53 protein-coding genes and 5 pseudogenes (1 of these 58 cut by a window edge) are annotated in these 55603 nt (G+C 68.9%); 23 read left to right on the forward strand and 35 right to left on the reverse strand.

All coding sequences use genetic code 11. The features are described from left to right. Positions 1–296, reverse strand: partial view of an SDR family NAD(P)-dependent oxidoreductase gene (locus tag ACWDEN_RS32230; protein WP_450861314.1) — the start only. It extends 562 nt beyond the left edge of the window; only the first 296 of its 858 coding nucleotides appear in the window; its start codon is at positions 294–296; the stop codon falls past the left edge of the window. Positions 297–383: 87 nt separating this feature from the next. On the opposite strand from ACWDEN_RS32230, the gene ACWDEN_RS32235 reads away from it, so the two are divergent. The 3 genes and pseudogenes from ACWDEN_RS32235 (at position 384) to ACWDEN_RS32245 (ending at position 2580) form a co-directional block, all read left to right on the forward strand. Next, entirely contained in the window at positions 384–968 is a 585-nt protein-coding gene (locus tag ACWDEN_RS32235; protein WP_351606303.1) for a TetR/AcrR family transcriptional regulator, read from the forward strand. A gap of 209 nt (positions 969–1177) precedes the next feature. Beyond that, a pseudogene (locus tag ACWDEN_RS32240) lies at positions 1178–1365 on the forward strand (IS5/IS1182 family transposase); the annotation flags it as partial. Between the two features lie 459 nt (positions 1366–1824). Next, positions 1825–2580 (forward strand): methyltransferase domain-containing protein, encoded by a 756-nt coding sequence (locus ACWDEN_RS32245; RefSeq protein WP_450861316.1) that lies wholly within the window; start codon positions 1825–1827, stop codon positions 2578–2580. A gap of 35 nt (positions 2581–2615) precedes the next feature. Here the strand turns inward: ACWDEN_RS32245 and ACWDEN_RS32250 are convergent. From ACWDEN_RS32250 to ACWDEN_RS32270, 5 genes are all read right to left on the reverse strand, one after another. Next, positions 2616–3709 (reverse strand): IS630 family transposase gene (locus ACWDEN_RS32250; protein WP_450861318.1). Its coding sequence is split into 2 segments (ribosomal slippage): positions 2616–3245 and positions 3248–3709, totalling 1092 coding nucleotides; the frame shifts between segments, so codons are not numbered across the junction. After that, positions 3682–3909 carry a three-helix bundle dimerization domain-containing protein gene (locus ACWDEN_RS32255; protein WP_450861388.1) on the reverse strand — a complete coding sequence of 76 codons (228 nt, stop codon included), beginning with the start codon at positions 3907–3909 and terminating at the stop codon, positions 3682–3684. The genes ACWDEN_RS32250 and ACWDEN_RS32255 overlap by 28 nt, the downstream gene beginning before the upstream one ends. Positions 3910–4939: 1030 nt before the next feature. Further along, positions 4940–6142 (reverse strand): alpha/beta hydrolase family protein, encoded by a 1203-nt coding sequence (locus ACWDEN_RS32260; RefSeq protein ID WP_450861320.1) that lies wholly within the window; start codon positions 6140–6142, stop codon positions 4940–4942. Then, positions 6130–6978 carry an NmrA family NAD(P)-binding protein gene (locus ACWDEN_RS32265; protein ID WP_450861322.1) on the reverse strand — a complete coding sequence of 283 codons (849 nt, stop codon included), beginning with the start codon at positions 6976–6978 and terminating at the stop codon, positions 6130–6132. The genes ACWDEN_RS32260 and ACWDEN_RS32265 overlap by 13 nt, the downstream gene beginning before the upstream one ends. Further along, positions 6975–7400 carry a nuclear transport factor 2 family protein gene (locus ACWDEN_RS32270; RefSeq protein WP_450861324.1) on the reverse strand — a complete coding sequence of 142 codons (426 nt, stop codon included), beginning with the start codon at positions 7398–7400 and terminating at the stop codon, positions 6975–6977. Before ACWDEN_RS32270 ends, ACWDEN_RS32265 begins: the two co-directional genes overlap by 4 nt. Positions 7401–7486: 86 nt before the next feature. Here ACWDEN_RS32270 and ACWDEN_RS32275 point away from each other — a divergent pair, with 86 nt between their 5' ends. Next, positions 7487–8095, forward strand: coding sequence for a TetR/AcrR family transcriptional regulator (locus ACWDEN_RS32275; RefSeq protein WP_351606311.1), 609 nt, complete (start codon positions 7487–7489; stop codon positions 8093–8095). A gap of 235 nt (positions 8096–8330) precedes the next feature. Here ACWDEN_RS32275 and ACWDEN_RS32280 read toward each other — a convergent pair whose 3' ends face one another. Further along, positions 8331–9146 carry a class I SAM-dependent methyltransferase gene (locus ACWDEN_RS32280; RefSeq protein ID WP_450861390.1) on the reverse strand — a complete coding sequence of 272 codons (816 nt, stop codon included), beginning with the start codon at positions 9144–9146 and terminating at the stop codon, positions 8331–8333. Between the two features lie 114 nt (positions 9147–9260). Between ACWDEN_RS32280 and ACWDEN_RS32285 the strand changes: the two genes are divergently transcribed. Next, entirely contained in the window at positions 9261–9533 is a 273-nt protein-coding gene (locus ACWDEN_RS32285) for a transposase domain-containing protein (protein ID WP_450861326.1), read from the forward strand. 262 nt (positions 9534–9795) lie between these two features. On the opposite strand, the gene ACWDEN_RS32290 is transcribed toward ACWDEN_RS32285, so the two are convergent. From ACWDEN_RS32290 to ACWDEN_RS32305, 4 genes are all read right to left on the reverse strand, one after another. Further along, positions 9796–10167, reverse strand: coding sequence for a LysR substrate-binding domain-containing protein (locus ACWDEN_RS32290; RefSeq protein ID WP_450861328.1), 372 nt, complete (start codon positions 10165–10167; stop codon positions 9796–9798). Between the two features lie 301 nt (positions 10168–10468). Continuing rightward, positions 10469–10876 carry a hypothetical protein gene (locus ACWDEN_RS32295; RefSeq protein WP_450861330.1) on the reverse strand — a complete coding sequence of 136 codons (408 nt, stop codon included), beginning with the start codon at positions 10874–10876 and terminating at the stop codon, positions 10469–10471. Positions 10877–11250: 374 nt separating this feature from the next. Next, the gene (locus tag ACWDEN_RS32300) at positions 11251–11943 is read right to left on the reverse strand and encodes a DUF4328 domain-containing protein (RefSeq protein ID WP_450861332.1); all 693 of its coding nucleotides are present in this window, start codon (positions 11941–11943) and stop codon (positions 11251–11253) included. 584 nt (positions 11944–12527) lie between these two features. After that, positions 12528–13130: an isochorismatase family protein gene (locus ACWDEN_RS32305; RefSeq protein ID WP_450861334.1), complete on the reverse strand. Its 603-nt coding sequence runs from the start codon at positions 13128–13130 to the stop codon at positions 12528–12530. Positions 13131–14009: 879 nt separating this feature from the next. On the opposite strand from ACWDEN_RS32305, the gene ACWDEN_RS32310 reads away from it, so the two are divergent. Next, the gene (locus ACWDEN_RS32310; protein WP_450861336.1) at positions 14010–17528 is read left to right on the forward strand and encodes a family 78 glycoside hydrolase catalytic domain; all 3519 of its coding nucleotides are present in this window, start codon (positions 14010–14012) and stop codon (positions 17526–17528) included. A gap of 718 nt (positions 17529–18246) precedes the next feature. Here the strand turns inward: ACWDEN_RS32310 and ACWDEN_RS32315 are convergent. Next, a complete protein-coding gene (locus ACWDEN_RS32315) occupies positions 18247–18870 on the reverse strand; it encodes a TetR/AcrR family transcriptional regulator (RefSeq protein WP_450861338.1) in 624 nt (207 codons plus the stop codon). A 234-nt stretch (positions 18871–19104) separates the two neighbouring features. Between ACWDEN_RS32315 and ACWDEN_RS32320 the strand changes: the two genes are divergently transcribed. Both ACWDEN_RS32320 and ACWDEN_RS32325 read left to right on the forward strand, forming a co-directional pair. After that, on the forward strand, positions 19105–21309 hold the full coding sequence (locus ACWDEN_RS32320; protein ID WP_450861340.1) for an MMPL family transporter: 2205 nt from the start codon (positions 19105–19107) through the stop codon (positions 21307–21309). Between the two features lie 32 nt (positions 21310–21341). Further along, on the forward strand, positions 21342–22064 hold the full coding sequence (locus ACWDEN_RS32325; RefSeq protein WP_450861342.1) for a hypothetical protein: 723 nt from the start codon (positions 21342–21344) through the stop codon (positions 22062–22064). A 163-nt stretch (positions 22065–22227) separates the two neighbouring features. Here ACWDEN_RS32325 and ACWDEN_RS32330 read toward each other — a convergent pair whose 3' ends face one another. Then, the gene (locus ACWDEN_RS32330; RefSeq protein ID WP_450861392.1) at positions 22228–22446 is read right to left on the reverse strand and encodes an HIT family protein; all 219 of its coding nucleotides are present in this window, start codon (positions 22444–22446) and stop codon (positions 22228–22230) included. Positions 22447–22867: 421 nt separating this feature from the next. Beyond that, positions 22868–24472 carry an FAD-binding oxidoreductase gene (locus ACWDEN_RS32335; RefSeq protein ID WP_450861344.1) on the reverse strand — a complete coding sequence of 535 codons (1605 nt, stop codon included), beginning with the start codon at positions 24470–24472 and terminating at the stop codon, positions 22868–22870. 68 nt (positions 24473–24540) lie between these two features. Here ACWDEN_RS32335 and ACWDEN_RS32340 point away from each other — a divergent pair, with 68 nt between their 5' ends. Then, a complete protein-coding gene (locus ACWDEN_RS32340) occupies positions 24541–25179 on the forward strand; it encodes a TetR/AcrR family transcriptional regulator (protein ID WP_351606340.1) in 639 nt (212 codons plus the stop codon). A gap of 28 nt (positions 25180–25207) precedes the next feature. On the opposite strand, the gene ACWDEN_RS32345 is transcribed toward ACWDEN_RS32340, so the two are convergent. The 3 genes from ACWDEN_RS32345 to ACWDEN_RS32355 all read right to left on the reverse strand — a co-directional run bounded on the left by ACWDEN_RS32345 (position 25208) and on the right by ACWDEN_RS32355 (position 27402). Next, positions 25208–26278, reverse strand: a complete 1071-nt coding sequence (locus ACWDEN_RS32345) for a recombinase family protein (protein WP_450861346.1) — start codon at positions 26276–26278, stop codon at positions 25208–25210. 165 nt (positions 26279–26443) lie between these two features. Continuing rightward, on the reverse strand, positions 26444–26728 hold the full coding sequence (locus ACWDEN_RS32350) for a helix-turn-helix domain-containing protein (RefSeq protein WP_450861348.1): 285 nt from the start codon (positions 26726–26728) through the stop codon (positions 26444–26446). A 497-nt stretch (positions 26729–27225) separates the two neighbouring features. After that, positions 27226–27402 carry a hypothetical protein gene (locus ACWDEN_RS32355; RefSeq protein WP_450861350.1) on the reverse strand — a complete coding sequence of 59 codons (177 nt, stop codon included), beginning with the start codon at positions 27400–27402 and terminating at the stop codon, positions 27226–27228. 155 nt (positions 27403–27557) lie between these two features. Between ACWDEN_RS32355 and ACWDEN_RS32360 the strand changes: the two are divergent. Beyond that, positions 27558–27825 (forward strand): annotated as a pseudogene (locus ACWDEN_RS32360) (IS5/IS1182 family transposase); the annotation flags it as partial. 538 nt (positions 27826–28363) lie between these two features. Here ACWDEN_RS32360 and ACWDEN_RS32365 read toward each other — a convergent pair. The 3 genes and pseudogenes from ACWDEN_RS32365 to ACWDEN_RS32375 form a co-directional block, all read right to left on the reverse strand. Further along, positions 28364–28681, reverse strand: a pseudogene (locus ACWDEN_RS32365) (acyltransferase family protein); the annotation flags it as partial. Positions 28682–28856: 175 nt separating this feature from the next. Then, positions 28857–29921: an alpha/beta hydrolase gene (locus ACWDEN_RS32370; RefSeq protein WP_351606349.1), complete on the reverse strand. Its 1065-nt coding sequence runs from the start codon at positions 29919–29921 to the stop codon at positions 28857–28859. Between the two features lie 101 nt (positions 29922–30022). Further along, positions 30023–30988 (reverse strand): alpha/beta hydrolase, encoded by a 966-nt coding sequence (locus ACWDEN_RS32375; protein ID WP_450861352.1) that lies wholly within the window; start codon positions 30986–30988, stop codon positions 30023–30025. Between the two features lie 174 nt (positions 30989–31162). Between ACWDEN_RS32375 and ACWDEN_RS32380 the strand changes: the two genes are divergently transcribed. From ACWDEN_RS32380 to ACWDEN_RS32390, 3 genes are all read left to right on the forward strand, one after another. Beyond that, complete coding sequence (locus ACWDEN_RS32380; protein WP_450861354.1) at positions 31163–31621, forward strand: MarR family winged helix-turn-helix transcriptional regulator; 459 nt, start codon at positions 31163–31165, stop codon at positions 31619–31621. A 164-nt stretch (positions 31622–31785) separates the two neighbouring features. Continuing rightward, a complete protein-coding gene (locus tag ACWDEN_RS32385; protein ID WP_351606443.1) occupies positions 31786–31908 on the forward strand; it encodes a hypothetical protein in 123 nt (40 codons plus the stop codon). Next, positions 31905–32090 carry a hypothetical protein gene (locus ACWDEN_RS32390; protein WP_351606444.1) on the forward strand — a complete coding sequence of 62 codons (186 nt, stop codon included), beginning with the start codon at positions 31905–31907 and terminating at the stop codon, positions 32088–32090. The genes ACWDEN_RS32385 and ACWDEN_RS32390 overlap by 4 nt, the downstream gene beginning before the upstream one ends. Here ACWDEN_RS32390 and ACWDEN_RS32395 read toward each other — a convergent pair. The 7 genes and pseudogenes from ACWDEN_RS32395 to ACWDEN_RS32425 all read right to left on the reverse strand — a co-directional run. Continuing rightward, positions 32022–32444, reverse strand: a pseudogene (locus tag ACWDEN_RS32395) (hypothetical protein); the annotation flags it as partial. The gene ACWDEN_RS32390 and the pseudogene ACWDEN_RS32395 sit on opposite strands and share 69 nt — an antisense overlap. Positions 32445–33141: 697 nt before the next feature. Beyond that, on the reverse strand, positions 33142–34251 hold the full coding sequence (locus tag ACWDEN_RS32400) for an alpha-hydroxy-acid oxidizing protein (RefSeq protein WP_450861394.1): 1110 nt from the start codon (positions 34249–34251) through the stop codon (positions 33142–33144). A gap of 120 nt (positions 34252–34371) precedes the next feature. After that, positions 34372–35169, reverse strand: coding sequence for a class II aldolase/adducin family protein (locus ACWDEN_RS32405; RefSeq protein ID WP_351606437.1), 798 nt, complete (start codon positions 35167–35169; stop codon positions 34372–34374). 104 nt (positions 35170–35273) lie between these two features. Further along, positions 35274–36152: an alpha/beta fold hydrolase gene (locus tag ACWDEN_RS32410; protein ID WP_450861356.1), complete on the reverse strand. Its 879-nt coding sequence runs from the start codon at positions 36150–36152 to the stop codon at positions 35274–35276. Further along, positions 36149–36751 carry a TetR/AcrR family transcriptional regulator gene (locus ACWDEN_RS32415; RefSeq protein WP_351606357.1) on the reverse strand — a complete coding sequence of 201 codons (603 nt, stop codon included), beginning with the start codon at positions 36749–36751 and terminating at the stop codon, positions 36149–36151. Before ACWDEN_RS32415 ends, ACWDEN_RS32410 begins: the two co-directional genes overlap by 4 nt. A 559-nt stretch (positions 36752–37310) precedes the next feature. Then, complete coding sequence (locus ACWDEN_RS32420; protein ID WP_450861396.1) at positions 37311–37754, reverse strand: winged helix-turn-helix transcriptional regulator; 444 nt, start codon at positions 37752–37754, stop codon at positions 37311–37313. Positions 37755–37913: 159 nt separating this feature from the next. Continuing rightward, complete coding sequence (locus tag ACWDEN_RS32425) at positions 37914–38744, reverse strand: enoyl-CoA hydratase/isomerase family protein (protein WP_450861358.1); 831 nt, start codon at positions 38742–38744, stop codon at positions 37914–37916. Positions 38745–39178: 434 nt separating this feature from the next. On the opposite strand from ACWDEN_RS32425, the gene ACWDEN_RS32430 reads away from it, so the two are divergent. The 4 genes from ACWDEN_RS32430 to ACWDEN_RS32445 all read left to right on the forward strand — a co-directional run bounded on the left by ACWDEN_RS32430 (position 39179) and on the right by ACWDEN_RS32445 (position 42982). Continuing rightward, positions 39179–39886 carry a maleylpyruvate isomerase family mycothiol-dependent enzyme gene (locus ACWDEN_RS32430; RefSeq protein WP_351606365.1) on the forward strand — a complete coding sequence of 236 codons (708 nt, stop codon included), beginning with the start codon at positions 39179–39181 and terminating at the stop codon, positions 39884–39886. Positions 39887–40171: 285 nt separating this feature from the next. After that, positions 40172–41257 (forward strand): alpha/beta fold hydrolase, encoded by a 1086-nt coding sequence (locus ACWDEN_RS32435; protein ID WP_351606367.1) that lies wholly within the window; start codon positions 40172–40174, stop codon positions 41255–41257. A gap of 392 nt (positions 41258–41649) precedes the next feature. Then, complete coding sequence (locus ACWDEN_RS32440) at positions 41650–42378, forward strand: molybdopterin-dependent oxidoreductase (protein ID WP_450861360.1); 729 nt, start codon at positions 41650–41652, stop codon at positions 42376–42378. Further along, complete coding sequence (locus tag ACWDEN_RS32445) at positions 42320–42982, forward strand: cytochrome b/b6 domain-containing protein (protein ID WP_450861362.1); 663 nt, start codon at positions 42320–42322, stop codon at positions 42980–42982. Before ACWDEN_RS32440 ends, ACWDEN_RS32445 begins: the two co-directional genes overlap by 59 nt. Positions 42983–43062: 80 nt before the next feature. Here the strand turns inward: ACWDEN_RS32445 and ACWDEN_RS32450 are convergent, their stop codons facing one another. Beyond that, complete coding sequence (locus ACWDEN_RS32450; protein WP_450861363.1) at positions 43063–44004, reverse strand: AraC family transcriptional regulator; 942 nt, start codon at positions 44002–44004, stop codon at positions 43063–43065. A gap of 110 nt (positions 44005–44114) precedes the next feature. Between ACWDEN_RS32450 and ACWDEN_RS32455 the strand changes: the two genes are divergently transcribed. The 3 genes and pseudogenes from ACWDEN_RS32455 to ACWDEN_RS32465 all read left to right on the forward strand — a co-directional run. Then, positions 44115–44957 carry an NmrA family NAD(P)-binding protein gene (locus ACWDEN_RS32455; protein WP_450861365.1) on the forward strand — a complete coding sequence of 281 codons (843 nt, stop codon included), beginning with the start codon at positions 44115–44117 and terminating at the stop codon, positions 44955–44957. Between the two features lie 78 nt (positions 44958–45035). Beyond that, positions 45036–45458, forward strand: coding sequence for a VOC family protein (locus tag ACWDEN_RS32460; protein ID WP_351606378.1), 423 nt, complete (start codon positions 45036–45038; stop codon positions 45456–45458). A 367-nt stretch (positions 45459–45825) separates the two neighbouring features. Further along, positions 45826–46292 (forward strand): annotated as a pseudogene (locus ACWDEN_RS32465) (NAD(P)-dependent oxidoreductase); the annotation flags it as partial. A gap of 137 nt (positions 46293–46429) precedes the next feature. Here the strand turns inward: ACWDEN_RS32465 and ACWDEN_RS32470 are convergent. From ACWDEN_RS32470 to ACWDEN_RS32485, 4 genes are all read right to left on the reverse strand, one after another. Next, positions 46430–46738, reverse strand: coding sequence for a putative quinol monooxygenase (locus ACWDEN_RS32470; RefSeq protein ID WP_351606380.1), 309 nt, complete (start codon positions 46736–46738; stop codon positions 46430–46432). Between the two features lie 178 nt (positions 46739–46916). Beyond that, positions 46917–47612, reverse strand: coding sequence for an SDR family oxidoreductase (locus ACWDEN_RS32475; RefSeq protein ID WP_450861368.1), 696 nt, complete (start codon positions 47610–47612; stop codon positions 46917–46919). Positions 47613–47763: 151 nt separating this feature from the next. Then, positions 47764–49032 carry an MFS transporter gene (locus tag ACWDEN_RS32480; protein ID WP_450861370.1) on the reverse strand — a complete coding sequence of 423 codons (1269 nt, stop codon included), beginning with the start codon at positions 49030–49032 and terminating at the stop codon, positions 47764–47766. Between the two features lie 95 nt (positions 49033–49127). Next, the gene (locus ACWDEN_RS32485) at positions 49128–49757 is read right to left on the reverse strand and encodes an isochorismatase family cysteine hydrolase (RefSeq protein ID WP_450861372.1); all 630 of its coding nucleotides are present in this window, start codon (positions 49755–49757) and stop codon (positions 49128–49130) included. A gap of 166 nt (positions 49758–49923) precedes the next feature. Here ACWDEN_RS32485 and ACWDEN_RS32490 point away from each other — a divergent pair, with 166 nt between their 5' ends. Both ACWDEN_RS32490 and ACWDEN_RS32495 read left to right on the forward strand, forming a co-directional pair. After that, positions 49924–50514 (forward strand): TetR/AcrR family transcriptional regulator, encoded by a 591-nt coding sequence (locus tag ACWDEN_RS32490; protein ID WP_450861374.1) that lies wholly within the window; start codon positions 49924–49926, stop codon positions 50512–50514. Between the two features lie 364 nt (positions 50515–50878). After that, positions 50879–51337 carry a winged helix-turn-helix transcriptional regulator gene (locus ACWDEN_RS32495; protein WP_450861376.1) on the forward strand — a complete coding sequence of 153 codons (459 nt, stop codon included), beginning with the start codon at positions 50879–50881 and terminating at the stop codon, positions 51335–51337. 364 nt (positions 51338–51701) lie between these two features. Here the strand turns inward: ACWDEN_RS32495 and ACWDEN_RS32500 are convergent, their stop codons facing one another. From ACWDEN_RS32500 to ACWDEN_RS32510, 3 genes are read right to left on the reverse strand one after another with little or no spacing between them, the layout of a single operon-like run. Then, entirely contained in the window at positions 51702–52598 is an 897-nt protein-coding gene (locus tag ACWDEN_RS32500) for a bile acid:sodium symporter family protein (RefSeq protein ID WP_450861378.1), read from the reverse strand. Positions 52599–52613: 15 nt separating this feature from the next. Next, on the reverse strand, positions 52614–53378 hold the full coding sequence (locus ACWDEN_RS32505) for an enoyl-CoA hydratase/isomerase family protein (protein ID WP_450861379.1): 765 nt from the start codon (positions 53376–53378) through the stop codon (positions 52614–52616). Continuing rightward, complete coding sequence (locus ACWDEN_RS32510; RefSeq protein ID WP_382098766.1) at positions 53375–54571, reverse strand: CaiB/BaiF CoA transferase family protein; 1197 nt, start codon at positions 54569–54571, stop codon at positions 53375–53377. Before ACWDEN_RS32510 ends, ACWDEN_RS32505 begins: the two co-directional genes overlap by 4 nt. A gap of 104 nt (positions 54572–54675) precedes the next feature. Between ACWDEN_RS32510 and ACWDEN_RS32515 the strand changes: the two genes are divergently transcribed. Further along, positions 54676–55452 (forward strand): IclR family transcriptional regulator, encoded by a 777-nt coding sequence (locus ACWDEN_RS32515; protein WP_351606405.1) that lies wholly within the window; start codon positions 54676–54678, stop codon positions 55450–55452. Positions 55453–55603: the final 151 nt, after the last annotated feature.

A 55603-nucleotide genomic window follows, 5' to 3' on the forward strand; every position in this document is an offset into this window, starting at 1 on the left:
AAGCTGGCGAACCCGGCGTTGTTGATCACGCTGGTGACGTGGAGGCCGAGTCGCTCCAGCTGCTCAGCCAGTGCCTGCCCGGGGTGGCCGGTGGTCAGGTCCATTGGCAGCACGTGCACCTGGACCCGATGGTGCGCGCGCAGCTCGGCGGCCAGCGCCTCCAGGCGTTCTTGGCGGCGGGCGACCAGCACCAGGTCGGAGCCGCGGGCGGCGAGCTGGCGGGCGAACTCGGCGCCGAGGCCCGCGCTGGCGCCGGTGATCAGTGTGGTCTGGCCGCGGTAGTCGACGGCTGTCATGGCTCTCTCCTTTGTGCAGTCGCTGCCTTTCTGGCAGTTAATGCCAAGTAGGCGGTCGCTGTCCAGGGGAGGGTAGACTTGGTTTCCATGACGACGTTGTGGGACCGATCGCGGCAGGTCGCCGTCCAGGAGATCCTGGACACGGCGGTTCGGCTGTTCGCCGAGCAGGGCTACGAGCAGACGACGATCGCGCAGATCGCGCGTGAGGCGGGGATCTCGCAGCGCTCCCTGTTCCGCTACTTCGGCACCAAGGAGGACCTGGTCTGCGGGGACCAGGAGGCACTGGGCGAGCTGCTGAGGCGGACCGTCGAGCAGCAGTCGGCCGGGGTATCCGTCTGGGACGCCCTGCGGGCCGGATTCGAGGCGATCCTCATCGCCAACCACACCCAGGAACGGGCGCTGGAGCTGTCCCGCCTGATCTTCGAGACCCCCTCACTACGCGCCCGCTACATCGAGAAGCGGCTGCGCTGGCAGACCGAACTCGTCCCGATCGTCCAGGCCCGCCTGGACACCGGCTCCGGCCCGTCCCCCGACCCGCGCGCCAGGGCGATCGTCGCGGCGGTCTTCGCCTGCGTCGACACGGCGACCGAACTCTGGGCCGAGAGCGAAGGTCGACTCGACCTGGCTGACCTCTACGACCAGTGCCTCGCGGCGGTCCGGGACGGCAGCTGAGACGCGCCACTACCGGCCAATTGCCTTGATCGCGCATGGCTTCCTCTGCCGCCGGTAGCCGGAATCGGAAGGCCCGCCGACGAGAGTCCAGGTGCTCCCTGCTGCCGGTGTGAACGGTCACGTAATTGCACGACCGTCCACACCGGCACACCAGGGCGAACCCGATAACCGCAGCCAGCACGTCCGCACCGACGTCGCCGTGAAGACACGTCACCCAGCTGATCCCGCGGCTCCAGGCCGTGCCGCCGGTGCGGGGCAAGCGGGGTCGGCCCTCGGCGCCGCGCGGACGCGGTGCGCCCGCCGCGGCACCGGGCATGGTTCCGGCCTGGGCACCCAACGCTGGGTCGTGGCCTCAGCGTTCGCCCATGTGCAGTGGTTCTGTCGCCCGTCCTCGCGAAGAAGGCCGGAACCGAGATCATGACCTACGAGCCCACCGGGCAGGGTGGGACAGCGTCGTACCCGGGCCATGAAGGGCGTAGAACGCCGCCTCCGACCTCACGTCGGCCTCACGCGGCTGAGGGGGACCAAGGATGTCGTCCTGGCCTACCTGGCCTACCACTCCGTGGCTGGGGATATCGCGACATACTTCGTCAGGCAGCACTCGCACTGGACCAGTCGCGTAGGTCTGGAGCCGGTCAGGGCCGTTGGGGCACGCCGGATCGGTGGCGGCCGGCCGGGCTGGGTCTTCGCTGGCTGTGTGAGACACCCCTCTCCCGTCGTCGTGGCGCTGGTGGCCTGGGAAGGTTGACCATGTAGTGATGACCTCCTCGCCCCGCCCGCCGCACGTCGGTGGCCGACCGGATCCGATAGGCGGGACTACGCGCTCGGTGGAGAGTCCGCTCCCGCCCGCGGGTACGTGCTGGACAACGCGCGCGCCGAAGCGGGCGAGCCATTCGATTGGCTGGCCGAGCTGTTCGACGGTGTGACGCGCGGGCACTTCGATCGACTGCGGGTCAGGGCTGGCTCGCGCCGCTGGGATGTGGGGGCTGGTGGCCCCAGCATCCCGGAGGCGCTCGTGGCGGCCGTCGGTCCGACCGGGCACGTGCTGGCCACGGACATCGATCCGTCGTGGCTGAAGGCAGGCGACGGGTACGAGGTGCGCCAGCACGATGTCGCCGCTGATCCGCCCCCGGAGCCGGGGACGTTCGATCTGGTGCACGCCCGGCTCGTGCTGGTCCATGTACCCGACCGGGCTCGCGCGTTGGCCACGATGGCGGCAGCGCTACGGCCCGGCGGCTGGCTGCTGGTCGAGGACGCCGATACCGCTCTGCAGCCACTGGCATGCCTGGACGACAGCGGCCCTGCGCAGCGGCGAGCCAACCGGCTGCGCGACGCGGTCCGGGAGCTGCTGACGCGCCGCGGCGCGGACCTGCGCTACGGCCGGACACTGCCGAGGGCATTGCGTGAGGCCGGCTTGGTAGATGTCGCCGCGGCGGGCTCTTTCCCGGTTGGCGGGCTGGCCTGCGACCGGCTGGAGGCGGCGACCATCCGGCACGTGCGTGGCGAGCTGCTCGCGGCCGGCCTGGCCGACGACGCCGAGATCGACGCGCACCTGGCCGCCATCCACGCGGGCAAACTCGACCTGACACTCGCGCCGCTGATCTGGGCCTGAGGATGCCGTCCAGCCGAGCACCCTCCGGCACTCGGTTACTGATCTCTTCGGGTTGTTGTCGGCTGGTGAGTGAGTCTGCGTCCGGTGCCGGCAAGGCAGCCGTCGATCAGTTCGGGGCGGAGCTGGATGTGTCGCAGACCTTGGCGGAGGGTCCGTTCGAGGTGCTCGTCGTCGGTGAAGGCAGTGTTGGCCAGCGGGCCGCGCCGTAACAGCGACCAGATGCCCTCCACCGGGTTCAAGTCGGGTGCATAAGAGGGCAGTTGCACGATGGTGAGCCAGTCGTGTGCGGCGGCGTACTCACGCATCCCGGCAGCCCGGTGGGTGTTGAGATGATCCCAGATCAGCACGCTGGGAGCCTGGAGCTGGATGTGGGCACGCACGACCAGGTCGCGGTAGTCACTCCAGGCGAAGGTGTCGCGTCCTTTGCCCCGGTGCTTGCGGTGGCGGCGCGGCCGGTAGATCAGCCGGGACGTCTCGCCCGGCCTGTAGCAGCACATCGCCGCGATCGACCAGCGGCGCCAGGAACGGGCCCGCACCCGCATCACCGGCGTGTGCCCACGCCGGCCCCAGGTGCGGGCGCGCGGTGGTGTCATCGAGAACTCGGCCTCGTCCTCGAAGACGGCGTACGCCCCCAGCGTCGCCGCAGTCATTCCGCCTGCGGCCACACATCCTTCTTCCACAGGCACACCGCCTGCTCGTCGCGCTCCAGCGCCCGGCGGGCGGGACACTGCCAGGACCAGCCGTGCCGGTGCAGCAGCCGCCACACCGCCGCCGACGAGCAGTCCAACCTGAACTTCCGCGCGATCAGCACCCTGGTCCGGGCCAGGGTCCACCGCTGGTCCTCCCAACCATGCGCGGCCGGCTCCGCCGCCAACTCTTGCTCCAGCTTGGCGAACTGGCCATTGGACAACTTGGGCAGTTTCGGCGGCCCCGCAGAGGCGAGCGCGTCCACCCCGCCCTTCCGCCAGGCACGGCGCCAGCGTTCCACCGACCGCTCACTGACCCGCAGATCCTTCGCGATCACTGCGGTTCTCTCACCGCGAGTGAACCGCTCACCGGCCTCGTACCGGATCCGCTCGCGACAGTGGCGCCGCTCCGGGGTCAGCCCACCACCCTGCGCATACCGCATGCCATCGGCCTACCGCAGGGATCACGACACGTCACCCCCGACAACAACCCGAAGAACTCAGGTAGGTACGTCCTGAGGCGTGCACCTCGAAACTCCTCATGGATCGCATCGACCACTTTCTCCATGGTCTGCGGAGCTGCCTGAGCAAACACCCGTATCAGACGTGTCGCGACGTACAGGAGATCTTCAATCCCGTTCAGCTAGCCATCGCTGCGGATACCAGAGCCCGTGGCGCCACGAGGGAGACCTTCCGGCGGACAATTCCGTCCGTCCTCGTTCATACGTTATGAATCATCGGCTCTGCGTCGGGTGACTTCGGACCGCTCGCCCCGGGGAACTCATGTCGCCAGGGGGCATGAGGGTGACGGTCACCTGTGGTCCGTCCGGGTGCTCCTCAGTCCGGGAGCGCAGGAGTCCGGCGACCCCGAGAGGCGGGCAGCAGTGCCCAATGGGAAGGCGACCGTCGGGTCCGCGTGCGCCGTGCGCGGATCAGCCGCAAGATCCACCAGAAGCCCGGCTGTGACCTCGCCGTGGGAAACCTTCCTTGCGCTGACTGCCCAGCCCAGCGCCCATCGATCGAACGGAAGCACTTTCACCTGAAGCTCCCTCGTCATCGCCATGAACGAGACACGAGTGCACGCAGCGTGGAGGCGGGGTGATGACTCGTCAGTCACTGTTCGACCCGGCTCCGGGGGCGGCTCGGGTCACGGTGGGCTCCGCGCCTCCAGGGAGTTGCAAGACAGTGCCGCTCCGGTCACGGGTAGGACAGGACAACCTGGCGGGACGGGCCGCGTGGGGGAGGCGATGAGCAGGATCTGCAGAGGTTCTGGCTGTCAGCGGTCGGCGCTCTGAGGCGGACGGGCCCGGGGTCGGTGTGGGTGCAAGTGGTGTCGGCGGCACCGGACCTGACCGCCAACCCGGACCCGCCCCGTACCGGGACGAAATCACGGCCGGGCCCGGTGGCGTCATGACCGACGACGGCGCCGTCATCACCAGCGACCTCACGTCCGCACCGAACCGGCAACGACGGACGCACCGCACACGTCACCGTCCAGTACACCGGCGTCGAGGAGTGGTACTTCCTCGCCGGCACCGCCACCCGTCCGGACCGCGGCCTGGCCGCCCAACACCAGGACCCGCCCGACCGCATCCGCCAGAGCAGAGCCACCCCAGCCACCTGGCGACCCCGGGCCGGAAAGCACCCTGACCAGGAGGCGGAAGACAAGGGCGTCAGATCGTGTCGTCGAGCCAGTCGAAGACGCGCGCCGCCATCAGACGGACGACGCCGGGGTGGCAGTGGGCGTCGCCGCCTTCCTCCTCGGTGAAGCTCAGGAGCTTCTTCGGTGCCCTGATGTGCCGGTACAGCCTGCGCGGGTCGGACTCCTCGGTGACGGAGTAGAACAGGTCGGCGGTCGCCTCGCACACCAGCACGGGGCAGGTGATCTTCTCCGCGCTTCCGTCGTGGAGGTTGTAGCGGGCGTATTCGGCCAGGAATTCCCTGTCGGTCGAGGTCCCTGTGACGTAGCCGCCGTGGTCGCAGGCCCAGCGCAGGGTCGGGCTCTGCTCACGGGCGGCGGCGATCATCCGGTCCAGTTCCTCGTCGTGCTCGGCCGCCGCGCGCCGGACCGCGTCGTCGTGCGGCAGCGGAAGGTGCGCTGTGAGGGCGGAGACGGCGTCGAAGACACCATCGAGGGCGACGACGGCTGCCAGGCGCGGTTCATAGGCCGCCGCGCGGGGCGCCAGGTAGCCGCCGAGGCTGACGCCGAACAGCGCGATACGGGCCGGGTCGACGCCCGGGTACTGAGCGGGGGAGTCCAGTACGGGGCCGACGACGTTCTCCCAGTCCGGTCGGAAGGTCAGCCGGTCCCGGTAGATGGCCGCGGGCTGCCCGGGGCCGTCGAAGGTCAGCACGTGGTAGCCGCGTTCCTGTCCTCCGACGGCACCGAAGAAGTGCAGTTCCTCGGCGGATCCGTCGAAGCCGTTGTGCATCACCAGTGTCGGCTTGGGTCCCTCGCCTGCCGCCCGGTAGAAGTAGCCGTGCAGCACGGTGTCCTCGTACGGGATCTCCACGGGGGTGATGCCGGGGAGGAGGGCGATGGCGTCACGGAAGCAGGCGACGCCGCGTTCGTAGGCGTGGTCGATGCGCGGGTCCGTAGGGTTGCCGTGCAGGAAGAACTCGGCGGCCCGGTAGTAGCTGGAAGCGCGCAGGAGTCCGTCGCGTGCGCTGACGGGGTGGCTGGCGCGGGCCTCGGCCTCCAGGCGCTCGGCGGTAGCCAGCCAGGCGTCGTGCCAGCCGTCGTAGTCCCCGGAGGTGACGCGGGAGGCGGTCGCCACGACTTCGCCGACGTCCGAGCCGCCGTAGACGGCCAGGCCGAGATTGCGCAGGGTCTCGAACCAGAACTGCTGATCGTCCTGGAACATCAACTGCCGCATCGCATCTCCCTTTCCAGGACGGCGCGGAAGGTGCGCGCGGGCCGACCGGTGAGGTGCTGGACGGTGTCGGTGACGCGGTCCTCGGCCCCCTCGGCGATGGCACGGTCCATGCCGGCCAGCATGGCGGCGAACTCCAGCGGCATGAGCGCGGCGAGGCGATCGCGCAACTGCTTGTAGGACAGCCGGCGGTGGGCGACGGGCCGGCCGGTGACCTCGGTGACGATCGCGGCGATGTCGTCGTAACCGAGCGCTTCCGGTCCGGTGAGGACGAGATCGGTGTTGGGTGCCTGCTCGTCGGTCAGGGCGTGCATGGCGACGGCGGCGATGTCCTCGGCGTCGACGAAGCCGACCCGACCGCTCCCGGTGGCGGTCCAAAGGGTGCCGTCTCGGCGGATGCTGAGGGCGTGCGTGTGTGTGCCGGTGAAGTTCTGCATGAACCAGGAGGGGCGCAGTACCGCCCACTGTTCGAACAGGCCGGGCAGGGCCTGGTGCACCATCCCCACGGCCGGGCCGCCCGCGGGGATCGCCGAGGAGCTGAGGAGCACCGCGCGGTGTACGCCCGCGGTGCGGGCCTGCCCGAGGAAAGGCAGCATGATCGCCGCCGGGTCGGGGTCGCCCGGCGGCGGTATGAGGTAGACGCGGTCGGCTCCGTCGAGGGCGGCCTCGTGGGTGGCGGGCTCGTACCAGTCGAAGCGGACCGGCTCCGCGCCCGGGACCGGGGTGGCGTGCCGGCTGGCGGCTTTGACCCGGTGACCGGCGGCTGCCAGCCGCGCGGCGGTGCGGCTGCCGGTGGTGCCGGTGGCGCCGATGACCAAAGTGGTGCCGGTGGTGGTCATCGACCGCTCCCCACGAAGTCGGTGCCGGGTTCGACGACGGCGAGGGGGTTCCAGTAGTCGCGGTAGGAGATGATGCGCCCGTGCCGGACCGCGACGACGGCGATGTAGGCCATGTCGAAGGGACTGTCGGTCTCGACCAGGCGTCCGACGCCGCGCATCTCGACCACGATGGTCTCCGGATCGGTGGTCTGGTGGATCCGCAGGTCGGGGAAGTCGTGCAGGTCGATGTGGTCGGGGTAGGGGCGCATGTAGGCGGCAATGGCCTCCCTGTTCTCCAGCCGCTTGGGCCAGCCGTGGGGGGCGAAGGGGAACTCCATGACACCGTCCTCGGCCCACAGGCCGACCCATCCGGGAATGTCCTTGTCCAGCAGCAGCCGCAGGCTGTGGCGGTACAGGTCCGCCGGGGAGGTTGATACGGGCATGGGTATCCTCCGTCTCATAGAATCCGGACCCCGAGTCCGGTTCGACAATACGGACCCAGGGTCCGCTTTGCAACCGGAGGAACCGCATGCCAGAGCGCAAGCCCCGCAAGGACGCCGCCCGTAACCGGGAGGCCGTCCTCGCGGCCGCCGACGCCCTCTTCGCCCGCCACGAAAGCCCCGAGGACATCACGATGGCCGATATCGCGGCAGCGGCCGGCGTCGGCAAAGGAACGCTCTTCCGCGCCTTCGGCGATCGCACCGGGCTGCTCCGCGCTCTGTACGAGGCGCGACTCGAACCGATCAGGGAGGCCGTGGAGTCCGGGCCGGAGCCCCTGGGGCCCGCCGCCCCGCCGCTCGAGCGTGTACCCGCCCTGCTCGACGCCCTCCTGTGCTTCAAACTCGACAACCGCCGCCTCGCACTGGCCCTGGAGGAGACCGGGAACGGCAGCCCGTACCAAGCAGAGCACTATGAGCGATGGCACGGCCTGCTCCGAGCCGTGCTGGAGCAGATCCCCGACGTGACCGACAGCGACTTCACCGCCCATGCGCTCCTCGCCGCCACCCGAGCCGACCTCGTCGAGCACCTGAGCGGACAGGAGCGCGTGCCGCGCGGGAGAATGCGGGCGCAACTGGCGAACTTCACCACCAGAGTCCTCGGCTTCCGCGCTCCGCAGTCCTTGATCGCCGAGGACTGACCGGGTATCGGGCGGGCTCCCGCGCACATGCCTCTCCGCCGGACCCCCATCGAAAGCAGGCCGCCGTCGGACGCCCGTTGACCGTCGATCCCTCAGCAGAACTCGTCCTCATGCGAAAGCGGTCCCGACCCCCTTCCGGTGGCCATCGGGCGGGCACGCTTCGTCGTGCGGTTTGGTTGCCAGAGCCACAACTGAGGAACAAGGCCCTGCGCTGCCGAACGAGGCGGGAGGCGCTCTACCGGCGGACCGCCGAGATCAGTCCGCCGGGCCGCTCCTCACGCTGCGGCGGGGTGCTGATCGGGCGGCCGTAGGCGGCAGCGCACTCGCGCAGGGTGTGGCTGCGGGCCTCCCAGCCGTGCCCGGCCAGCCAGCCCACCGGGTCGTCGGGCATCTCCGAAACCCACATGGACGCCGCCGATCCCGGCACGGCGTCCGCGCCGAAGCGTTCGATCACGCCGCGTGTGCCCAACGTCAGCCCCATCCGACTGCCTGCCGCCGACTGGGCGCTGATCCGGGCCAGCAGCAGTTCCACCGCGTCCTCGGGCAGATAGATCAGCAGTCCTTCGGCGATCCACACGGTCGGTACCGCCGGGTCGTGCCCTGCGGCGGCCAGCGCGGCCGGCCAGTCCTCACGCAGATCCACCGCGACGGTGATCCGCTCGCAGCGTGCGACGGCCCGCTCCTGGCGCAGCACCGAAGCCTTGAAGTCCAGTGGCGCGGCGGTGTCGACCTCGAACAGCCGGGTGCCCTCGGGCCAGTCCATCCGGAAGGCCCGGCTGTCCATGCCGGCGCCGAGCAGCACGACCTGCCGGACACCGGACGCGGAGGCCTGCTGCAACAGGTCGTCGAGGAACTTCGTCCTGATGACGATGGAGAACGCCACGCCCAGCCGGCGGCGTCGGGCGGCCTCGTCATCGGGCAGCGGCGGCGAGGAGGGCCCCAGGCCGCCGGCGGTGGCGAAGGCCTGTGCCAGTGGGTCGCGGAACAGCGCGTTCTCCCGCTCGGTCTCCAGCGCCCGCACCCTGGCCACCCCCACGGCCGTGGCCCACACTCCCGACGGCTGCACCCGCTCCTGCTCATCAGTCACCGTGCCAGCCTAGAGGCAATACCGGTGACTTTGGGCTTCATTGTTCGTTGAGCAGGGTGTGCCAAGGCCTGTCAGGCGATGCCGTCAGGAGACGAGCGGCTGTCGGATCAGATCGCGCTTGGGGCGCTGACCAGTGCGTTTCCGCCGGAGCTGGTGGATGAGGTGGTCGCGGAGTGCGGGCGGGCCGAGCAGCGACGCCGACTGCTGCCGGCCCGGGTGGTGGCCTATTTCGTGCGGGCGATGTGCCTGTTCTCCGGCCAAGGCTATGAGGAGTCGCTCGGCTGCTCACACACGGGCTGGAGCGGATGGGCCGCTGGACGGGGATGTGGCGGGTGCCGACGACCGCGGTGATCGACCGGGCGCGACGACGGCTGGGAACGGAACCGCACACGGCTCCGCGGAACTGGAGGGTGACGCGGTACGCCGTCACCTGGCGGGCTCCGTCTTCTCAGCGGCGCGCGGACCGAGGACCCTCACTCTCTTGGAGGGCGGGGAGGTCGGCGTGCGCGGCATCGACGGCTTCCGGGTACGCCTCCTGCCTGGCGTGCTCGGCAGGCGCGCGGCAGATGCTCGCGATCGAACGTTTGCGAGAGCGCGCCCCGAGGCTTGCAGGTCACGGGGGTGGGGTGGAGCCGCGGGTGTGGACAAGGTCGTAAGTGAACAGGACGAAGGCGCGGGTGGCGGCGCTGCGGTAGGTGCCTTGCCGATGCAGGAGGGTGACGGTGCGTGCGGGCAGGGGCGGGTCGAGGGGGAGGGGGCGAGGTGTGGGTGGTCGTGGGTGATGGCGTCGGGCAGGACGGTGGCCAGAGGGGGTGCGTTGGAGGGTTTCGGTGAGGCCTTGGATGGAGTTGGCCTCGACCGTGATGCGGGGGGCGACGCGGTGGCCGGCGAAGTAGGCGTCGATGTGGCTGCGGGTGGCGAAGTCGGGGCTGAGCAGCGTCAGTTGTTCGCCCTTCAGGGCGTGGACCAGGTAGGAGTTCGCCATACCTCCTGCTGGAGGAGAGCAATGCGCAAACGTGCCAAAATACCTCCAACGGCCGTCACGATGTGCGACGGGGTTGCTGATTGGCGACACGAGCACCGCACCTTCCATGGCCGCTACCCGATCGTGCACCCCGCCCTGGGCAGTCCCTGCCTCCGCTGCGCAACCCACACTCCGAGCGCGAGACGGGCTGATGGCGGCGGCAGGCCGCAGCTGACCGGCCGCCAGACGGATTGCGTGCCCTGCAGGTCGCGGGCCCGCCCGACCAGATCAGGAAAGAGCACCAGCCGCACCCAGGCCGCGGTCAGGAGTAGGGGCGGTACCACGGCTTCTTGCGCGGCGGCAGGCGGTGGGCGAAAAGGTGTGCCAGTTGGGCCTGTTCGTCGGCGGTGAACACCGCGGAGGGAAAGAAGCTGGTGCCGGTGGGGCTGGTCAGATACCAGAACCCGCGGTGGAAGCGGGCCTCGCGGTAGGCGTCCAAGCGCACTGTTGCTTGGTTGACCGCGGTCTGCAGGTGGTAGTCCGTGTCGGTGACCCGCACGGTCCATGGTCCCCGCATCTGGGTGGCGGCACGGCGTGCGGCCATCGGTATGCCCAGTGCCTGGACGAGGACCAGGACGGCGAGGCACACGCAACCGAACGTGCCCAGCTTCCCGTCCACGAGCACTTTCAACAGCCCGAACACGATAACCAGCGCCGAGGCGATCGTCATTCTCCGCATCACCGCTGCGTTGCGGAGAGCGATGCGGAACTGGCGTCGCGACAAGGTGAAGGTAGCCGATACGTCCATTTATGTGCTTTCTGCGCTATGGCTGGTGTGAGGCGGGCGATCGCGTTACGGACAGTTGCCCACGGACGGCCTTCTGCGCCCGAGGCGGGTGACGCTGTGCGGCGAGGGACGGGCGTGTCGGCGGCCGTCCCGACGCCGCTTGCCGGGGGTATCCGCGACGGCCCGTCGCTGTCTTGAGACGTGCTCCGGCAAGAACAGGGCCGGGGCTGTCTGGGACGTCCTGACGGACGGCCTGGCGGGTCTGGGATCCCGACCGGCAGGGGGTGGGGCTTGGCAGGGCTCAGGGTGTCGGTCGGTCACGGCCGGACGGCGGCGGCCTCGGCGAAAGGGTGGGGCGCTTGTTGCATGCGGGTGAGCCTGCGGACGAAGACGATGGCCAGGGCGGCTGCCACCGCGTTGAGGAGGTCGCCGACTGCGGCGAGAGCAGTCGCGTGACGCAGGCCGGCGAGGGTGGTGGCCGCGTCCATGAAGGTGGAGCCGGCCCGGTCCATGACGGCGGAGGTGATGGTCAGGGCCCACCAGGCGTTGACCGGGGCCTTGGACACGGTGCGCCAGGAGCCATCGGGTGCGCTCTGGGCGCTGGCTTGCCAGATCTCGCTCGCGACACGGTAGGGCAGCCACAGGTTGCCGACGGGGACGAACCAGGCACCGATGGCCCATCCACGGGCCATGGTGCACACGTCCTGGGCGAAGTACTCGGCGTTGACGCGTACCCGGTAGAACCAGGCGATGAAGACGACCCCCGCGACCACAACGGCACCGATCTGGGCTTTCCCGGCCACATCGAGCACGTCAGCGTCGTGGACGGCCTGGCCGGTGGAGCCGGTCAGCGCACTGCCCAGGTGGCCATACAGGCCGACACCGGCCCAGACGGCGAAGATGTCCACCGCGGCGGCGACACCGAGCAGTACTGAGGCAGCGGCAGCCAGACCCTTGACCGAGCGCAGCGCGGGACCTTCGACCGATCTGCCAACAGGACCATAGGACATGTCAGAACCCCCAAGGAACACGTCCTCACCCACGAGCGAGGACCGGTGAACGTGCGCGCCACCCCATGGGCCGGAGAAAGCCGGAGAACTCCTGCGGCCATCCGAGCACCGGCCAAACAGGTTGCACTGGTGCCGGGTGACGGTTCCCGATCGCGTCGCCTGGTCAGGGCGGCGGACGGAAAACCCATGCTGCTGCCGTTGTCCAGCCCGCTCCATCGGCCGAACTCCGCACATATCGGAGGCCGTTGGAGGATGTGACTACGGCAAGCCGCGGCAGGCTCGGCAAGAGTCCCGGGCGCGTCGCGGTGATCCTACCTGTGAAGAAGTTGTGCTCGTGCACCCCGTCTTCACTTTCGGCCCATGCGTCGAGCGAGGCACTGCGGATGGATCAGAACCTGCCAGCCGGGTGATGGCTCCGCACCTCCGCGAACGCAGAAGCGCAACGCTTCACGCCACAAGGGGTGTGGGGCCCGGAACGTCGCCCGTTGGGATCCCCCGTGTGTCGCGAACCTACTGTACGGGTTCCGTGAACTTCCCGTGACGATGGCCACGTTGTCTGTGCACCTGATGCCGCCCCGTAGCCGTCATCCACCGAGGACGACGGGTTCGCCGGTGAGTGCGACGCCGGCCTGGCGTAGTTCCTCGATGGCGTGGTCGGTGGTGTCGGTGGCGACACCCGCGGTGTAGTCGAGCAGGACAGTCACGGCGAAGCCGGCTTTCGCGCCGTCCAGCGCGGTGGCCTTCACACAGTGGTCGGTGGCGATACCGACGACGTCGACATCGCTGACGTTGCGCGTGTGAAGCCAGTCGGCCAGGGATGCGCCGTCCTCGGTCGAGCCTTCGAAGCCGCTCTTCGAGGCGGAGTGCGCACCCTTGTAGAAGACCTCGTCGACGGCACCGGAGGCGGCGGTAGGCGCGAAGTGCGGGTGGAAGCTGCTTCCCTCGCTGCCGGCCACGCAGTGCACGGGGAAGGAGTTTTGGTAGTCGGGGTGGTCGGAGAAGTGGCCGCCCGGATCGATGTGGTGGTCGCGGGTGGCGACGATGTGCGCGTACTCGCCGCCGGCGGAGCGTTGGACCATCTCGGCGATGGCCCGGGCTCGGTCGGCGCCGCCCTTCACCGGGACGCTGCCGCCCTCGCAGAAGTCCTTCTGCACATCGACGACGATCAGAGCACGGGCACACAGCACAATCCCTTCCTCGCAGGAACCGTGCTCGTATGCCTGCCCGTCCGCTGGGAACGGACGCACCGCGGGCCCGTGATGCACCCAAACGACCCGACGCGCACGTTGACGCTGCCCGACGCCCCCAACCACTCCGCCGACTACCGCATCTGCGACGCCGGTGCCTGCACGCCGAGGGGATACCGCCCCCGGGGCCCCGGGATTCACGCCGGTGCTCTGTGCGCGCTTGTGGCGTCGGCGGTGGACCCGGTGGCGGAGAAGGGGGTAGCCGTGAGGGTGCGGCGGTGCCGTCCGGAGGGCGACGGCCGAGCCCTGGTACCTCGCTCGAACAAGATCTTTCCGGCGACATAAGCCCACGACTGCGGCAGTACTCAAGGCTGCGGTGCAGGGTGCCCGTGGTGGGGCCTGCACCGAGCCAACGCCCGCATTTCCCCGACCGAACGAGCTGTGAGCCCCACAACAGCCGTGCCCACCACGACCGTTGACGACTCTCGCAGGCGCCTCTACAGTACCCTCGACATCTCGTAATGAAACGTTTCAATGCGCTGCATCAAGCCGGATCGGCACCGTGAGATGGCGCTGCCGATCCCGCCTCGCTCACCCCCCGCCCGGCCACCACAGCAGAGGTGGCCAGAGAGAAGGAGTACGGCGTTGAGCAGTGACGCGACGCACCACACAGGTTCGGCTCGGCCCGATGAAGACCAACCTCGGCTCAGCAGGCGACGCTTTCTGAGCGCCGGCTCGGGCATCGCGGCCGGCGTGCTCGCCGCCGGCTCCCTGCTGTCGCACCCGGATGTCGCAGCAGCAGCCCCACACACCGCCGCACCCGGTCCCGTCGACCTGTCGGGTGCCCACTGGGTCTGGTACCCCGAGGGAAGTCCGCGCGTGACCGCTCCCACCGCCTACCGGTACTTCCGCAGGACATTCAGCGTCCCGGCCGGCAGCACCAGTGATGCTCAGTTCGTCGTCACCGGTGACGACACCGTGGATGTATGGCTGAACGGACAGCACCTGGCCGCTTCTGCGCGCACCGCGGATTCATGGCGGGGCGCCGTCTATGTCGACCTGCGCCCCGCGCTCATCAGCGGGAACAACACGCTCGCGGTCGCCTGCAGGAACAGCGGCGGTCCTGCCGGGCTGCTGGGACACGTCCACATCACCACGGACGGCGGCACGACCGACCTGGTCACGGACGGCAGTTGGCGCTCCGCGCAGTCGGTTCCCACAGGATGGGAAGAGCCCGCGTTCGACGACTCAGGCTGGCCGGCCGCCATGGACCTGGGCGCCTACGGCATCTCCCCATGGGGTTGGAACGTCGCCGCGCCGGACCTCTCGGCGGTATCGCCGCTCAGCGCCGCGGGCCTCACCCTCGAGCACCAGGTCACGCCACTCGGGGTGGACGCGCCGAATCCACGGTTCGGCTGGACCCTGGACTCCGCGACCCCCCAGCAGCACCAGGCCGGATATCAGATCCAGGTCTCCTCAACCAGCGTCGGTAACGGGGACGTCTGGAACAGTGGCCGAGTCTCCTCGGCCCAGCAGGTCGACATCGCGTACGACGGCACCCCACTGCACAGCCTCACCCGCTACCACTGGCGGGTCCGCGTGTGGGACACGCAGGGGCGGGCGAGTGCCTGGAGCGACCTGCAGTGGTTCGAGACCGGGCTGCTCGACTCGGCCGGCGAATGGCACGGCGCTTTCATCGGCCAAGGCGCCGCACCGAATTTCGCGGGGGCGAGCTGGGTCTGGTATCCCGAGGGCGATCCCGCGTCCTCGGCACCGACCGGCACCCGCTACTTCCGCCGTACGGTCACGCTCTCCAGTGCCCCGGCAAGCGCGTTACTGGCCATCACCGGAGACGACACGGCCGATGTCTGGGTCAACGGCGTGCTGGTGAGCTCCTCGCCGAGGGTCGGCGACTCCTGGAAGAGCGCCGCACTCGTCGACCTCACCTCGCATCTGAGGTCAGGCGCCAACACCATCGCGGTGTCCTGTACGAACACCAGCGTTTCCCCGGCCGGGCTGCTCGCCAAGCTCATCCTGCCCGGCGGTCAGGTCATCAACAGTGACACCTCCTGGAAGGCCTCCCAGTCCGGGCCCGCGGGTTGGAACACCTCAGGTTTCGATGACAGCACATGGCCCGCGGCGATGTCCGTCGCCGCGGCGGGCAGCGGCCCATGGGGCGCCCAGGTACGCGTGATCACCCCCGCTCCCATGCTGCGTAAACGCTTCACCATCTCCAAGCCCGTGGCGTTCGCCCGGCTCCTGACGACCGCACTGGGTCTGCACGAGACCCGCCTCAACGGCGCCAAGGTCGGCTCCGACATCCTGGCTCCGGGCTGGACCAACTACAAAAAGCGCCTTCAGTACAAGGTCTTCGATGTCACCGACCGGCTCCAGCAGGGCGCCAACGCCCTCGCGGTCTGGGTCGGCAACGGCTGGTACAGCGGCAGCATCGGCTTCGCCGGCAGCCAGCACTATGGCACCCAGCCCTGGTACTCGGCCCAACTGGTGCTCACCTTCACCGACGGCTCCTCGCAGACGATCGCCACCGACAGCAGTTGGAAGACCAGCGCTGGAGCCATCAGGGCGGATGACCTGTACAACGGCGAGACGTACGACGCACGCCTGGATGTCCTTGGCTGGGACGGCGCCGACTTCGACGACTCCGCGTGGGCCACCGTGACTGTCTCTCCGGTCTCGTTGCCCATGTTGGTGTCACAGGTCGACGGCGGGGTCACCGTTCAGGCCGAGCTCTCACCCGTGGCCATCACGCAGCCGCAGCCGGGCGTGTGGATACTGGACCTGGGCCAGAACTTCGCGGGGTGGAACCGGCTCTCACTGTCCGGCCCGGCCGGCACCACGATCACGATGCGGCACGGCGAGGTCCTCAACCCCGACGGCACGCTCTACACGGCCAACCTCCGCGCAGCCCAGGCCACCGACCGTTTCGTCCTCGCCGGCACCGGCTCCGCCGAGACCTACGAGCCGCGCTTCACCGTCCACGGCTACCGCTACGTCGAGCTCACCGGTCTGCCGCCCAGCGTGACCCCGACGAAGAGCACCGTCACCGGCCGTGCCGCCTGGACCACGGCGGACCAGCTCGGCACCTTCACCACCTCCGACAATCTGCTCAACCAGCTTCAGCACAACATCACGTGGGGGCAGCGCAGCAACATGCTCTCCATCCCCACGGACTGCCCGCAGCGGGACGAGCGTCTGGGGTGGACGGGAGACATCGCCGCCTTCAGCGCCACCTCCACGTTCAACCTGGACGTCCACCGGTTCCTGGCGAAGTTCGTCGACGACCTCATCGACGACCAGCAGTCCAACGGAGCGTTCACCGACGTCGCCCCGAGCGTGATCAATGGTTCCGGCACGGCCGGCTGGGGCGACGCGGGTGTCATCATCCCGTACACCTTGTGGCAGCGTTTCGGGGATGTGCAGGTCGTCGACCGGCACTTCACGGCGTTCGCCAACTGGGTCGACTACCTGCGCAACACCGCCGGCAGCGACCTCATCCGCAACCAGCAGACGTACGGCGACTGGCTCAACGTGAACGACGAGACGCCCCATGACCTGATCTGCACCGCGTACTTCGCGTGGGCCGCGCGGCTGGTGGCCCGGATGGCCGGTGCCACGGGTCGTACGGCACAGGCCGCGTCCTACGGGCAGCTGGCCGACCAGGTGGCGGCCGCCTTCGCCGGCCGGTACATAGGATCGGACGGTTCCGTCGGCAACAACACCCAGACCGGGTACGTACTCGCCCTCGCCTTCGGCCTGGTGCCCACCGCGCTCGTCCAGCGGGCCGCGGACAAGCTCGCCGCCAAGGTCGCGGCCGGCGACGGGCATCTGACGGTCGGGTTCCTCGGCGTGGAGAACCTCCTGACCGTCCTGGCAGGCAACGGGCATACGGATGTCGCCTTCCGGATTCTGCTGCAGAGCGATTATCCCGGCTGGGGCTACATGATCAGCCGCGGCGCCACCACCATCTGGGAGCGCTGGGACGGCATCCGCACCGACGGCTCCTTCCAGGACCCGGGGATGAACTCCTTCAACCACTACGGCCTCGGCTCGGTCGGCGACTTCCTGTACCGGCACATCGCGGGGATCGGCCCAGCCACGCCGGGTTACCGGACCCTGCTCATCGCTCCCCAGCCGGGCGGCGCCCTGACCTCGGCTTCGGGTACCTACCGGACGCCGTACGGGACCGCCGAGAGCAGCTGGTCCGTGTCGCAAGGCGAGTTGACGCTCGAGGTCACCGTTCCCGCCAACGTCACCGCCACCGTGGTCGTACCCACCTCCCAGCCCGGCTCGGTGAAGGCCCCCGCTCAGGCCGTCCCGTCCGGGTCCGCCACGTACTCACTTCCAGGGGGCAAGTACAGCTTCAGCGCGGCTGTGTGAGGCGCGGTGATGAGAGCTGAGGTACCCCGGGCGCACGTTCCCCCCGGCACCTCAACTCCTCCTGAGCAACGGCTCGCTCACGCGTGGAGCGGGCCGTGGAGCCATTCCTGCTGAGGCGGCAGGAACAGATCCCGCTTGTCAGACTGATCGCAGGATGGGTGAGTCATGCACCGGCCCCGCGGAATCAGCAGTGGAACCCTGCTCCTCCTGTGTCTGCGGGTCCGTTGCGCACGGTTCTTGCGCCTGGCTCCGGCCGGTGGCCGGTCGGGCCTCTGGAACCTGGCCTGCTCGGTAGCCATGAGTGGCGGGGAGCGTGGGCCGGGCGGGTCCTTCGGAGGGGCGGCTGGATGCGGGGCGTGCCGTCCGGTGGGGGTGACGGTGACGGTGACGGGAGCGGCTGCGTCCGGGGGATCGAGGACGACCTGGGCGGCACGCGCCCCGGGACCGTGGGGGCCTTCGCCGAGCGCATCGAAGACACCGGCGGCCTCCCTCGGCTGACGGCGAGTCAAGGCCGGCGGCGCCCCGGACCTAACTGAGGGCCTGAGCAGCCCTGCTGACGCCGAGACCGAAGTCGCACGTGCACTCGGCCGACACCGCGGCCAGGCGGACACTGCGGCGACGCAGCCGCGGCGGCGGGCCGGTGAGGCGGTGGGGCCGACCTACTGCCGGGCCGTGCCGAGCCGTGCCGGCGCCGTTCCCGTCGGCTCCCCGCCCGCTGTCAGGGCCGTTCGGGAGAGCCGATCCCGCGCAGTATCTGCAAGGCTCGCAGCAGGGGTGCTGGGCCCGTGTCCGTGAGGCCGGAGGCCCGGCGCGCCCTGCGGGTGCGCAGTACGGCGCGCACCGCGGACAGGGCGGCGCACGCGATCACCGCGGCCGTGAGGTCGGCGTCCGGCGTGTCCGGCGGAAGTCTGCGCTCGACCAGGACGGTGAGCCGCTCCTCGAAGTCGGAGAAGGCCTGGACGAGCCGGGCCGTGACGACGTTCTCGATGCCTTGGACCGGATGACTGAGGGCGGTCAGAGTGGAGGCGGCGAACGGCTCGGCCGCCTCCAGCAGGGCGTTGCACACCGCGTCCAGGGGGTCCTCGTCCGCGGGACGCCGGGCGAGGGCGTTCTCGACGTAGGCGAAGATCTCGACGCCGTCCGGGAGCAGCAGCGCCTCCTTGCTCTCGAAGTAGCGGAAGAAGGTGCGCGCGGAGACGTTCGCGTACGCGGCGATGTCCGCGACCGTCGTGGCCTCGAAGCCGCGTTCTCTGAACAGGTGCGCGGCCCCCTCCAGCAGGCGGCGCCGCGTCTCTTCCTTCTTGCGTTCGCGCAGTCCGGCGGGGGTGAGCTCACTGGGCATGGTCCGAAGCCTCCCGCCATCGTGTCGCGACTGTCAATTGACACACATGCCACCCACGGCTGGCACCTCGCGGTTTGGCGCACCCCGCACCCGCGGCGCGGCCCCTGGTGCGCACGCACCCTCCGTGCGCCGCAGAGCGTCGCACCAGCAAATGACACCACTGACAATTGTCATTCATGACACTTCGCCTCTAGAGTTCGTGTCACTCGTGACACTTTCTTCCTGGAGGCCACGGTGGCCCGATCTCTGCAGCACCCGCCCGCGCCGAGCGGGGCACACACCGCCGCCCGTCCGGCGACCGACTTCGCCGCGTCCCGCCGCGGACTCGGCCGCCTCGGCGGCTTCTGCGCTCGGCACCCGGCAGCGGTGGTCGCCGCGTGGCTGCTGGTCCTCGTCGCTGCCCTGGCCGGACGGCACCTCGCCGCGCCCACCTTCAGCGACCAGGTCAGCCTGCCCGGCGCCGCCTCACACACCGGCGCCGATCTCCTTGCCACCTCGATGCCGGAAGCGGGCAGGCCGGGCGGCAAGGTCGTGTTCCACACCGGTTCCGGAGCCGTGGCCGACCAGCGGTCCGCGCTCGAGCGAACCCTGGCCGACCTTCGGGGTCTGCCGCACGTCACTGCCGTCTCCGCGCCCGTCACCAGCGCCGACGGACGCACCGCGTACACCGTCGTCTCCTTCGACGAGCAGCTGAAGAACCTCGGCCACGCCTACACCGGGCAACTGGACAAGGCGACCGGCCCCGCCCGGGCGGCGGGGCTCGGCGTCGCCTACGGCGGCGATCTGGATCAGGTCGTCTGTGCACCGGCCGACGACAAGTTGAGCGAGAGCGTAGGCGTCGTCACCGCTCTCGTCATCCTGCTGCTGGCCTTCGGCAGTGTCCTCGCCGCGCTGCTGCCGCTGGCCACCGCGCTGATCAGCGTCGGGGTCGGCCTCGGCATCGTGGGCATCGTCGCCGCCACGCTCTCCTTCGCAACCTCGGCCACCACCCTGGCCGGCATGATCGGCCTGGGTGTCGGCATCGACTACGCCCTGTTCCTGACGACGCGTTTCCGCCAAGACCTCATCGAGGGGCGCGATCCGGCCGACGCCGCGGCCCGCACCGCGCACACCAGCGGACGCGCCGTCCTCGTCGCCGCTCTGACCGTGGCCGTCGCCATGCTCAGCCTGTATGCCTGCGGGCTGACCTTCGTCGGCAAGATCGGCCTCGCCGCCACCCTCGCCGTCGTCGTCACGGCCGCTGCCGCCGTCACCCTCGTACCGGCGGCCCTGGGGCTGGTCGGCAGGCGCATCGACCGGTTCCGGCTGCGCCGCCCGGTCGCCGAGGGCACGGCGGCCGGCGACGGCCGGAACCGCTATGCGGATCTCGTCGCCCGGCGGCCCTGGACATTCCTCGTCGTCGGCGTCGCCGTCCTCGGCGTGTGCTCCCTGCCGCTGCTGTCGATGCGCCTGGGCCACGTCGACGCCGGTGCCGACCGACCTGGCAGCAGCACCCGCACCGCCTACGACTGGATCGCCCACGCCGACGGGCAGGGCTTCGGAGCAGGGGCGAACGGCCCGATCGTCACCGTCGTCGACGTGAGCGGCGCGAAGTCCCCCGTCGACCGGATCACGGGCGACCTGACCACGGCCCTGAGAACCACCCACGGCGTGGCCGCCTTCACCCCGCTCAAGGCGAGCGCCGACGGCAGGATCCTCGTCACCACGCTCACCCCGACCACCGGCCCGCAGGACGCCGCCACCGGCGACCTGCTCGACACCCTCGCCGGGCGGACGCTGCCGGAGGCCCTGAACGGCACGGGCGCCAAGGCCTACCTCACCGGCACCGTGGCCGGACAGGCCGACTTCCGGGACACGGTCGGCGAACGGCTGCCCATAGTCATCGGCATCGTCCTGGTCCTCGCCTTCCTGCTGCTCATGACGGTCTTCCGCAGCCTGGTGATCCCGCTCAAGGCCGTCGTGCTCAACCTGTGCACCACGGCCGCGTCCTACGGCGTGCTCGTCGCGGTCTTCCAGTGGGGCTGGGGCGACTCGCTGCTGGGGCTGTCGGAGCCGGTGCCCATCGAGTCGTACGTGCCGATGATGATGTTCGCGATCGTCTTCGGACTGTCCATGGACTACGAGATCTTCCTGTTGTCCCGGATCGCCGAGGCCTGGCACCGCACCGGCGACAACCGGCTCGCCGTGGGGGAGGGGCTGTCCGCGACGGCGCGCGTGATCTCCGCTGCCGCCTTCATCATGACCGCGGTGTTCCTGTCCTTCACCACCTCGCCGACCGTGGTCGTGAAGATGCTCGCCCTGGGGCTGGCGATCAGCGTGATCGTCGACGCCACCGTGGTCCGCCTGATCCTGGTGCCGTCCGCCATGTTCCTCATCGGCCGGGCGAACTGGTGGATACCTCGCCGGCTCGACCGGGTCCTCCCGCGCCTGCACGCCTGACCGCCCGCCGACCGATCCGGAGCAGTGACCACGTGAGCCCGAACCCCCGCGGGAAGACCCGCCTCATCGTGGCCGCCACCGCCGCGACCCTGGCCCTGCTCACCTGCGCGACCGACCTCCTCGTCGAGCACCGCACCGAGGAGCGGGTCGTCGCCCAGGCCTCGCGCCGGCTGAAGCCGGACGGCCCGGTGCACGCCGACCTCACCACCCCCCTCGCGGGCCTGCGCACCTTGGGCGGGGAGGTCGGCGATGTCGAGGTGAGCGCGAAAGGCGTGCACGCTCAGCACGCCGTGCTGGATGTGACCATCCGCCTGAAAGACGTCACGACGAGCGGCGACAGCGCCGGCGGCACCGCAAACGCCACCGTGGGATACGACCAGGTGACCCGCCGCCTGGGCGCGCTGGGCAAGGGCCTGACCGCCGGCGGCCAGGACGGCCACCTGATCCTCACAGGGAGCGTCGGCCGCTTGGGCCTGCCTTTCACCGTGCGGGCGACCCTGGCCACGACCGCGCACGCCTTCACCATCACGCCCACCACGGTGAGCGTCCTCGGCCGGAGCGCGGCCGTCGACGACCTCCCTGACCTGCCGGCCACCTCCGGGCTCCGCGATGAACTGGGGCCCAGGACCGTGGCCGTCACCGGCTTGCCCCACGGCGTCGCGCTCACCTCGGCGCACGCCGGCGGCGACGGCCTCGTCCTCGGCTTCTCCATCGCCGCCGGACCGACACCGGGCACGGACCGGAAAGCCGCCTGACCGTCCGAGCTGCGGCCGCCCGGGAGACGGCCCCCGGGCGCCCGTCGCTGATGGCCAACGCCAACTCATACCAGCCTGACTCAAACGGTGCCTGGAAGACGGCCATCCTCCCGTGGCGACGTCCCTCCGTGGGCCGGCCGCCGGACGGCACCGGTGGCCTGGCTCAACTTCTGTGGTGCTTGCCGGCCGTCAGTGCGTCGGCGAGTTGTACGGCCGGGTCACCGGCGAATCGATGGTGCGACAGCCCGGTAGGCCAGGTGGGGATGCCATCGTCCGGCCACCGCGGAACGACGTGGAAGTGCAGGTGGCGTACCGACTGTTCCGCGCCCGGACCACTCGCGTCGAGGACGTTCACCCCAGTCGCGTTCAGCCCGGAGCGCATGGCCCTTGCCAGACGCTGGACCAACTCGACTGTCTCGGCCAGTACGCCGGTGGGCGTGTCCAAGACGTCTACGGGCTACCCATTGCGCACTGTCTTCGTGCATGAGCCGGCAGAAGGGGCACGACATGCAGACGACGCTGCCACACGCCGCCGGCTCGCAACCGATCGGTACTCTTACGCTCGCGGCACCACGGAAGTTGAGCCAGGACCCGAGAAATGACAGGCCCTCGGGCTTGACCTTTCGGTCCGGGCGCGGTGAGGCCGGGGACGCGACTGCGGGGTGCCGGTGTCCGTGTGTGGTGGCGGTGTCCGGCGGGAGATGGGCGGCTTGAGGACGCCGCCGCCCGTGTCGCGCTGTCCGGTGCCGGCGCGGGAGAGTCGTTGCGGCAGTTCCGGCCGCCTTCGCCTGATTGCTGTCTTGTCAGTCGAGCAGGACGCCGGGGTTGAGGATGCGGTGGGGGTCCAGGGCGTGCTTGGCGGCGCGCAGTGCCAGCGCGAAGGGTTCGGGGCGTTGGAGGTCGTAGCCGGGGTGGTGGTCGCGGCCGACGGCGTGGTGGTGGGTGATGGTGGCGCGGTGGCGGTGCAGGACGTCCATCGCGGCGGCTTTGATGTCGTCCCAGATCTCGGGCTCGTCGCCGGGCCGGCCGGCGACTGCGACGGTGAAGTAGGGTGCGGCGCCGTCGGGGTAGACGTGGGTGAGGCGGCAGTTGACGGTGGCCGGGTGTCCGGTGGCCTTCGCGGCGGCGGCGCCGACCTCGGCGCGGACGGCCTCGATCAGGGCGGGTATCTTCTCCCAGGTGGCGGCGGTCTCGAAGGTTTCGACGACGGCGCCCATGCGGGCCAGACCGTCGCGCAGGTAGGGCATGCGCAGGAACGCCGCGCGCCAGGCGCTGACGGCTGCGTCGGCCGGGGCGTCGCGGTCTGCCGCATGTGTCTCGCCGCGGCCGCTGTGGGCGCGGGCCAGGTCCACGGCGCTCGCGAGGCGGTCGTCGACGGGGGTGGTGGCGGACTCGAAGCCCAGGATCAGGACGGCGGAGCCGTCGTGGGAGGCGCCGGACAGCAGCGCCTCGCCGGGGTCGAGCAGGCGGCAGTTGGCCGGGGCGAGGTCGGACCGGGCGATGGCACGCACTGCGTCCAGCGCGCGGTGGAAGTCGGCGAAGGCCACGGACGCGGAGGCTTTGTGGCGGGGGCGTTCCTGCAGGCGCATCCATGCCTCGGTGATGACACCGAGGGTGCCCTCGGAACCGAGGAAGAGCCGGTCGGGAGACGGTCCGGCGCCGGATGCGGGCAGCCGCCAGGAGGTGCCTGCTGCGGCGGGTGTGACCACGCGCAGGGACTGCACGAAGTCGTCGATGTGGGTGTGGACGGTGGCGTAGTGGCCGCCGGCCCGGGTGGCGAGCCAGCCGCCGAGGGTGGAGAACTCGAAGCTCTGCGGGAAGTGGCGCAGGGTCAGGCCGTAGGGGCGCAACTGGCCTTCCAGCACGGGTCCGAGCGCTCCGGCTTGGATGCGGGCTGAGCGGCTGGTGGTGTCGATCTCCAGGACGCGGTCCATCGCGGTCAGGTCGAGCGACAGGACTGCGTGGTGGGTGTCACCGCGGTACTCCACGCCGCCGACCACCGAGGAGCCGCCGCCGAAGGGGATGACGGCCACGCCGTGCTCGCCGGCCCAGTCCAGCAGGTCGGCCACGTCCTGGTCGCCGGCCGGGTGGGCGACGAGGTCGGGGATCCGGCGGGGCCGGCCGCGCAGGGCCCGGATGACGTCGCGGTAGGCCTTGCCCATGGCGTGGGCGGCGCGCGCCTGGGGGTCGGCGGTGACCAGGTGTGCCAGGGAGGGCGGGGGCGTCGCGGCGGGGCGGCCGATGGGCAGGTCGGCGATGCGGGGTATCGGCAGCGGGCGGGCCAGGGTGCCCGGCAGCAGGGCACCCATCGCGGCGCATTCGGCGTCGTCGGGGTGGGCGTCGGCGTAGCCCCAGCCCCACCAGGAGCGGGTGCGGGAGGTGCGGGGGTCGGTCGCGGTGGCAGGCATGGGTGCGCTCCAGCGGGATCCAGGGAATTTACCCGTCAGTAAATTACCCTAGGGTAAGATCTGGTTCCATGACAACGCCCCCCTCCAAGGCCGGCACCAAGGGCGTACCGAGGGCCACACGCGAACGACAGGTCCTGGCCGCGGCCACCGAGGAGTTCGGCCGCCACGGCTACGAGGCCACCACCGTGGCCGCCATCGCCACCCGCGTCGGCGTCACCAAACCACTCCTGCACCACTACTTCGGCAGCAAGCAGGACCTCTACCTCGCCTGCCTCGACCCGGTCGGCGACCGGCTGCTGGCCGCCATCCGCGCCGCGATGGCCGAACACGACGCCGACGCCCCGCCCACGCCCCTGCGCGTGCTGCACGCCCTGTTCACCGCCCTCGACGGCCGGCGCGAGGCATGGTTCGTCCTCTACGACCCCACGCTGCCGCCCGACAGCGAAGCCGCCCACCGCGCGGCCCACTACCGCGACGCCATCGACGACCTCGCCGCGACCGGCACCGCCGACCTCCTGCACACCGCCGGAACCAGCGACCCCCTCGACGCCGACGCCCTCAAACACGCATGGCGCGGCCTGTGCACCGCCCTGGTCCGCTGGTGGATCAACCACCCCGACCAGTCACCCGACGCCATGACCCGGCGCTGCGCACGTCTCCTGGGAACCGCCCACACCATCCTCTCCGCCGGCGACGACAGCGCGTGAGCCAGACCGACGCCCCACGCCCTTGCCGTCAAAACTCGTGAACATCCGACTCCTTATAGCGATACGGAATCGAGGGCCTCGACCTGACGGTCGCGGTCCTCGTTGCGTGGTCGTACGCGATCGTGATGCCCAGAGCCTCGTAGAGTGGCTCTTTCTTCTCGGCGTCGGCGGCTTGGATGCGTTGAGCGATGTCTCCGAACCTTTCAGTAATCGCCCGGATCTGGTCTGCCGTGAGGGGTGGTTCCTTCCTTCGGGTGCCGGTGGGCAGGGCGTCGAGCTTCTTCTGTGCCGCTTCCCTGTCGCGTTGCGCGTCGTTGATCCACTGGGTGACGACGGCTGGGTCGGCTCCAGAGTCGAGGGCGGTCTGGTAGCGGGCGAGGCGCCGCTCGCACTCCTTGATCGCCTGGCGGGCTTGAGCCTGCTCGGGGGTTTGTGGCTGTGCAGAGCTTGCCGCGATGCCGGCCTGGCTGAGTGCGGTGATGGGGGCGGTGAGCCGGTCCGGGGCGAAGGCCCGAGCGATCCATGCGTCCAGTGCCCGGCAGATGATGTCTTCGCGCAGGTTGATGGTGCGCGGATGATCGAGCCCGGGGTAGAGGGCCACTTCCTGTTCCTTGTACTCGCATCGGTAGTAGACGCGGTCGCGGATCGCCGAGGGCTGCATCTTCCGTCCGCACAGAGTGCATCTCACCCGTCCTCGCAGGACGTAGGCCCGTCGGCTGCTTCGCCGGTTGGGGCGTTCCTGCCGCTGGTAGACGCGGGCGCGCTGCCTGCGGGCCCGCTGGGCGGCCTCGAAGAGTTCCTTGGGGATGAGCGGGGTGTGTGCGGGTTCGTTGGACCAGATCCACTCGTCGGTGGGGTTGTGGGTCATGGTGGTGCGGTGACCGAGGGTGACGTCGTCGATGTCGGTGAGGCGTTCTTCCTTGCGCTGCTTGTTCCACACCTCGTAGCCGTTGCAGCGAGGGTTGTGGAGGATCGCCCTGACGGCACCGGCCTGCCATGCCTTCTTCGCTGCCGGAGGGCTCCACGGGCAAGGCGCCTGCTCCCGCCGGGTGAGGCGGTCGCGGGTGTGACGCCACTCGCTTGGAGGGCTGCGGGGCACTGGACAGGTGGCGGAGCGGATGAGGCAGTGCGCCTCGATGCCGACGCATCGGACTTCTCGTCGCTTTTGTGCGCGGTGGACCCGTACGGTTCCCTCATCGAGTGGCTGCTGTCCGGGACTGGTTCAGCTGATCGGGGTGTGGCGAGTGTCTGCGCTACGGGTTCCTCACGAGTGCCGGGTTGCTCGAAAGGCGGGGCCGGGGCGGTGTGTGTGGCGTGCCACAGGTCCGGCCGCCGATCGGGGCCGTTCTTGATGCCCCCGGTTTCGGTGGGCCAGATTTCGCTTCTCGAGGGCGACGAGGGCCTTGAAGGTGCTGGAGCGGGCGATGTCGGCGGCTTGCGCGATGTCGTCGACGGTGGCGGAGTCGGTGAAGGTGACGAGTTGGGTGTAGAAGTGAATGACGGCGGGGGACAGCCCCGTCAATCGGTCGCTGATCGTGGTGTCGGACATGAAGAGGGCCTCGCTTCCCGAAGGGCTTGTGGAGTGAGGTCCCCGGCCGGGGCGCGGTCTCGGGGGCCGCTTGTGTCGCCGGCGCGTGCGCATCGCGAGTGTTCCGGACGGACAGGCCGATGCATGGGAACGCGGTGGTCTCCGTAATCCCGGTTGACGCGTCGGCCGCGACCATGGACGCTCGGACGCGGCCATGACGTCAAGCGTCGGTCAGCCGATCGTGTCCGCCCACATGATCGGCGCACTGATCGGAAACGGCTGGCGTCGAACGACCGTCGTCGCCCGAGTTGGGAGATCGACGACCCTGTTTGTCAGCTGGTTCTTCGTCTACTGGTGTTGCCGGGTTGATAGGCTGCTGACCAGCGGAAATGGCCTCGAAGTGGGGGAGCGGCCCTCTGGCTCGCGAACGGTCTGGATCTTGATCCGCGACCGCACCGGAAGGGGGGCTCTACCATCCGGAGAGCGTTTGGCCAGCCGGTCGAAGTCGGCCCGGAACTTCATCCTCGGTCTTCCGAGGCGAACTTCACCCGGTCCTCCCCGAGCTGCCGCTCGAGGACCATGAACTGGTGGCGCAGGACGAGAATCTCCGCGTCCTTGTCGCGGTCGCTCATCGGTAGCAGCCGCAGTGCGGCGAACGCGTTGGTGATGGTCAGGTAGGCGAGACGAAGCAACACGAGTGCTCATCCTGCCTCAGCGCCGAACAAGCCCCTGACCTGCATGGATGACATTCTCGGCAGGCGCAGAGTCCAATTGCCGGCCCATTCCGTCACAAGGAGCGGGCGTCGCCTTCGTCCTGGCGGCATGGACCACGAGACTCTCGGCCATACTCCGCTGGCTTGCGGGATCACCAAAGTCACGTCCCAGGCACTGCTCCGCCGGCCTGCCCAGCGCCGTGCTCGCGACGGAACCGTCAGTACCTTCGGCGTCGGCAGATCCGGCACACGATTCCCGAGCGGCGGGACCAGCGGGCCAACCGTAAGCGGCGCGGCAGCCGGGGCGGTCGCCCCGCTGGATTCGACCGGGCTCGGTACGCCCGCAGGAACGAAGTCGAGCGGACCATCAACGGGCTCAAGGACTTCCGGGCCGTGGCGACCCGGGCGGAAGCGGTAGGGGATTCCGCAAGCCGTACGCACGAGCGATCCTGGAGGTATGGCCCGCCGTCGGCACTGCTGCGTCTGCGGCGCCGTGCTCCCGAAGAACGCGATACAGCGGCGCCTGTACTGCGGCCCGGCCTGCCGGGCCCAGGCGTACAGGGACAGACAGGTCACCATACGGATCGGGGCACTGGGCGGGCTGCTGATGAGGGCCAGAGCCACCGAGGATGGCCACCTGCTGCGGCGGCTGCTGTGTCCGGTGTGCGGACGCATGACCTACGCGGCCGGGTCCCGACGCCGAGACGCCAAGTACTGCTCTGCCCGCAGTCGAGACCGTGCCTACCGGCGTCGGCAGCGTCAGTACCGTCACGTCAAGCCGTCGGAAAAGCGAGCTGTACCGACGGGTACGACGCCCTGACCCCACGCAACGAGAAACCACTGCGCGACCCGGCTGACCGCCGCCGCCAGTGACCCCTGTCTGACCTGCTACGAAACCAAGATCAATCTCACCGATACTGGCTGTTCCGTCGGTCCAAGGCCGGTAGAAGCGCCGCAACGACAGCGAGCCGGTCGGCCCGGCCTCCCGGAGCAGGCCCGAGGTGATGAGGAAACCGGAGATGACGAAGAACACGTCGACTCCGACGTAGCCGCCGGCAATGAACGGGATTCCGGCCTGCGCGAGTACGACGAGCGTGACGGCCAGCCCGCGCAGCCCCTGGATGTCGTGCCGGACGGAAGGATCCGTCGGACGGCCGCCAGGCGATGCGCTCGCATCGCGCCCGCGCCGTGGCCACCCCTTGGCCTGCAGGTCGGGCTCACTGTCTCGCAGCAGGCGGGAGGCCGTGGAGTTGTGCGTCATGCCCTTGGACTGTCCGCCGGGCGGAGGGTGTCCCTGCGATGCGGAACACGGATCCATGCCGATGAGACGGGCCGGAACTTGACGGGGCGTGCGGACAGGCACGGGATGCTCGGGAGTGTGGGGCCGGCCTGTTGGGTCGGCCCCACACTCTCCGACAGGGGGCAGGCATTGCGTGTCAGTGGAGCGTGTTCCGCAGGAAGGTGTTGGCCTGGGCGACCGCTGCCTGGGCGGCGTTGGTGTTGCGCAGGGCGTTGAGCATCGCGAAGTCGTGGATGGTGCCGTTGTAGCGCACGGCGGTCACGTCGTTGCCGGCGGCGCGGAGCTTGGCTGCATAGGCTTCGCCCTCGTCGCGGAGCACGTCCGCCTCGTCCGTGATGACCAGTGCCTTCGGCAGTCCGCTGAGCTGATTGAGGGTGGCGCGCAGCGGGGATGCGAGGATCTGGTTGCGGTCCTTGGTGTTAGGGGCGTAGGCGTCCCAGAACCACTGCATGGCCTTGCGGGTGAGCCATGGGCCGCCTGCGAACTCGCGGTAGGAGGCGTCGTTGAAGGCGGCGTTGGTCACCGGGTACAAGAGGACCTGGCCGCGCAGCTTCGGCCCGTGCTGTTGCTTGTCCATGAGACTGACAGCGGCGGTCATGTTGCCGCCGACGCTGTCGCCGGCGAGGGCGATCCGGGAACCGTCGACGTTGATCTCGTTGCCGTGCTCGGCGACCCACTTGGTGGCGGCGTAGGCCTGCTCGATGGGGATCGGGAAGTGCGCTTCGGGGGCGGGTGTGTAGTCGACGAAGATCACGGCAGCGTGTGCGCCGTTCGCGATCTGCCGGACCAGGCGGTCGTGGGTCCCCTCGTTGCCGAGCACCCATCCGCCGCCGTGGAAGTACATCACGACCGGGAGCCTTCCGGTCGCTCCGGCGGGCCGGACGATGCGGATCGTCACCTTGCCGGTGGGGCCGATGGGAAGAGTGCGGTGAGAGACGTCTGCCGGGGGCAGCGGAACAGGGCCGGACTGCGCGGCGTCCAGGGCCTTACGGGCTTCGGCGTACGACAGGGTGTAGATGGGGGGATTCTTGGCCGCCGCATCGGCGAACACCTGGGCGTCGTGCTCCAGCACGACCGAGGAGTGCCCACTCGACGAGCCGGGGGAGGCGAGAGCGTTGCCGGCCGCGACGATTCCTGCGACGAAGGGGACGGTCGCGGCGAGCGCGATCTTACGGCCGATGCGGGGGGAGGGTGCGGACATGACGGAATATCTCCTGGTTGTACGGGGTGCGGTCGGCGGCGTGCCTTGCGGTCGAACGCTTGCTGGCTGCAGATGGATCAGATCGGGTGGGTGCTGCCTGGTCAGTTGGTGCCCAGAACGTCGCGCAGCGTGGTGATGGCCTGGGTGATGGCGGCCTCGGCGGCGTGGGTGCCGCGCAGGGCGTTGAGCATCACGAAGTCGTGGATGATGCCCTGGTAGCGCACCGCCGTGACCGGGACGCCGGCCTCGCGCAGCTTGTTGGCGTAGGCCTCGCCCTCGTCGCGCAGCACGTCGGCCTCGCCGGTGATGACCAGCGCCGGGGGCAGACCGGTCAGCTGCTCGGTGGTGGCGCGCAGCGGGGACGCAGTGATCTGGGCGCGCTCACTTTCGTCGGTCGTGTACTGGTCCCAGAACCACTGCATGGCGTCCCGGCGCAGGAAGTAGCCCTCGGCGAACTGGTGGTAGGAGCCGGTGTCGAAGCTGGCGTCGGTGACCGGGTAGAACAGCACCTGCTGCACCAGGGGGACGTCGCCGCGCTCCTTGGCCATCAGGGTCAGCGCCGCGGCCATGTTGCCGCCGACGGAGTCGCCGGCCACGGCGATGCGGGTGGCATCCAGGTTTTTCGCGGCGCCGTCGGTGACGATCCAGCGGGCGACGGCGTAGTTCTGTTCGATGGCGACCGGGTAACGGGCCTCCGGAGACAGGTCGTACTCGGGGAAGACGACGGCGGCCCGGGCGCCGACGGCCAGCTCGCGGACCAGGCGGTCGTGGGTGTGGGCGTTGCCGAAGACCCATCCGGCGCCGTGGATGTAGATGATCACCGGCAGCACGCTCTGAGCGTCGGCGGGGCGGACGATGCGGGCCTTGACCGATCCGGTGGGACCGCCGGGGACGGTCACCCACTCCTCGGCGATTTCCGGCTTGCTGATCTCGCCGGACTGGACCTCGTCGACGGTCTTGCGGCCTTCGACCGGCCCCAGGTCGAACAGGTACGGCGGGTTTGCGGTGGCCTCGGCGAAAGCTGCGGCGGCAGGCTCCAGCACCGGGCGGGTGGTGGTCTCGGACATGGGGCGCTCCTCATGGGGAATGGCGGCGGGCGGTAGGGCCGGCCGTCCGGGTGGGCTGACTGGAACAGTACTGCACGCTTTAGTCGTGCACAACTTAATCTAGCGCTACATAATCGTGAGCGCCTGGAAGGGTAGAATGGGGTTCGCTGATCATTCGATGTGAGGACCGGAGCCATGGACGAGACCGGGCACCAAGCCGCTGAGCCGGGCTCGCTCCTGCTCCAGGACCAGCTGTGCTTCGCCTTGTACGCCGCCTCGCGGGCGGTCACCGTCCGCTATCGGCCCCTGCTGGACGATCTGGGCCTGACCTACCCGCAGTACCTGGTCATGCTGGTGCTGTGGGAGCAGGACTCCATATCCGTCCGTGAGCTGGGCACCGCGCTCCAACTGGAATCCAGCACCCTTTCTCCGCTGCTCAAGCGCCTGGAAGCCGGTGGCCTGATCCGCCGTGAACGACGCGCCGAGGACGAGCGGTCCGTCTCCATCCACCTCACCCCGGCTGGTGCGGACCTTCGCGATAAGGCTCGTCCCGTCCCTGCGGCCATCGGCGAGGCCATGGGACTGACTCTTGCGCAGGACGCCATGGCCAAGCAGTTGCTCCGCCTGCTCACCAGGAACGTCACCGGCACTTGAGCTACCGGGCGAGCGAAGCTTGTGGGGTGTCTCTGCATTCATCGTCGAAGCACCTGGCCTGCGGCGCGGGAAAAATCGCCCCACAATGCGGGAAACGATCTACACAGAGGTTGCATCGGCCCTGACCAGGGAATTCCGTCGGTGCCCCCTGTTCCCCGGCCGACTTGGTGGCCACCACCGCCGAGAACGCCGGCATCCGCAAGACCGCTACCGGCGACCTGCCCGCCCCGCCCGCGAACGTCGCGAAGTTGCGGCCCCGCGCCGCCCGCATCCTGCCCGACGCATGACCCGCGCCTACGTCACCGATGAGCAGTACGAACGCTGCGTTGGCATCGTCCAGCGGCGCGAGTTGGCCCCGGCCTTGATGCGGCCGATGCCGGTTGAAGTGGCGCGCGTAGTCGTTGAGGACCTTCTCGGCGTGGCCGCGGTCGAAGATCGGGAGCCGGTCGGTGCACTCCTCGCGTGCTGAGCGTGCGAACTGCTCGGTGCGGGGATTGCAGTTGGCGGAGCGCGGAGGGATTTTGGTGACGTTGATGCCCTCGCTGGCGAAGACGGCGTCGAGGCTGGCGGTGAGCTTCGTGTCCCGGTCGTGGATCAGGTGAGTGAAGTCGGATGCGCGGTTGCTGAGTTGCCATATCAGCTGTCGGGCCTGCTGGGTGGCCCAGGCCGCGGTTGGGGTGCGCGATGGCCCCGAGGAGGTGGACGGTTCGGGTGCGGACCTCCATGACGAACAGCGGGTACAGCCGCTGCAGGCCGACCGTGTCGACGTGGAAGTAGTCGGGGCGCGGAGGCCGTGGGCCGGGCCTTGAGGAAGGCGGTCCACTCAACGCGCGCCGATTGTGGGCGAGGGGCCGGCCCGAGGCCGGCGGTGCGTGGGGTGCGGCGGACGGTGGCCGGGCTGGGCCTTGTGCCCGAGACGGCGGAGTTCGCCGTGGACACGCCGGAAGCCCCATCGCCGGTTCTCGGTGCCGAGCCGGACGACCAGGTCGCACAGCTCGTCGGGTAACGGCGGGCGTCCCGGCGAGGCTGGTTGTGTCCGCTTGTCCTTGATCAGACGTTGGTGCCAGGCCAGGAGGGTGCGCGGGGAGACGATCCGATGCTGGCGTAGCGCCCGTGGGAGGAGTCGGGCGAAGGTGGTGAGCAGTGCCCGGTCGGGCCAGGTGGGCTTGGGGGGCCGCGACCTGTCCGCGCAGTACCGCGACTTCGTGTCGCAGGATCAGTATCTCGGCCTCCTTCGCCGCGGAGGATCGGGACAGCAGGACCAGCCACGCGAAGATCCGCGTGGCGATCAGGCGGAGCATTCGTACGAGCACAAGGTCCGATGGCGCCCGGATCGGTCCGTGGAGCGTCGCCCCAGGTCACGGTCTGTGCAGCCATTCTGAAGCCGTACGGGGTTCCGCGGCAGCCCATGGCCAGGGCGACGCCGCAGGCGCGTACGGCGTCGGAAGCCAGGACCTTTGGCGGACCTGTACGACCGGGAAGCCACCGCGCGCGTGGCTGGCACAGGCTGAACAGCTGGGTCACGGACGTCGCCGCAAAGCCGAGGGGCTGAGGTCTGCGATCTTCGGGTAGCCGTCGACCGCCATGAGGAGGTCAGCCTCCGCAAGGAGGGATCGCAGCACGTGGATGATGCCGTCCTCGCCGCCCAGTGCCAGCCCGTAGACGTAGGGCCGCCCCACCGCTACCGCTCGCGCGCCCAGCGCCAGGGCTTTCACAACATGGTCCCCGGAGCGCACACCCGAATCGAAGATCACCGGAGTCTCGCCTGCGGCTTCGACGACATCCGGCAGCATGTCGAGTGAGGCAAGGCCACCGTTGGCCTGGCGTCCACCGTGGTTCGAGCAGTAGATCCCATCGACACCGCCGTCGATGGCCCGTTGGACGTCCTCGGGATGCATGATTCCCTTGAGGATCAGCGGCAGGTCGGTCATGGAACGGAACCAGGCGAGATCGTCCCACGTCAGGCGCGGGTCGCCGAAGGTCATTGCCCAGGATCTCACTGCGGCCTGGAGGTCCTCTTCCGGGGGCTTGGCCAGCCGGGACCTGAAGACCGGGTCGCTGAAGTAGTTTTCAAGGGCCAGCCCTCGCAGCTGGGGGAAGTTCGAGCGGCTGAGGTCGCGAGGCCGCCACCCCGGGATCCAGGTGTCCAGCGTGACGATGATCCCCTTGAAACCCGCCTGCTCGGCCCGGTGCACCAGGCTCTCGGCAAGCTCCCGGTCATTCGGGGTGTAGAGCTGGAAGAAGCCCGGGGTGTCACCGAACTGGGCAGCGACATCCTCCATCGGGTCGACCGTGAGAGTGGAGGCGATCATCGGCACGCCAGTCCTCGCCGAGGCTCGCGCCACGGCCAGGTCACCGTGGCCGTCCTGCGCGCACAGGCCGATCACACCCACGGGCGCCATCAACAGCGGGGACGGGAGGGTCAGCCCGCACAACTCGATGGACAGGTCGCGCTGGGCTCCGTCGACGAGCATCCTCGGGATCAGCCCCCAGTCGTCGAACGCCGAGACGTTGAGGTCCTGAGTGTGCTCGTCGCCCGCCCCGCCGGCGACGTAGGAGAGGAGCCAGGGGTCCAGCGCCTTGGATCCTCGCTCCTCCAACTCCGCGTAGGTCATCGGCATCTTCGGCATGATGCCGGCGAGCCCGTTGAGGTAGATATCGAACTGGTAGTCGCCAAAGTTCGACACGTGGTTTCCTGCCTCCTCCTGGTCGGTTCTGGCCCGGCTGGCCGGTCTTGCTCGGTCGGAGCCTCAGTCGAACAGGTCCGGCGAGGAGGCGATGATCTGGTCCCACAGCGGACGGAACTGGAACCAGCCCGCGAGGGGCCCGCCGATCTGGGTGCGGACCTGCTCCGCGGTCTCCCGGTCGATCTCGTCGGGGGTGCCGGCGGCCATGGCCAGGAGTTGCGCCTGGCACGACCGTTCCATCGTGATGAACCACCACGCGGCGGCGGCAACGGACTGACCGACAGTCAGCAGGCCGTGGTTCTTCAGGATGACGGCCTTCGCCGAGCCGAGTGCCTCGCCGATGCGGCGCCCCTCGTCGGCATCGCTCACGACTCCGCGATAGTCGGCGTAGAGGCCTTGGTCCTCGAAGAAGGCGCAGGCGTCCTGGGTCAGTGGTGCCAGCGGGATTCCGAGTGCTGAGAACGCCTTGCCGTGGAGGGAGTGCGCGTGTGCGGCGGCGACGGCGTCGGGGCGGGCCTTGTGGACCTCGGCGTGGATGCAGAAGGCGGCACGGTTCACCGGGCGCTTGCCGTGCAGCAGATTGCCTTCATGGTCGACACGGACCAGGTCGGAGACCTTGATCTGATGGAAACTCATCCCGAAGGGGTTGACCCAGAACGTGTCGGGGAACTCGGGGTCACGGGCAGTGATGTGCCCGGCGACCCCCTCGGAGAAGCCCAGCTTGCCGAAAACCCGGAAGGCGGCGGCGAGTTCCTGCTTGCGTACTTCGCGCTCCTCTTCGACCGAGAGCCCCGTGGGCGGGAGCGGGAGATCGAAGTCGTCGGGGATCGGGCCGATGTTGGCCCGGATCAGGTCGAGCATCTCGGGGGCGTGGCGCTGCTGCGTGATCGTCATGGTCTTCGTTCCTTTCGATGTGTGGAGACGTGGTCAAGCCGTGAGCGCGGTGACAGGGATCCGTGCGGACTTCAGCCGTTTCCTGCCGTGGCGAGGATCAGTGAGGCGACGCGTTGCGGCGCCTCCAGCGGGGGCCAGTGTCCGACGTCCGCAAGGGCGTGGAGTGTCGCGTTCGGCATGCGTTCGGCGATCAGCTCGGCGATGTGGGCGCCCGCGACGGGGTCGCGCAGGCCCCAGATGAAGGTCTTGGGCAGATCGCTGGTCTCCATGGCTTCCACCCATCGGTCGCGGTGGGCAGTCCGGTCGGTGATGTAGTGGATCAGCCGGTGGGAGTTCAGGTGGCCGTCACCGTGGCTCATGCTCTTCCACATCGCTGCTGCGTCGGCGCTTGGGTCGTAGTGCTCGGCGAATGTCGGTGAGAGGGCGGCGGCCATGAGTTCGCCGGTCAGTGCTGCGCTGAGCTGGGGGCCGGTTTCCGGGTCGAGCAGCGCCGTCTGAGCCGCTTCCGGTCGGTGGAGTTCGGGGTAGATGCCGCCGTTCAACAGCGTCAGGCTCGTGATCCGACTCCTCAATGACCCGTCGGCGCTGCGCGCGAGCAGCTCCTGCGCCACGGTGGCCCCGTAGTCGTGCGCCACCAGATGCGTCGAGGTCACCGCCTCGCGCTGCCACAACGCGACCACCAGGTCGGCCTGCTCGTGGATCGAGTAGTCGTGATCGGCCGGCTTCTCGCTCGCGCCGAAGCCGAGGAAGTCCGGTATGAGGAGGGTGTGGCGAGCGGCGAGAACAGGTACCGCCTGGGCCCAGTCATGTGACGAACTGGGGAACCCGTGGAGCAGGGTCATCACGGGGCCGCTGCCGATGCGGCGGACGAACACCTGGCGGGGGACTCCGGCGACGGCGAGCGGGACCAGTTCCCCTTCGGACCACCATTGCTCGATACTGGCCGTCATCGGAGCCCTCCGAACAGTGCGGGCAGGAACCGGCGCTCCAACTCGCCGTGCGGGAGCGCTGCCGGTTCCACCAGGCTTTGTGCGAGTCCGCCTTCCCGGACGGCGACGACGAGGCGCAGCAGCATGTCGAGATCCGTCTCGGTCACCTTGCTCGGTGTGGTGGCGAGGAGTGGTGCGAGCAGCTCCGCGATTGCCGCCCGGATCGCAGCGTCGTGGCGGGCGAGGGCTTTGGCCGCCTCGGGGTTGCGGATGGCGTGGAGCGTGAACTCGGTGGAGATGAGGAACCAGGTTCGGGTCTCCTCGTCCACGACGCTCGCCAGCTCGATGAACGTGGCGACCGGTTGCTCGGAAACGACGGCTTGCTCCACCGCCTCACCGAGCTGTTTGAGGACGATCTCGGAGCGTCGAGTGAACAGCGCAAGGAAGAGTTCATCCTTGGATCCGTAGTTCGAATAAAACGCGCCGGTCGTGTAGCCGGCCCGTGCGCACAGCTCCGCGATCGAGACACCGTGAAACCCGCACTCGGCGAACGCCTGCTCGGCTGCGTCGAGCAGGCGCTCGTTCGTCTCCCGTCGTCTCTTGGTCACGCGTTGTGTCATGCATCCCACCTGTTCGCGTCAAGGCGCTCGACGATGCCGGATAGTGCTCCCTATCGGATAGGTACTTCTATCCGATAGGGAGCACTATCCAATGAGGGTGGCGGTGACGCAAGGCCCTCGACGGCAGTGTTCGCGGCCGAGGACGCTCTTCGAACCGAGCAGGCTGCATCGGGCCAGGTAGTCCGCCTGTCGGCGCAGCCGGTCACGGTGAGGGCGTGTTCGGGCGCTGTCACGTGTCGGTTGTGTGGATGTCTGACGGTGCGTCGAGGCGTGGTGCGGCCGGGTTCCGACTCGCTGCTCAGGCTGTGGTTGTGGTGGGCCGACCGACCGCGCCGATGATGTGCTCCCAGATCGCGAAGCGGATGTTCATCACGGCTCGGCGATCGGGGGGCGGTCATCAGGTGACGGCGGGGCTGGACGCGCGGGGAGATGCCGTTCAATGTGGACAGGAACCGCTTGGCCCGCCCAGCCGGCGGAGCGGAGGCGGTGTTGACACTCCCGATCACGTTGGCCGTGCGGGCGAATCGGCAGATCCGCGTCGGAACAGCAGGTACTGCGACTAAAAAGACCAAGCAGCGTGAACGCGCGACGAAGGGCCCTCGCGGATCTCGACATGGTGAGCATTCAGCGCGGCTGACCGTTCGGTCCGGATGGACGTGGGCAGTGGCGCTCCCCCCGCTGGCAGGGCGGCAAGGACGATGAGTAGCTCCTCGCCGGCTGGTGTGAGGTGGTATCTGATGCGGTTTCTGATGCCGGGCTCCTGGTAGGTCTGCTTTCGCAGGACTCCGGCGTCCACCAGCTTCTTTAAACGGGTGGTGAGGAGGTTGGATGCGACTCCCAGTGCCGACTGGATTTCGGTGAAACGGTGTCTTCCACTGAAGATCTCGCGGATGATCAGCAGGCTCCAGCGCTCGCCGAGTACTTGCGAACTGCGTTGTACGGAGCACCACGGTTCGTCGGATGCCGTACCTTCCGCCCTTCTCGTCGGCCGACCGGACCCCAGGTCGGAGGCTGCCCAGGGTTCGGCCGGGACTGGTTACGGCGATCTCGGAGAGGCGCTGTCCGGGCTGTGGTTTCCACGTCGCCTGGCGTGCTCACTCATGCCGGACTTCGCCGGCTTCGGTGAGGGCCGGGTCCCGCTCTGGGCGCTGTGTTGCAGGTGTCAGTTTCGGTTGCTCTCTGCGACCTGCTTGCCGAGGTCGAGTTCGATGCCGTCCGGCTTCTGCAGGCCTCCTTCGAAGAGGCGCCGGACGCGGTGTTCGTTCTCGGGCCGTCCTACCGTTTGGAAGTAGGCGGACAGGGCGGATCCGAACTCTTCGTCCGGAATCCGGGTGCTCTCGTCGATGAGGGCCTTGGTTCCGGCTACGGCGACCTTGTCGAACCCTGCGATACGGCGGGCGAAGGCATCGACGAAATCGTCCAGCTCGCCCTCGGGGAGGACGCGATTGACGTAGCCGTATTCTGCCGCCAGTTCCGCTGGGAAGTCGTCGGCCCCGAGCAGGATCTCCATCGCGCGGTCTCGGCCCACCAGCCTGGCCAGGTGCCCCGTCGCGTTTCCGCCGGGCACGGCCCCGACACCGACCTCGAACTGCCCCAGGATCGCGCGGTGTCCGGCGAAGCGGATGTCCGTTGCCAGCACGAACTCACTTCCCGCTCCCCGGGCGCGTCCCTTGATCGCGGAGATCGTGACGGCCGGAACCCTGCCGAGGCGGATGAAGTTGTCGGAGTAGGGGTGGAGTCCTGTGGGGCCGGGCTTCATGGCGGCTATGCGCGCTTTATCCGCCAGGAAGTCGAAGTGCGCCATGAAGAAGTCGGGGTTGTCGCTGTCGAAGACGACCACGGTCAGGTCAGGCGCCTGCTCGATGCGGTCCACCAGAGCGGCGAGCTGCTCGATGGTGTCCACGTCAATGAGGTTGATCGGGCCGTTGGAGAAGGTCACCTTCCAGTAGGACGGCGATGCTTCGGCCACGTGGAACTGCTGTGCGTTTGTCATGCGCCGCAACGTAGCTGACTATAATTTTAAAAGTCAACCCTGGCGGACGAAGGGTTGCCATCGATCGACTGCGTTTGCCTGCGGCGGAGATCTGACACCCCGTGCGGCTTGGCGCTGGTCCTGCCGGTCGCACGCTGCGGGCGCGGCTGACCGGTGTCGAAGTGGCGGAACGAAACCTCGGCCGGATCGAACGGGGGAGTCGGAGGTTGCCCTCCGTGCCCGCCACCGAGCTCACCGGGAAGGTCTGACTTGCAAAATACTAGCCTGCCGTGCATGCTTCCTTTCGGCCTCAGGGGCGGTGTTCACCCGATCGCTTCCTGAAAGCAGGTCTCGTTCCCTGGCGGCCGAGGCAACCGCCGTCATCAGGTCCCGCCTTACCGGAGGTCACCGTGAATCAGCCCCCCGCTCCGCTGCCTCTCGCTACCGGCACGTATTTGGCCACCCTGCGTAAGGAGGCGGCCGCACTAGAGCAGTTGCTGCGCGTCGCGGATCCGGCCACCCCGGTGGCCACCTGTGGCAGTTGGAGCATGCACGACCTGGGCATCCATCTGGGCCAGGCGTCCCGCTTCGCGGCGGCCCTGCTGCAGACCGGGCAGTTGCCCGGCGAGCAGTTCGCCCCGCCGGCCGGGCAGGAGATCGCCGACTGGTACGCCGGGGGCGCGGCCGCAATCCTGGCCACCCTGGAGGAGACCGACCCCACCACACCGGCCTGGGCGTTCGGCTTTGAAGACGCGGTGGCGGCGCTCTGGTTCCGCCGTGTTGCCCAGGACACGGCGGTCCACCTGGTCGATGCCCAGCTGGCCACCGGCGCCGACGTGCACGTCGATCCGCTGATCGCAGCCGATGGCATCGATGAGGTGTTCGCCGTGATGGTTCCCAGGGTCTGGCGCAGCGGCGAGCAGAAGCCGCTGCCGGCACCCGTGGCGCTTCACACCACCGACACCGGACACAGCTGGCTGATCCAGCCCGGCGACATGCCGCAGACCCTGCCGGTGGACTCGGGGCCCGCAGCGGCCACGGTGAAGGCTCCCGCAGCCGAGCTGCTACTCGCCCTGTGGAAGCGGCAGCCCGCAAACCCGGAATGGATCAGCGGTGACATCGCCGCGGCCAACGCCCTGCTGACGGCCACGTTGACACTCTGACCGCCCCTGCTCTTCCGTCGTCGGCACCCCCAGCTGTCCCGGGGGGAACCGGAGCACGAAGCCGTGTGCGCAGAACCGGGCGACGGTCCGCCGGACCGCGTCCGAGAACGGCGCCGACAGATCAAGACTCGTGGATTCCACAATTCTGTGCCTAACAAGTCCGGACCTGCGCCGTAATTCTGCTGTTTCCCGGCGCAAGGCGCATCGCGGGACGAACCGAGTGGACAGACACACCCGTCCTTCGGCGTCTCGCCTTTACATCCCAAACAACCAAAGGGGTCTACCGTGTTCGAAAAGCTGCCGCTGCACTCCCGGCGGAAATTCCTGGCCACCTCGGTCGCAGCGGCGGCCGCGGCGACCGCAGGATCCCTCAGTGTGCTCCCCGCCCAGTCGGCTGCGGCAGCCGAGGCGGGATCCCGCCGCGGATGGCCGGCAGGCAGCAGCGTGAACGGCCTCGGCAGCGTCTCGCAGGCGCCCAATCTCCCGGCCGGGTTCACCGACACCTTCACCAGCCGGTTCATCCAGGCCAACGGAATCCGCCAGCACGCGGTCATCGGCGGCCACGGCCCGGCCCTGCTGCTCGTCCACGGCTGGCCCGAGACCTGGTACGCCTGGCGCCTGCTGATGCCCACCCTGGCCAAGGATTTCACCGTCATCGCCGTCGACCAGCGCGGCATCGGCCTGACCGACAAGCCCCAGGACGGCTACGACACCGCCACCCTCGCCGACGACCTGGCCGCCCTGATGGACGAGCTCGGCCACCAGCGGTTCGCCGTCGTCGGCCACGACACCGGAATGCCGATCGCCTACGCCCTGGCCGCCGACCACCCGGAGCGGGTCGACCGCCTGGTCGTCGCCGAGGCGCCCCTCCCGGGCATCAGCACCTCGCCGCCGGCCTTCGGCCCCGAGTGGCTGAACGACCGGATCTGGCACATCGGCTTCAACCGCCTCGCCACGATAAACGAGCTGCTCGTCAGAGGACGGGAAGGCATCTTCTTCGGCTTCGAGTTCGACATCAACGCTGCGAAGAAGCTGCCCGACTACGCCGTCGACTACTACATCAGCACCCTTGCCTCCGACCGCGACGCGCTGCGCGGCAGCTTCAGCTTCTACCGCGCGTTCGACACCACGCTCGCGCAGAACCTGGAACGCCAGAAGTCCGGCTTGCTCACCATGCCCGTCCTGGCAATCGGCGGAGCGCTCAGCATTGCCGACGGAGCCGGGGTCACCATGAAGGCTGCTGCACACGACGTGCAGACCGTGGTCATCCCCGACACCGGCCACTGGGTCGCCGAAGAGGCACCCGAGCAGATGCTGGCGGCGCTGACCCCGTTCCTGGTCCCTTACCGCGCAGCGCACACCGCCGCCTGATCCGGGGTAAAGGACCGGTTCGGGCCTCTCTGCACATGACCCGGTCCAACGGGGCCGAGCGGGGCGCGCCCTCGACCCGCTCGGCCCCACCGGCCACGTGCACTTCCCCGGCCCGGGCACCTCGGACGTCCCGATCGCAACCGCGTGCGACCTGAACCCCAAGGCCTTCGTCCGTAACCAACTTCCAACCCGCAGCAGAGCAAGACACGTCTTAAGCGAAATGCTCCCACAGTCCCGCAGTCGTGTGCGTTTGATGAAACGCAGGTGCTATCCCATGACGGGCACCGGCAGGGACCCGCGCTACTCGTTGCGGGCTAACCGCAGTGAACTCTGCCGACCTGCTCATCGCCTGTTTTCCTTGGGCCGCGAGTATTCCAACAGGAATGACTGAAATGACTGACCAGCACAGTGAACCGGATGCCGGCGCACCCATAGCCAGACGCGTGATGCTCGCGACGTTCGGTATCGGCGCAGCCGGCATCGCCGCCGCGCCCTCCCTTCAAAGGGGCTGGGACAGCGCGCTCGGTGCGGCATCGCAGTACGACCCCACCAAACTCACCGAACTGCTGCCCAGCCCGGGCGGCTTCCGCTACTACAGTGTCGCCGACTCGGTGCCGCACAAGGACGCGACGAACTACCGGTTGACCGTCGACGGCCTCGTCGACCGCCCCAGAATCTACGCACTTGACGAGCTGCAGGCCCTTCCGCACACCAGGGTGGTGCACGACGTGCAGTGCACCGACGGCTGGGGGGTGCCCGACACCCCCTGGGAAGGCCCCCAGCTCTCCACCATCCTTGACGCTGCCGGGGTTCGTGCCGAAGGCAAGGCGATCCGCTTCACCTGCTTCGACGGTGTGTACAGCGAAAGCCTCACCCTTGAACAGGCACGCCGTCCTGATGTGCTCGTGGCACTGAAGATGCAGGATATGCCCGTCACCTACGAGCATGGCGGTCCGGTACGCCTCTGCGTTGCCCCGATGTACTTCTACAAGTCCGCGAAGTGGCTCTCCAAAATCACCGTCACCGACCGGGTGATACCCGGCTACTGGGAGGTGAACGGATATGACGTCGACGGCTGGCTCCCCGGAGCCGACAAGAGAAGCGGCGCATCCACGGTCTGAGCCCCCTGGCCGCATCCACCGGTTCGGTCGTGCGCAGCGTCTGGCCCACCGCGCTACCAACTGGCTGATGCTGCTCTGCGTGGCAACCGCAGCCTGTCTGTACTTCCCGCCCCTCTCCGAGCTCGTCGGTCGCCGCCACCTGCTCGTCACCGCCCATGAGTGGACGGGAATCCTGCTGCCCGTACCATTCCTCCTCGGGCTCACCTCATCCGATTTCCGTCGTGATCTGCGCAACCTCAATCGCTTCGCCGAATACGACTGGCGGTGGCTGCGGGCTGTCCGTAAGCGCCGGACCTCACCGCGCTCCCGCCCGGCCGGCAAGTTCAACGCCGGGCAGAAGCTCTACGCCGGGTGGATCGCCGGGGCCGTACCGGTCATGATGATCACCGGCCTGCTGATGTGGTTCACCAACCTCCTGCCACCGATCCCGCGCACAAACGCGATCTTCGTACACGACTGGGTGGCGTTGACGATTGGTCTCGTCGTGGTCGGGCACATGCGACTGGCGTGCAGAGACCCGGAGGCGCGGCGCGGCATGCGGACGGGGTACGTCGACCTCGCCTGGGCAGCGAGGCACCATCCCAAGTGGGTGGGCAGAGACTGACGGCGTCCACGAACTCGGGCCGAAGGGCTGGGAGGCGGCCGCAGGGCGCCGCCTGTCAGGACGGGAAATTCCGGTGACGCTCACGGGCCCTGGTGGGTGTTGGTGAGCAGTCGTGTCTCTGCGGTCGCTCGTTCCCTCTGCCGCCAGGTTCCGGGTGGTTCTCCGTGGTGGCGGCGGAAGGCGGCGGCGAAGGCGAAGGGTGAGCCGTAGCCGACGGCGTCGGCGATCTGGGGCAGGGTGAGATCGTCGGCGCGCAGGTGGTCGCGGGCGATGGTCATGCGCCATTCGGTGAGGTACTGCATGGGGGCCTGACCGAGTGCCTCCCGGAACACCCGCGCGAAGGCGGCGCGGGACAGGCCGCTGATCGCGGCCAGTTCGGGGACCGTCCACGGGTGGGCCGCATTCTCGTGCATGGCCTGTAGCGCGGCGGCAAGGCGCGGGTCCGCGGCTGCCCGGTACCAGCGGGGCGCGGTCGTGCTGCGGCGGAAGTCGCAGCGGATGGCCAGGACGAGAAGCAGGTCCAGGAGGCGATCCAGGACGATCTGCTGGGCGAGTTCGTTCCGGACCAGCTCGCGGGAGATCAAAGTGATCACGTCCCGCAGGGGATCGTCGTCGGCCGCCGATAGGGTCAGCACCTGGGGCAGTGCGTCCAGCAGCCCGCTGCCGACCTCGCCGGAGAACTGGTAGGCGCCGCACAGGAACACCGTGGCCTGCGGGTTGTCGTCGGGGCTCGTCCGGGCGTGGCAGGCCCGGAACTCCTCCGGCTCGAGGCATGTGGCGCCCGGCTCATTCCCGATGTAGTGGTGCGGCCCGCCGCGCACCAGCGTGACGCTTCCCGGTATGAGCTCCACGGCGCTGCCGGGGGTGTCCAGCCAGAGGTAGCCGCGGCCACGGACGACGGTGTGCACCGACAGCGGTGTCGAACCGCCAAGATGCAGTCCCCACGGTGGTTCGGCGACCGTCCGTGCGAACACCGCGCCGGTGGCGCGCGCCCGCACCAGGTGGTCAGACAGCAGGTCCATGGGATCAGCTTGGCCAGTAGGAGTATCAGGGTCAAGGCGCGAGAGCATCAAGTAAAGAATCGAGCGGAACACGCATGGAGTGTCTTGCTCAGGACTTCTAGCGTGGAGTCATGAACAACGAAACACGCCCCACCGCACTCGTTCTGGGCGGCACCGGTCGGACTGGTTCGCTGCTGGCCGAGGGCCTCGCCCAGCGAGGGGTCGCTCCCCGTACCGCGGCACGCACCGGAGCGGACGTCCGGTTCGACTGGGACGACCCGGCCACCCACTCCGGCGCCCTGACCGGCGTCGACCGCCTGTACCTGGTGACACCTACCATGCGCGTCAGCTACGCCGACCAGGTCGGCGCCTTCCTGGACCTCGCCGAGGCGGCCGGCGTGCGCCACGTCACCTATCTGAGCGTCCACAACGCCGACCAGGCGCCGGCCGGGATCGACATCGCGGCCGTCGAGGCCGACCTGGCCTCCCGGCCCGGCATCACCCACACGGTCCTGCGCCCCGCATGGGTGATGCAGAACTTCGCCGACGACCACGTCCCGGTCATCGGCGGAGTGATCACGGCCCCGAGCGCCGGCGGCAGGGAGGCCTTCGTCGACGCCTCCGACATCGCGGCGGCCGCGGCCGAGACGCTGCTCGACCCCGAAACCCACGCCGACGCCACCTACTCGCTCACCGGCCCGCAGGCCCTCACCTTCCGCGAGGTCGCGGGCACTATCGCTGCCGTGAGTGGCCACCCCGTCGCCTACCACGACATCGACCAGGAGGCATGGATCTCCGGTGCGCTCGCCGCGGGTGTCCCCGCCGACTTCGCCGTGATCATGCGCTGGCTCACCGACGCCATCATCGCGGGCAGTGGAGCCACGCCCACAGGCGACATCGAGAAGGTCACGGGGCGGCCGGCCACCACGTTCCGCGCGTTCGCCGAGCGCCACGCCCACGTCTGGACCTCGTAAGGGCCCGGCGCCGCCCCGGTGGCACGAGAGACGAAGCAAGCCCGCTGACTGCGGGACACATCCGAAGGAGACACCACAATGATTGATCACGTGTACATCTCGGTGAGCGATCTCAAGCGCTCAAGCGCCTTCTATCTCGCGGCGCTCAAGCCGCTTGGGTGGAAAGAGATCGGTTCCTACGAATCGGACACTCCGGGTGTCCCCAGCCTCTTCGGACTCTGCGATCAAGTCTATGGATCGGGTAAAGCTGTCGGTGCCAGCATCTGGCTGCGTGAGCGGCAGCCAGGTGAGACCGGCCTCTACCTCGGCCTCGTCGCCGACAGTCCGGCCGAAGTAGACGCTGCGTATTCTGCCGCCCTGGCCGCCGGCGGCCAGGATGACGGTGGAGCGGGTCCGCGTCCGCACTTCGGCCCCGGATACTACGCCGCGAACGTCACTGACCTCGACGGCAACCGACTTGAGATCGTCAACAAGACCATCAATCCAAAGCGCCCAGCCTGACAGGTAGTTGCCTCCTCACCTTGTGCGAGAAGTGCAGCCGGATGAAATGCGCCGACTTGCTCGACCTCCGGCTGCACTTCCGAGTGCCCCAGCTGCGAAGGCCACGCGAGTACGGCGAGATGCACATGCAGTCGGCCGGCCGTGTTGGTGACCGTGCGTAAGCGTGGCGCTGGAGAAGTGGCTGGGTGCGGCGTGGTCAGGCCGCCTGGCCACAGTTGTTCGCGCCGGGACCGTCGCCGCGCAGCGGGCTGAAGTCGACATCCAGGGACGGGTCGTACGCCTCGGGTGGGATGCCGAGTACGTGGGCGGAGTACTCGCCGAAGCGGCGGATGCGGTCGGTCAGGTAGGGCGAGATGTGGGCCAGATACTCACGCCGTTCGAGTGCGGCGTGCTGAGGGTCGCACGAACCGCTCGAAGTGCACCGCTGGGCCCCGTTCAGGCCCTTGCGGACCTACCCGACCTGCTCCCACGCGCCGACGCGGTGAACCTGGCCACGCCCCTCACGGACGCCACCATCCACCTTGTCGACGCCGCTTTCCTGGCACACATGTGGAACGGCAGCCTGCTGGTGAACATCGCGCCCGGCGGCGTCGTCGACACCGAGGCGTTGTTCACCGAGCCGAAGCTGGACGGCTGCGTGCCGCGCTAGACGTCACCGACCCCGAACCGGTGCCCGCGGGCCACCCGCTATGCAATGCTCCGGGGGCGCTCATCAGCCCCCACATGGGCAACAAGACCTCCGCCTTCCTGCCGAGAGTCGAGCGGCTGCTGTGCTCCCAGATTGGCCGCTTCGCCGACGGAGAGCCACTGGAGAACGTTGTAACGCAGCACTGAGCCACAGCCGGCGGGTGCCTCTGAATCTGGTGGAAGACTTGTTCTGGCCGTGTACGAGGAGGTCCATGTGGGGCCGCATGGAGTCTCGCGCCGGTATTGCATCGATACGCTGTTGTGACGGCTCAGACAGTGGGTCGCTAGTGGATCACGCCCTTGTCGGGGTCGCCGAGGGGGACGCTTTGCACCGGCCAGATCTCGCTGGGTTCGGTCAGTAGGGGCTTTGTCGCGTCCCTGATCCGCTGGAGATTCGAGCTGGCCAGGTGCGCCTGGAAGTCCTCGGAGGTGAGCCAGTGCTCGACGATGAAGACGTCCTTGCCATCGGTGTGTAGTGCGAAGAGCTTGCATCCCGGTTCCTGATGGACCAGCGGGGCGAGCTCGCGGTACACGTCGAGCACCTCTTGGGTCTTGCCCGGCGCGGGGATCAGGCGGGCGATGACGACGGGCATACGTGCAAAACCTCTCGGGACGGTCTCCCGCGCCGTGAACGTGGGATTCGGGGTGAAGCCGCACTCCCATGATGCACCGCACCGGCCGCTACGCCACTGGTGGCGGCACGGTAGCGCGCCACAACCGTTGGCGCCGCCAACAGCCTTGATCATAGGTCGCTCATGAGTCAGCCGTCCGTCACCGGGTCGAGTACAGCGCGGCGATGTCGTTGGGCAGCGCGGACTTGATCTGGCGGCTGAATTCGTCGACGAGCACTTCCTCCTGGCCGGTGAGGAGTCCCCTGATCGCGGCTCGTGCGACCTCCTCGGGACTGATCTTGGGCTGGTCGACATTGGCGGACAGGTCGGTGTCGACATACCCGACGTGCACACCGAGCACGCGGGTGCCCTGCGAGCGCAGGGCCAACCGCATCGCGTTGGACAGCGACCACTGCGCTGCCTTGCTCGCTGCATATCCGGGCGCCTGCTCCAGGGCCAGCCAGGATGCGGCGGACAGCATGTTGATGACGGCGCCGCCGCTGTTGTGGGACAGCGTCGGAGCGAAGGCCTGGGTCACAGCCCAGGTGCCGAGGTAGTTGACCTCCAACTCGCGCCTGGCGTCGTCCAGCGACGCGGTGAGCGGCGACGCCGCGAAGGCGGTGCCGGCGTTGTTGACCAGGATGGAGAGGTCGCCGATCGCCTCGACCGCGGTGGCGATGGTGGCAGGGTCCGTGACGTCCAGTTGGATCGGCACCACCCCGGGATCGGTGATCTGTTCGGGGCGGCGTGCGGCGGCGTAGACCGTGGCGCCGTGCTCGGCGAGCACTCGGGCGAACGCCTGGCCGATCCCCCGGTTGGCGCCCGTCACCAAGGCGGCCTTGCCTTGAATCTGCATGTCTATGTCCTATCCGTTCGGTGTTGCACGTGGGCCGAGGTCTGGCGTCGTCGGTAGCAATTCCACCTGACTTTTCTTCTTAAAGTCAAGGGCGCTTCCCGCGGTCCGGCGAGATGGTTGTCCAGCGGGCCGGTGTCCTTCGCCACGGGCTTCAGCCGCCCTTTCCGACGGGGCGGCCGACGGCGACACGCGGGCCTGTTTCTACGGAGTTCTGCACCCCGGATGTGCGGCGTTGCCTGACGGAATGGACCGTCAGGGACAGCGCTCCGACGGCGAGGAAGGCCATCCCCTCGCAGGCCATCGCTGTCCAGCCATGTGCTTGAAGGAGCGCCAGGCCGATGCTGGAGCCGATCGCGCCGCTGGCGAACAAGGCGAAGATGTAGACGGTGTTGAGCCTGGCGCGTAGGGCGGCGGGCCCGGTGAAGATCCGTGTCTGGTTGGCTATCTGCGCACTGGTGGTGCCGTAGCCCAGCAGGTTGCAACCGATCACGAGGGCCACCACGGAGTCGCCGGCGAACAGGAAGACGACGAAGGCGATGCCGGCGGACGCCAAGCCGACGGTGTTGACGGTGTCGGGGCCGTAGCGGTCGGTGAGCCGACCGGAGTAGCGGGCGGCCAGTGCGCCGGGCACGCTGCCGAGACCGAAAAGGCCGGCCGCGGCCGGTCCGAGCTCGATGGGCTTCTGGGACAGATGGAAGGCCAGCGTCGCCCAGAACGCGGAAAAGGCAGCGAAGCCCGTCGCGCCGAGGACTGCGGACAGGCGCAGGGAAGCATGCCCGACGATGAGCCGCGGCAGGGACGCCAGCAGCTTCGGGTAGCCGATCCTGTCCTGGCCGCCGTGCGGGCTCTGTTCCGGCATGTACCGGGGCAGGACGAGCAAGAGCAGGGCGGTGGCGGCCGCGGCGGCGAAGTAGCCGGCACGCCACGTCCCGGTCGCTTCGGCGAGGGCCCCGGAGACGGTACGGGAGAGCAGCGCTCCCAGGGTCAGGCCGGTACCGACGGCTCCCAGGGCCCGGCCCGCCTGGCCGCGCGCGGCCATCGAGGAGACGGTCGGCATGATGAGCTGCGGGAGCACGGTGGTGACCGACAGGACGAAGGTCGCCGTGCTCAGCACCGCTATCGAGGGGGCCAGTGCTCCTGCGAGCAGCGCCAGTGCGGTGATGGCGAGCAGAACGCTCGAGATCCTGCGCAGTCGTGCGCGGTCGGCGAGAGGGACGACCGCGACGATGCCCAGCGCGTAGCCGATCTGCCCGGCCGTGGCGACGATGCCCGCCGCGGCGGAGGAGACGCCCAGCCCCTGTGCGATCCATTCGAGAAGCGGCTGGGTGAAGTAGATGTTGGAGACGGTGATGGCGGTGGCGGTGGCGAAGACGGGGATGGTGCCGCGCTTCACGCCCGAGGTCGTGGACAGTGCGGTCATTGCGCCTCCTCGCACAGCCAGGAGGGCAGGGGCGGGCGTATCGGGAAGGCGAGGGGGGTCGGCTTCACCGGGCCGTCGCCTGGTCGGCATCAGGCTCACGACTGTGCGTCCTGGAACGCGGTGACGAGTTCTGCGGTGGTGACGATGGCATGGGCGTAGGTGGGGCCGGTCAGCTCGTGTGCGGCATGCATTCGTTCGGGGGAGAGGGCCGCTGTGGCATCCCGGACCAGCGTCACGTGGTAGCCGAGTTCCATGGCGAAACGGGCGGTGGCCTCGACGCAGGTTTCCGCCAGCAGGCCGACGACCGCCACGTGGGTGATGCCGTGCTGCTTGAGCTGGAAGTCCAGGTCGGTGTTGGCGAACCCGCTCGAGCCCCAGTGCTCCCCGACGACGACATCTGCCGCCTGCGGTCGGAAGTCGGGGTGGAACTCCCCGCCCCAGGATCCCCTGGCGAAGTGGTGCCCCTTCTGGATCTTGCGCTGTGAGGGGTTGGGGTGGTCCCAGGTTTCGTAGTCGCCCGGCTGCCAGCGGCGGTGCGGGACGAACACCACGCGCATGCCGGCCTCGCGGGCGGAGTCGATCACGGAACGCAGGTTGTCCAGCAGGCCGACCTCCTTCGCCACGGGCTCCACTCGCGGCCAGGTCTTGCCGCCCTCGGAAAGGAAGTCGTTGTAGGGGTCGACCAGCAGAACGGCTGTGCGGCTGGGGTCGTAGGTGTCGGTCACGGCTTCTCCTCGAATGTGGATGATGAACAACATCTAGATTCAGGATTACTCGCATCATCCTTGCAGTCAAGTATTAGCAGCTCATAGTCAGGATTCACTTCATGTGTATGATGGACGTCATCCATCCGGTGGGCGGCAAGCCGCTCCCTCGAAAGGAAGACCCGACATGGGGCACTCGCAGAAGGAGAAGGCGGCGTCCCGCGAGCGGGTACTGCGTATCGCAGCCCGCAAGATCCGCGCGGAGGGCGTCACGCGCCCCGGCATCGCGGACCTGATGAAGGAGGCGGGGCTGACACACGGCGGCTTCTACAAACACTTCGCATCCCGGGACGACCTGATCTCCCAGGCTGCGGCCGTAGCCCTGGCCGAGGGCTCGGCGAAAATGGAGAGAGCCGCGCGGAAGAACGAACGAGAACCGAGGGCCGGTCTCATCGACGCCTACCTCGGGAAGCAGCACCGCGACGCGCCGGCCACCGGCTGCGCCCTGGTCACGCTCGGCGCCGCCGCCGGACGCGGCGACCAGCACTTCAAAGAGGCCTACGAGAAGCAGGTCCGTACGTACCTGGATCTGCTCGCCGGCCTCAGCGAAGACTCGGAGGAGGCCCAGGCCGAGGCGATGCTCACCCTCAGTGCCCTGGTTGGCGCCACGCTCATGTCCAGGGCCGTGGCCGACAAGAACCTCTCCGACGAACTGCTCGCGACAGTAGCCGGCCGACTCAAGAACGGCGGGTCGCGGACCTCGTCCCCTGCCGTCTGACGCGTGTGCCGGTGGGCTTGCCCCGACGCGCGGCGTCGATGCCGTGCGCGTCACGAGCGACGTTCCGTATGTGGTGAGGTGTCCCGCTCGGTGACGGCAGCGGGGCGCCCCCGGTCCCGCGGGGGAGGTGGCCACCGGCCGCGTGGGCCGCGATCGCTGTGCGGGCGAAGCCGGAATCACCCTGCGCGTCGTCCCGCCGTCACGCCGGTCTCAGGCCAGTGGTTGTTCTGGACGCTCAAGCGGCACACTGGATAGTGATCCGATACTCAGGTATACAATTCGGTCATGCCATGCGGTCGCGTGGCATGCGTGAGGATCCGGCAGAGATGTGGAAGGTGGGGTGGCAGTGCCATCGACGAGGAAGGTGTCCGGTCCCACGGACGATTCGCCGGCCTGCTCCATCGAGCGCAGCCTGCAAGTGCTTGGCGAGCGTTGGACTCTGCTGGTCCTACGCGACATCTTCGCGGGCAAGCACAGGTTCGCCGAAATCCAGTCGTCCCTCGGCATCGCGCCGAACCTGCTCAGTGACAGGCTCAAGCTTCTCAGCGAGGCCGGTGTGTTGCGCACGCGGACGTACCAGGAGCCGGGCAGTCGGCATCGGCTGAGCTACCACCTGACTCCGGCTGGGCAGGAGCTGCAACTCGTGCTGGCGGCTCTCCAGCAGTGGGGCGACCACCACCGCCCTCGCCCGTCTGGACCCTCCTCTCTGCGGCGAATGCGTTCCACCGGTCAGGTCGTGCGGGTCGGGTTCCTCGACGACGACGGCCACGAGTTGCCCGCCGAAGGCGTGACGTTCGTGATGAATACGGGGCCCGGGGCCTGATGGCGTAGGACTTGATTGCCCAATTCTGCCCGGCTGCAAGGTGGTTAGGGAATGATCTCTGTCGCGGCCGAGGTGCGGAACCCCATTCTGCCGTTGTTCACGGTTGCGGCTTGGAAGCACTTGGGATCGGTGACTCCGCGCCGGCGGACCATGGCGCGGAGTTTCAACGTTCCAGCTGGCGCGGGCGCGGCCCAGTGATGCGCGCCTTCCTCCGAACCGTCCCGGTCGATCAGGTCCACAGACTGCCCGATGCGCCGGAGGCTCACGGGCCGTGATCACCCGGTTCGGAGACGAGTGGCGGTCCCTGATGCAGGAGAACACCACCGTTGCGCCGGACCACACCTCCACGGCCCTCATGCGGCGGTCAGGTGCTGCTCGCCGGTTCCATTACGGGCAGCGTGCGGGACCGCCGGGCGAGCAGGGAGGCTGCCACCGCCGCGGTGATGAAGGCGACAAGACTGTAGATCGCGGGTGTCACCGCGGCGGCCGGCATGTTCAGCAATGCGGGGCTGAGGGCGATGGTGACGGCGAGCGCACCGTTGTGGATGCCGATCTCCATCGACGAGGCGACTGCCTGGGGCCGCTCGACGCGGGCGAGGCGGGGAACCCAGTAGCCGATGACCAGGTTCAGGACGCTGAACGCCGCCGTGAGCGGAAGGACGGAGCCGAGGGACCGGCCCAGCTGGCCAGCGTTCTGCAGGATCGCACCGACGACGACGACCGCCAACACGATGAGCGAGACGATCCGTACCGCCTGGCCGAGAGTCCGCGCAAGGCCGGGGCGCAGGCGCCGCAGCGCCATTCCCAGGGCCACCGGCAGCACGACGGTGGCGATCAGCGTGACCACGCCCTGCGGTTGCAGTCCGATGTTGTGGGCGTGGCCGACGTAGTGGCGGGTCACGCCCCACATGACGAGCGGCAGTGTGACGACGGAGATCAGCGAGTTGACCGCGGTGAGGGTGATGTTCAGCGCGATGTCACCGCGGGCGAGGTGGCTGTAGACGGCTGCGAGCGTTCCGCCGGGTGATGCGGCCAGGAGCAGCATCCCGACCGCGGTGTCGGGGTCGGCTCCGGTCAGGGCAAGCAGCGCCAGACAGAGCGCGGGCATCAACACCAGCTGGCAGGCCAGTGCCGTGCCCACTGCGCGCGGCGCACCGATCACGCGGGCGAAGTCGGCGAAGGTGAGAGAAAGGCCCAGGCCGAGCATGATGACCGCCAGGGCGATCGGCAACAGCACGGTGGTCAGGACAGAGCTGTGCAACGTCACTCCTCAGGATCAGTGCCGGTGGTATTCGCCGACCGACCGGGCGAAGAAGGCACGCAATGCCTCCTTGTGGTCGTCCTTCATGAACAACTCGGCCAGTTCGTCGACCTGTCGCCGGTGCGCCTCGTCCCGGCTCATCTCGAGGGCGTCGTTCACGCACCGCTTGGTGGCCTCGACCGACAGGGGGGCGCGGGTCGCGATCCGCTCCGCCTTCGCCAGCGCTACGTGCATGAGCGCCTCGGGTGCGCATACCTCGGTGACCAGTCCCCAGGCCGCGGCCCGCTCGGCTCCGTAGCGCTCGCCGGTGAGGAGGATCTCCTTGGCCGGTCCGAGTCCCACTATCCTGGCGAGGCGCCAGAAGTTGGCCATCAGGCCCACGTTGACACCGGCCGCGACGAAGGACGCCTCGCTCGACGCGACACGAATGTCGCAGGCCAAAGCCAGCTCGAACCCGCCGCCGACGGCCGGGCCGTTGACCGCGGCGATCACTGGAGCGCGGAACCTCTCCAGGCCGTCGACGATCCGCTCGAAGTCCGCCACGAGAGCGGGCAGTTCGGTCCGGGTCATCCGCTGGTCCTGGGCCAGGTCCGCGCCTGCGGTGAACACACCTCCGGCCCCGGTGAGGACGACCGCACGAATCTCCGGCTCTTCCTCCAGCCGGTCGATGGCCGTCTTCAGGTGCGCCCGACTCTCCCAAGAGAGCGTGTTGACGGGCGGATTGCTGAGTGTGATCACCACGATGTGCGGGGTGTGGTGCCTCAGCTGGACTGCGCTCACTTCTCCTCCTTGGCCACGCCCGCGGCGAGCAGGGTCTCGATCTCGGATGGGCCGAAGCCGGCTTCGGTCAGCACGTCGGTGGTGTGCTCGCCCAGCAGCGGGGCCGGACGATCGATGACGGCCGGAGTGCGGGAGAACTTGACGGGCACGCCGATGTGCTTCACCAACCCCGCCGTGGGGTGTTCGACCTCGACGAGCATCCGCCTGGCCCGGACCTGGGGGTCGGAATAGACCTGAGCGATGTCGTACACAGGTCCGGCGGGGATGCCGTGCGGCAGGAGGATGTCCATCCACTGCTCGGTGGTGTGCTGCAGGAACCTCTTCTGCAGTTCCTCGGTCAGCGACGGGCGGTTGGTCATGCGGGACATCGGATCGGCAAACCGCGGATCCGTCCCCAGCCCCGGCCATGCCAAGGCCTCCACGAGGCGTTCCCACATCCGCTGATTGGGTGTGCCGACGGTCAGCCAGCCGTCCGCAGTCCGGAACGCCTCGTAGGGGGCCGCGAGTCGCATCTGCGAGCCGAGCGGGCCGGCTACCTGCCCGGTGGCGAACAGGACGGCGCTCTCCCAGACCATCAGGGAGATGCCAGCCTCCAGCAGAGATGTGTCCACGTACTGTCCCTCGCCGGTACGCAGACGGTGGACATAGGCGGCGAGCACACCGTTGGCGGCCAGGAGCCCCGCGGTGAGGTCACAGATCGGCACGCCCGCCTTGACCAGCGCGCCACCGGGCTCCCCGGTGACGCTCATGATCCCGGACATGCCCTGGGCGACGAGGTCGTACCCGCCCCGGCCGGCCAGCGGGCCGTCCTGGCCGAATCCCGAGATCGAGCAGTAGACCAGCTGCGGGTTCCGTGTGGCGAGTCGGGGATAGTCGCAGCCGAGCCGCTCCATGGCGCCCGGCCTGAAGTTCTCGACGAGGACGTCGACTCCCGCACTGAGCCTGCGCAGCGCGGCGGCTCCCCGCTCGTCCCGCAAGTCCAGGGCGATCCCGCGCTTGTTCCGATTCACCGCCATGTATGCCGGCGACTGGCCGCCGGGGAAGTCGGCTCCCCAGCCACGGAGTTCGTCGCCGACCGGACGTTCGACTTTGATCACATCGGCGCCCAGGTCGGCGAGGAGCGCCGCGCAATAGGCACCAGCCATCACTTGGCTGACGTCCAGAACCCGCACGCCGTCGAGGGGACCCGCCATCGCATCTCCCGAAGATGTCGCCCGTGAAATTTGTGCCGCGATGCGGCACGCCTGTGCTACTATGCGGTCCAAACGGTAGGGGGGTAGTCAGGAGGCGTCAACGGATGCGCAGCGTTTTCACGGCCTTCTCCGTGCTGGAGGCGCTTGCCGAGGCCCAGCCGGTCGGTGTGGGCGCACTGGCACGGGAGCTGGATCTGCCCAAGAGCACCGTGCAGCGGAGTCTGACCACGCTGGCCGAGGTGGGGTGGATCCGCCCGCTGGACAGCAGCGGCCACACACGGTGGATACTGACGGCCAGGCCCCTGAAGTTGGCCGGGCACGTGTTGCGCCACGAGCGCCTGCTCCGTGAGGCCGCAGCGCCGGCGATGGCGGACCTCGCCCGGCAGACCCGCGAAACGATCCACCTGACGATCGTGGACGGTGACAGCGTGATCCTGCTGGACAAGATCGACAGTACGCACACCGTCCGCAACGTCTCCTGGGTCGGCGGTCGCGCTCCCCTCCACGCGTCGGCCTCCGGGCTGGCGATCCTCGCCCACCTGCCGGCGGACGCGATCACCCGCCACCCGCTGACCAAGTACACCGGGCAGACCGTGACGGATGCCGAGGCGCTGGGTGCCACTCTCGCCACGGTCCGCAAGCGCGGTTACGCCATCAACACCGGGATGTGGCGCGACGACGTCAGCGCCGTCGCTGCGGCGATCCTGGATCCGACCGGGGTGCCGGCCGCATCCCTCAGCATCTCTGTGCCGACCTACCGGCTCTCCGACGAACTCCGCGATCAGTACGGCATCCTGGTCCGCGACGCCGCCGCGCGCGTAACGTCCCTGTGGGATGGGCAGGACCCCGAAAACAGTCCCATGGCGGAACGGGACGGCTGAGGGGGTGGGGTCACAGACGACGCACGTCTCTCGGAGGCGCCGATACCGGCCGCCTCCAACGCCATCTGGAGGTCGCCGACATCGATGCCGCCCTGGGCGCATGCCAACCTCTGCGCACTCGTCGACAGCATCGCCCACCAGTTCCCGCGGG

It is taken from the genome of Streptomyces sp. NPDC001153 (assembly GCF_053598315.1).

Excerpts from the sequence above, each read along its gene's own strand:
- ACWDEN_RS32235 (WP_351606303.1), top strand. The coding sequence starts at position 384 with ATGACGACGTTGTGGGACCGATCGCGGCAGGTCGCCGTCCAGGAGATC.
- ACWDEN_RS32260 (WP_450861320.1), bottom strand. The coding sequence starts at position 6,142 with ATGCGGCAGTTGATGTTCCAGGACGATCAGCAGTTCTGGTTCGAGACC.
- ACWDEN_RS32265 (WP_450861322.1), bottom strand. The coding sequence starts at position 6,978 with ATGACCACCACCGGCACCACTTTGGTCATCGGCGCCACCGGCACCACC.
- ACWDEN_RS32270 (WP_450861324.1), bottom strand. The coding sequence starts at position 7,400 with ATGCCCGTATCAACCTCCCCGGCGGACCTGTACCGCCACAGCCTGCGG.
- ACWDEN_RS32275 (WP_351606311.1), top strand. The coding sequence starts at position 7,487 with ATGCCAGAGCGCAAGCCCCGCAAGGACGCCGCCCGTAACCGGGAGGCC.
- ACWDEN_RS32285 (WP_450861326.1), top strand. The coding sequence starts at position 9,261 with ATGCCGTCAGGAGACGAGCGGCTGTCGGATCAGATCGCGCTTGGGGCG.
- ACWDEN_RS32290 (WP_450861328.1), bottom strand. The coding sequence starts at position 10,167 with ATGGCGAACTCCTACCTGGTCCACGCCCTGAAGGGCGAACAACTGACG.
- ACWDEN_RS32295 (WP_450861330.1), bottom strand. The coding sequence starts at position 10,876 with ATGACGATCGCCTCGGCGCTGGTTATCGTGTTCGGGCTGTTGAAAGTG.
- ACWDEN_RS32300 (WP_450861332.1), bottom strand. The coding sequence starts at position 11,943 with ATGTCCTATGGTCCTGTTGGCAGATCGGTCGAAGGTCCCGCGCTGCGC.
- ACWDEN_RS32315 (WP_450861338.1), bottom strand. The coding sequence starts at position 18,870 with ATGCCCAGTGAGCTCACCCCCGCCGGACTGCGCGAACGCAAGAAGGAA.
- ACWDEN_RS32330 (WP_450861392.1), bottom strand. The coding sequence starts at position 22,446 with ATGCGCTCCGGGCTGAACGCGACTGGGGTGAACGTCCTCGACGCGAGT.
- ACWDEN_RS32335 (WP_450861344.1), bottom strand. The coding sequence starts at position 24,472 with ATGCCTGCCACCGCGACCGACCCCCGCACCTCCCGCACCCGCTCCTGG.
- ACWDEN_RS32340 (WP_351606340.1), top strand. The coding sequence starts at position 24,541 with ATGACAACGCCCCCCTCCAAGGCCGGCACCAAGGGCGTACCGAGGGCC.
- ACWDEN_RS32350 (WP_450861348.1), bottom strand. The coding sequence starts at position 26,728 with ATGTCCGACACCACGATCAGCGACCGATTGACGGGGCTGTCCCCCGCC.
- ACWDEN_RS32370 (WP_351606349.1), bottom strand. The coding sequence starts at position 29,921 with ATGTCCGCACCCTCCCCCCGCATCGGCCGTAAGATCGCGCTCGCCGCG.
- ACWDEN_RS32375 (WP_450861352.1), bottom strand. The coding sequence starts at position 30,988 with ATGTCCGAGACCACCACCCGCCCGGTGCTGGAGCCTGCCGCCGCAGCT.
- ACWDEN_RS32380 (WP_450861354.1), top strand. The coding sequence starts at position 31,163 with ATGGACGAGACCGGGCACCAAGCCGCTGAGCCGGGCTCGCTCCTGCTC.
- ACWDEN_RS32390 (WP_351606444.1), top strand. The coding sequence starts at position 31,905 with ATGACCCGCGCCTACGTCACCGATGAGCAGTACGAACGCTGCGTTGGC.
- ACWDEN_RS32400 (WP_450861394.1), bottom strand. The coding sequence starts at position 34,251 with ATGCCGAAGATGCCGATGACCTACGCGGAGTTGGAGGAGCGAGGATCC.
- ACWDEN_RS32405 (WP_351606437.1), bottom strand. The coding sequence starts at position 35,169 with ATGCTCGACCTGATCCGGGCCAACATCGGCCCGATCCCCGACGACTTC.
- ACWDEN_RS32410 (WP_450861356.1), bottom strand. The coding sequence starts at position 36,152 with ATGACGGCCAGTATCGAGCAATGGTGGTCCGAAGGGGAACTGGTCCCG.
- ACWDEN_RS32415 (WP_351606357.1), bottom strand. The coding sequence starts at position 36,751 with ATGACACAACGCGTGACCAAGAGACGACGGGAGACGAACGAGCGCCTG.
- ACWDEN_RS32425 (WP_450861358.1), bottom strand. The coding sequence starts at position 38,744 with ATGACAAACGCACAGCAGTTCCACGTGGCCGAAGCATCGCCGTCCTAC.
- ACWDEN_RS32440 (WP_450861360.1), top strand. The coding sequence starts at position 41,650 with ATGACTGACCAGCACAGTGAACCGGATGCCGGCGCACCCATAGCCAGA.
- ACWDEN_RS32445 (WP_450861362.1), top strand. The coding sequence starts at position 42,320 with ATGACGTCGACGGCTGGCTCCCCGGAGCCGACAAGAGAAGCGGCGCAT.
- ACWDEN_RS32450 (WP_450861363.1), bottom strand. The coding sequence starts at position 44,004 with ATGGACCTGCTGTCTGACCACCTGGTGCGGGCGCGCGCCACCGGCGCG.
- ACWDEN_RS32455 (WP_450861365.1), top strand. The coding sequence starts at position 44,115 with ATGAACAACGAAACACGCCCCACCGCACTCGTTCTGGGCGGCACCGGT.
- ACWDEN_RS32460 (WP_351606378.1), top strand. The coding sequence starts at position 45,036 with ATGATTGATCACGTGTACATCTCGGTGAGCGATCTCAAGCGCTCAAGC.
- ACWDEN_RS32470 (WP_351606380.1), bottom strand. The coding sequence starts at position 46,738 with ATGCCCGTCGTCATCGCCCGCCTGATCCCCGCGCCGGGCAAGACCCAA.
- ACWDEN_RS32475 (WP_450861368.1), bottom strand. The coding sequence starts at position 47,612 with ATGCAGATTCAAGGCAAGGCCGCCTTGGTGACGGGCGCCAACCGGGGG.
- ACWDEN_RS32480 (WP_450861370.1), bottom strand. The coding sequence starts at position 49,032 with ATGACCGCACTGTCCACGACCTCGGGCGTGAAGCGCGGCACCATCCCC.
- ACWDEN_RS32490 (WP_450861374.1), top strand. The coding sequence starts at position 49,924 with ATGGGGCACTCGCAGAAGGAGAAGGCGGCGTCCCGCGAGCGGGTACTG.
- ACWDEN_RS32510 (WP_382098766.1), bottom strand. The coding sequence starts at position 54,571 with ATGGCGGGTCCCCTCGACGGCGTGCGGGTTCTGGACGTCAGCCAAGTG.
- ACWDEN_RS32515 (WP_351606405.1), top strand. The coding sequence starts at position 54,676 with ATGCGCAGCGTTTTCACGGCCTTCTCCGTGCTGGAGGCGCTTGCCGAG.